Origin of the sequence: Clostridium tertium, from assembly GCF_902652255.1 — a bacterium.
Lineage (GTDB): Bacteria > Bacillota > Clostridia > Clostridiales > Clostridiaceae > Clostridium > Clostridium tertium_A.
Genome location: NZ_CACRTO010000020.1, coordinates 1 through 57,671, shown reverse-complemented (window position 1 = coordinate 57,671; position 57,671 = coordinate 1). Strand labels below are relative to the sequence as shown.

Below are 57,671 nucleotides of genomic sequence, written 5' to 3'. Positions count from 1 at the left end.
GCCTAGGACTATATCTTTGTAGTGAAATAATAAAAGATCATAATGGAAGTATTACTTTATCAAATGGCAATAAAGTCGAAGCAACTGTATCCCTTCCCATTTAAAATGCAAATATAACTGCAAATATAAATATAATATGCTCCATAAGACAAATGGCTACAAAAAGAAGTTCTAAGGTTCGTAAAAACTACTAAGACCAAGAGTTTTGGTAGAACTCGCATGCGCTCAGACAAACCAACAACTCTAAGGCCTAGCAGTTTTTCCTTCACCAAGAACTTCTAATTTTTCACCATATGCTTATTTCACATATTATATTTATATTCGCTTGTAACTTAGCATTTAAAATTAAAAAATGAAGAGGGCCTATCACACAATTTAAAATTAATAAAAAAAGAAACTCAGTTTACCTGAGTTTCCTCCTTAATTGTTAATTGTTAATTGTTAATTCTTAACTGTTAATTATTAATTGAAAAAAGGCTGCATATGCAGCCCTTTTTTTACTCTACTACTATTTTGTTGTAGTTTTTCTTACCTCTTTTTAATAAAGCAGCTCCATCTTCAAGGTCTGATTCTTCAAGAGTCCTAGTAACTTCAGTTACTTTTTCACCATTTAAAGAAAGTCCTCCTTGCTGAATTAATCTTCTTCCTTCAGCCTTTGATGGCACTATTTTATTTTCAGCCATTATATCTAAGATTGTTGAGCCAAGCTTTTCTTTAGATATAGTAACTGTTGGAACGTTACTCATATCTACTCCACCTGAGAATAAAGCTTCAGCAGCAGTCTTAGCCTTAAGTGCTTCCTCTTCTCCATGAACTAACTTAGTTACTTCAAAAGCAAGTCTCTTCTTAGCTTCATTAATAGCTGCACCTTCAACTGCACAAATACTTCTTACTTCATCCATAGGTACGAAAGTTAATAATGCTAAACATTTTTCTACATCTGCATCATCAACATTTCTCCAATATTGGTAGAAATCAAATGGAGATACTTTATTAGGATCAAGCCATAAAGCTCCTCCTACAGTTTTACCCATCTTTTGTCCTTGGCTATTAGTTAAAAGTGTACAAGTCATAGCCATTGATTGACCTTGAGCTTTTCTTCTAACTAATTCAACACCTGCAATCATATTTGACCACTGGTCATCTCCACCTAATTGCATCTTACATCCATATTTTTGGTTTAATACATAGAAATCATATCCTTGCATTAACATATAATTAAACTCTAAGAAAGAAAGTCCTTTTTCTAATCTTTGCTTAAAACATTCAGCTGTAAGCATTCTATTTACTGAGAAATGAACTCCTACTTCTCTTAGGAAATCTACATAATTTAAATTTAATAACCAATCAGCGTTATTAACTAATATAGCCTTATCATCAGAAAAGTCTATAAATTTTTCCATTTGCTTTTTAATAGAATCAACATTATGTTGAATTTGCTCTTTAGTTAACATTGATCTCATATCAGTTTTTCCTGATGGATCTCCAACCATAGCTGTTCCACCACCAACAAGAGCTATTGGTCTGTGACCTGCTCTTTGCATATGAGCCATAAACATTAAAGCAATAAAATGTCCAACATGTAAACTATCAGCAGTTGGATCAAATCCTATATAAAAAGTTATTTTTTCCTTTTCTAAAAGTTCTCTAGTCTCATCTTCATGAGTAAATTGCTTTATGTATCCACGATCTAATAATTCATCTAAAACATTAGCCATTCCACGTAACCTCCTATTTATTACTTATTATAGTATATCTTTTTATAGACATAATATCAATGTTGAATTAATAGAAATTCTACCTACTTTTTATTCAGTTATAAACTCTAATCATCTAAAATAAATATCACTTATATTAACTTAAATTAGGGTAAAAGTTTAAATGAACCAATCTAAATCTATAATTTATATTAAGCTTAAATAATTATATTATTCAACTTAGTACTAACTATTATATAATTTTGTTTAGTCTTAAACTTCTATTCATCAAGCCAATTAGGATTTATATTAATATGAAAACATAATTTATCTAAGTTTTTTATTTATTGCTTCTCTATCCTTCAATTATACTAAGCAAGAAATATTGAAATAGATTTATTTTGTATAGTATAATAATTAAAAATTTAATATTATAAAGAAATTTAACAATTCTAATTGATAGATAAATACCAAAATGAAATTATAATTTTGCATTAAGTAGATTTATACTAATAAGGAGGTGCAGTACTATGCTAAATAATATTTTTATTAACAAAAGTAAATTAACTAAAATAACGCATATTATTCTATTTATTACTACAGGATTATATCTATTAGAATCTATATTTCTTGCTGGACTATTTACTAATCCAATATTAGCTTGTATTAATATTATATTAAGTATTATTTCTCTTATAATAGCAGTTATAAAGAAAGAGAGTAAATTAGCTATTATTGATTTATCTATTCTTTTAGGAACTTTAGCAATATTTATATATCTAATTAATTTATAAAAAGTCTTTTTTAATTTACGAATATAAAGTGATTCTTATCTTCAGGTGGAGTTTTCTTAAAAAGTAGAGAACCAAAATCTTGTATTTTGTGTAAATCACTTTTACAGAGTACAGGATGCCTACTCCAGCTGAAGGTTAGAAGAACTAATCAAGGCGAGTAGCAATGCTTAGCTCCCACTTGTAGAAAGTGGAGTATTAGCAATGGTAGCGATGGGATAAAATTAAATATAGATAAATTCTGATACCGTACTATTCAATAATGAATATACGGTATTTTTTATTTGAAGTTCCATACTTTTTCTATTAAAAATCCCTGCAAGTAATTAAAAATTATAGCATTCACAAATCCTCCAACATATTTTTAGTAAAATATGTTATAATTAAGAATAATTGTATTTAATTTTTCAAGAATTATAAGGAGGTATTTTATGAAAAGTCAACTTAAATACTTTTTATCAGGTATTATCATAATATTATTTAGTTCACCTATAGGTTACTTTATGATCAATACATTATATGCTAATAAAAATCTATCAGGCGAATACACTACTTTATTAAATGGCTTTATACATTCAATTATTATAATTGGTGTTCTAGTATTTTTCCTAGGATTAATAAATCTATTTATTGAAAAAAACATAAATAGATAATATGAATTTTGGGTATTAGGGGGAATAACATGGATATAACTATTAATATCTCAAAAATAATTTTAGAAACAGATAGGCTTATTTTGAGACCATGGAAAGAAACAAATCTAAATGAGTTTTTCCAGTATGCATCAATCCTAGGGGTAGGTTAAATGGCAGGATGGAAACATCATAAGTCAATTGAAATTTCAGAAAAAATATTACAGTCATTTATTTCATGGAAAAATGTCTTTGCTATAGTCTATAAAGAAAATACTAAGGTAATTGGTTCATTAGGATTACATAATTCATGGGCTAATGATGAAAGTGATTATTCACATCTTAAACTTAAGGAAGTGGGATACGTTTTATCTAAAGACTATTGGGGAAATGGATTAATGCCTGAAGCACTTACAGCAGTAATTAAATTTTGCTTTAATATCTGCAAGGTAGATGCACTCACAATATGCCACTTCTTATCTAATACACAGTCTAAAAGAGTTATAGAAAAATGTGGATTTAAATTTGTAAAACAAAGCGAATATTTTGCTAAACAACTAGATTTAACTTTTGATGATATGCAATATGTATTGTTAAATAAAGAAAATTTCTAACCACCCTATTCTTCAATAAACTTAATAGACAATATTAAATTTACTAAGAAATAATTATAATACTAGTAAATGGAGGGAATTAAATGAAAAAAGTATTAAAAGGCATATTAGGAATGATGGTATTTTATATTTTTAATATGTTTATAATGCAAATTATTGGACAATTTATTTTTGTTGGTGACCCCGTTACTCTTTCTTATCACTTATTTACCTATACAGGATTAATGACTTTATGTGCAGTTATTATTGTATGTACATATATAATAATTGAGAAATTAAATGAAGTTAAAGCAGAGGTTAATAAATCAAAAAATACATAAATTAATATTTAACATAACTCAAAGCTCAGTATTAGGTAGTGATTTCTGCCTTGGAATGTATTGGTTAAGATTAGGACTTTCTTTTCTTATATGTATTTTATCTGCTATAAATCTATTTAATTCAAATAAATTAAAATATAAAGACAAATATAAATAAGAATTTGTAGGGGTAGTATTATAATTGAACTTAGCAGAAAGTTTTCCACTTCTATTATACCTATTTATCAACATTTACTAAAAAAGATAAAGTATCAATAATTTCATTTACTTTTAAGAAAACAAATGAAATTATTGATACTTTATTTTTATCTTTCTTCATTATAAATAATCATTGAAATTCAACTAATCCGAATTTCTTCATTTAGTTTTATTTCTTGGGCAAAATTAAATCATTCAAGGAGTCTTTAACATATTGTGCGTAAATTGACTTGAAGTTTACAAGGTCGGTGGAGCATAATATGTTAAAGACTCCTACAAAATTTGAAGCTATTAAGCTGCGTAGGATTTTATGAAGTCTGGAAGTTCTTCTAGACATTCACAGTTTAAGTTAATAAATAAATTCACGTTAAACCTTTGAGAGAATTCCTTTATTTTTTTGAACAGAGTAATTGATTCAGATATATTTTTATTAATTATATTTGAAAGAGCATCAATATAAATATTCTCAACATCATAATTTTGTGATACTACACCACAAAGTAAGCCATAAAAGCTATCACAATCAACTATGTCTAACTCTTCAGTGTCAACAAACCTTATTTTCTTATTAAGTTGCATCATACGTCTTGCATCGTCGTCAATATAAACAGTATCACCTTTAGAATTTAATGAGGCCTCATTAGCTAGCTCAATTAACTTTTTGGATTTACCTGAACCTCTCTTTGCACAAAAAACTTGAATCATTGGAATCCACTCCTTTAATAAAATTTTTTATTCTCTTAATTTTAGTATATTCTTTATTACTGAAAATATTTACAATAAATTCAATAATAAAGCAAAAAGATAGAGACACTAATTAGTTTCCCTATCTTTGCTACTCTACATACATATATTTATGTGAACTTATAACTTTATTTTTTCCTGCGTCTTTTGCCATGTATAGATATTCGTCGGCAGCTTTTATTACTGCTTCTATAGTATCACCATCATAGGGATAAAATCCTAGCCCAAAACTCGCTGTTATACTTTTACTTATATTACCATCTTGAATATAATTTTTACTAATAGCTTCTCTAATTCCGTCTACTTTCTTGAATATTTCATTAGCTGGACAGTTACAATCTATGTACAAGATTAATTCTTCTCCACCATATCGTGCTATTATATCCTTTGGTCCTAATTTTTCTCTTATCATTTTAGTAGTTTCTATTAAGACTTTATCTCCAAATAGATGTCCTAACGTATCATTGATCTTCTTAAAATCATCTAAGTCTATCATAACTATTGCATACTCTTTAACATCCTCTTCATTAAACCTTTCATTTATAATTTCATAAAAGGTTCTTCTATGATATATTCCAAGTAAAGAGTCAGTTTTGGCTGCTTTTTCTATCTTTTTATACAAAATAGCATTTTCTAAAGCTATTGCTATTTGATTTGCTATCGTATTTAAAAATAATTCATGGAACTCATTTAAGAAGTTAAAATGTGTATGATCAACTACAATATAACCTATACAATCTTCTCCAACATTTATAGGTACACCCATTCTTGAATGAATACATATTTTATTATTATCATCTTTAGTTATAGGTATCTTAGAATTTAAAATAAAAGTTTTTCTCTGACTTATGTATTTATTACAATCATCAGTTAATTTAATACTTTCATTAGTCCCATTAGTAGCACTTATAACAAAACTTTCATCTTCTTTTAAATAAACAGTAGATTGTGTAACACCAATAATCCCAATTATCATATCATTAATAATTGGTATTATATCTTTGCTGCTTAAATTAGAGTTTACATAATTACTAATAAAGAGCACATTAGAAAGCATATCTAAGTTTTTTTCATACTGTACATTAATTGTACTTAATTCTTGTAACTTACTTTCAGTAATTCTTTGATAACTTTCATACTCAGATCTTATTTGCTCATATTTTAACTTATAATCGTCCATACTCCCTCCCTATTTTATTCTAAATAGTATGAATCGAATTATTTCCCCTATAATTTAATATTACTGTATTTCTTTATTAATATCAATATCTTTTGCCTATATTTCCTTAAAAAACCACAATTGTGAATTATTTTTAAAGACTATCCTTAACAATTCCAGTTCCTTCTATAATTATGTTCACATTTAATTCCAATTCAGTAATGCTTAATGGGTCCTCTATTTCTATATCTAAATTCTTTACATCTAATAATCTTTTAATATCAAATATATCTAAGCCTTCTTTTTTATATGTATTAAAAATGTTTTTTAAGTAGTTTTTTACTTCTTGTTCTTTTACTATTTTAATATAATTTAATGTATTTTTATCAACTATTAATTTATCCTGAGCTTCAGCCACTGATACCTTCATCTCTAAATCTTTTATAAGCCTAATTTTATTATCTTCATATTCTAATTCAGTTTTAGTTGAATTACTTAATATCTCTAAAGTTATAAAACCTTCCTCTGACTGAGGGTTTGATATTTCTAAAGTTCCTTTAGTTACATTATTCATTAATAAATTATAACTCAAAGTATCATTTGCTTTTAATCTATTTATTAATTTACTATCTTTTATTATTGCCCCTCCACCAATTTCAATCTTCTTATCTAATGCATCTTCTCTTATTTCTATAGCTCCAACTATATATGTCTTATCATCCTCTATAGACTTGCTTAGATATTCATTAATATTGGCTCTCACTGCCCTAGGATTTCTCTTGTTTTTATGTACTAACTCTTCTAAATATAGTCCAAGATATTCTTCATCACTAGAAGTTACTTTAAGTAAATCTTTAACTTCTCCAAAATAAACAAATATATCTGGTTTTATTTGAAACTCCTGATTGTTATTTATTAAATCTAAATATCCCTTTACCCCTTCTCTTGCAGCTTTTTCAGTAAATATATAAGCCCTATTTTGTGAATAGTTCAACTCATAACTTGAAGCTAAATTAACGTCCCTTAATGCTTCCAAAGCTGTCTTTCCTATTCCTTTGTATATCATTCTTCTTCCCTTGTCTGAGCTTTCATTTGTACTTCTATATGGTTTAATACAATCTACGTAAACAACAGATCTTCCAAAATCATCTGTATCAAATATAATACTTGTTGCAAAAGTAACCTTATTTATATCTCTATAATTAAAACATCCTACTAAAAGGATTGGAAATAAAAAAGCTACTATTATTAAACTAAAAAATCTTCTAGCTCTCATCTTCTTCTCCTTCTTTTACAAAATCTTTAGATATCCTACTCAATTTTCCTCTTAGCACTACATCTTTAAACTTATACTCGTTTGTACTTCCAACTGGAAATAAGAATTGGTATCCTACTGAGTCAAGTTCTGAAAGTTGAATTAAGAATATTATGGCTCCAGATAAAAATCCAGGTATTCCAAAAGCTGCTGAAAAACATACTAATATTATTGCCCAGAAAGACAATGCTCCATAAAGCTTTGGAATTAAGAAATATGACAAAGTACTTAATGCCACTACTATTATTGTAATTCTAGATGCTATACCAGCTGCCACTGCAGCATCTCCTAGTATTAAAGCCGAAACTATACTCATTGCTCCACCTATCGGCTGAGGTAATCTAAGTCCTGCTTCTTTTATAAATTGGAATGCAATCATCATAAGTATTACTTCAAGAAAAGTAGGAAATGGTACTCCCGCCCTAGATACAGCAAGCCTAAACATAAATAAGGATGGTATCATAGCAAAATGGTATGTTATCACCGCAACATAAAGACCTGGAACTAAAGCCGCCACAAAAAAAGCAATCCACCTTAATATTCTATTGAAGTTTGTATAATATCTATTTAAATAATAGTCATCGGGCATTTGAAAGTTTTCTAAGAAGAAATACGGTACTGTAATTACAAAAGGAGTACCGTCCACTACTACTCCTATTCTTCCCTCTAGAAGTTTTGCACATACTTCATCTGGTTTCTCAGTATATCCAACTGTATCAAAAAAGCTATCCTGCTTCTTTAAAGCATCTTCTATATAATTTGTATCTAAAATAAATCTTAGGTCTAAGTTTTTAACCTTATTTTTTATTTTATTTATTAATTCTATAGGTGCAATTCCATCAATATAGCAAACAGCTACAGAAGTCTGTGATTTTTCCCCTACTACAATAGCTTCAAATTTTAAATCTGGATTTTTAATACGTCTTCTTATTAAAGCTACATTATTAACTATAAGTTCATTAAACCCCTCTCTTGGACCTTTTAAAACAGATTCAGTTTCAGGTGTTCCAATTCCTCTTACAGGAAACCCCTTAGCTTCTACATACATTATTTCTTTGTATTTATCAAAAATAACTGCTGGATCTCCTGATAAAATATGCATTATAGCATCATCAACATCTTTTGCAATTCCAGCTGCATTTATGTCTAGAGCATTTTCTATAACCTCTTGTAGCGAAGTGAATTCCCCACTTTCAGGAGGTAAATCTCCAAATCCTCTTAAAGGGGATACTACATATTCACTAATCAATTCACTATTACATAAATCATCAATAAATACTATTGTAGCTTTTCCTAATACAGTTTTTACTGGCCTATACTTAACATCAAAGGAGTTTTTTAATTTCTCCTTCACATATTCTAAATTATTCATATACATCACCTGTTTGTATTATTTGTTTGAAAACTGTTTAATATTCATTTTTTTGCTAATACTATAGGGGAATGAAATAATTAAAGAATGAAAAGTTAAAGAATTAAAGAATTGAGGAAGTAATTTGTTCCAAATTACTAAACGCTAAATTTTAGTAATTCATCTTTGTTGAATTACTTCATTAATAGCTAATTGTTACTTGCTAATTATTTATTTCAGTAACATAGGAAAACTTCTAATTTTAAAGTTTAATTTTTTCTATATTTCATAATAAAATTACTAATTGTTAATTAAATAAATCTAATTATAAGAAACTCAGCTCCGCTGCAGTTTCATCCAAAATTGTTAATTATTAATTGTCAATTGCTAATTGTTACTATTTGTTATTGAAAGAAAGGATTTTTTTATGAATAAAATTTCTACTAAGCACTTTATATTATTTATATTAGGAACATCTATTATATCTTGTAAGACTTATCTATCTATATTTGTAGATGTTGGGGGGAGAAGTACATGGCTTGCTTCAATATTAGCTTCCTTTATTTTTGTTTGCTTTCTTTTATTTATAATGAATACTTTCAAGAAAACAAATAATTTTGATATTGTTGATATTTTTAATAAATCTACACCTAAATTTATTAGTTCATTGTTTTTAATAATATTTATATTAGCTTTATTTTTAAATGCAATTGAAGCTGCTGCTGTAGAAGCTAATGTTCTTCATTCAACTTTATTTATAGATACACCTATTTGGTATGCTTTAGCTTTCTTTATAGTTCCTTCATTGTTTATATTTGGTAAGAAAATACGTACACTACTTATTTTTTTAATAATAAGTTTTTCAATTATAATAGTAAATGGTATACTATTCTTCTTATTAACCCAAAGTTATAAAGATATTAATAATTTATTACCTATATTAGGTGATAAACCTATTTCTAATTTTTTATATTCTGCATTAATGATTCTAGGTAGTATGTCAAGTTTTATGATAGTTACTCCATTCTTAAAGTATATTGATAAAACAGAGCATATTAGAATTCACAGCTTATATGCTGGAGTAATTTCTTCTGCTTTTATTATTTTATCTTTTATAGGAGTTATCACTGCTTTTGGTCCTTTGCGTGCAGCTAATATTTTTTATCCTGAATTCGTTCTAAGCCAAAGAATAGAATTAGCTGGCTTCTTAGAATTCGGTGAACTATTCTTTATAATTCAAACAGTTGTAGGATTATTTATTAAATATATTCTATCAACCTATAGCATATTATTAATATGTAATAAATTTATAAAAAGAAAAGCTGTTTTTATTGGAGTATATACATTCTTAGTATTTGTTTTATCTAATTTTCTTGGAGTAAATAATTATATGTTATATGATATTTCAAAGTATATTCAAGGCGTAAATTTAATTGCTTTTATAGTGATACCATTTATAGTTTTCATAATTTATTACTTTAAATTTCTCCCTAAGAAAAGCAAATAAAATGTAGATTTATAAATAAATTTTTATCTCAATATTCCTTGAAAAATATCCTTATTATGATATAATTAGTTTGAATATTTAAATGATTAGGAAAAATCTCGATACGTTCTATCCCTTAAAGTTCATAATCACCTTAAGGAAGAAATATATCAAGTTTGTTCTTATGAATTTTAAGGAGGATTTATAAATGGAAGATAAGAAAATTGTTTGTAAGGATTGCGGAAAGGAATTTGTTTTCACTGTTGGAGAACAAGAATTCTATAAAGAAAAGGGATTTGATAACGATCCAGTTAGATGTCCTGACTGTAGAAAAGCTAGAAAAGCTCAAAACAATAGAAGATAATTTCTCTACCGAGTTAACCTGTCCTGGTTAACTCTATTTTTTTTCGAATTTTTCAAGTATTATTATTGTAAATTTGCACAAGCTATATTTAGTATGGATATAGGAGGTAACAAATTTTGAGTTTTTTAAAATCAATATTTACTATTTTAGTATTAATGGTACTTATATCATTACTTTTTAAATATTCTTTTTGGGCTGTTAATTCTATATTAATTCTAGCAACTTTATTATTCTTAGGAGATGTTTTTTATTATAATAGAGTCCTATCTAAGTAATGCTTATTCCTTAGCGACTTTCTAAGTCGTTACAAACCTATATATACTCACTTGAAAGTAAGATAAGGAAATTATAAATAAATGCGAATAAAGACAAAGGTAAATATACTACTATATTTACCTTTATACTATATTCCACAATTTAAGATAACTAAAGGATGAATACATATCATTGTGTTATATTCCCCTTATTAATAAATCCCCATCATACAATTTTTTAATTTCTCCCTCTCTATGCATCCATTCTTGACATAAATCGAAATCTTCTTTTCTATAATCACCATTAATCTCAAAATTGAAGTTTTTAAATCCCTCTGCTACTTCTCTTGGAAATCCGCAGTACTCCATAAAGTAATTAACCTTTGCTTCACTAGATGAACTATTGAAAATTTCTGCTGCTTCATTTAATGCTTTATGAAAGTTTTTAACTGCCTCTTCATTGTTATTATAAAAATCTTCATCAAAGCACCACATTACTAGATTTTTATCACTATTTCTTGAATCCCAAATAATCTTACCCCCACTATTAACTAATTTAGATACAAAAGGCTCAATTGCAACTAAGGCATCTATTTCGTTATTATTTAATGCCTGAATTCTATCATAAGTGTTATTAATCCAAACTATTTTAGGATTCCTTATAATATCCTTTAAATCATTTTCTAAAAATAATCTAAATAATCCACTTCTATTAACACCAACTCTAATTCCATTTAAATCCTTAGGTAAATCTTTTCCACCAACTAAGTTTATAGTTCTTGTTAGATTAGAAGTTATAACTGCCTTCTTCCCCTTTTCAAGCATATAGAAGAAAAATGTTGTATCTCCCATCATTGCATCTGATCTACCTTCTAAGAATTCAACATTTCCTTTAAAGAAAAAGTCTTCATCTAAATATAAGTTCATATCTATATTATATTTTTTAAATATCCCTTGCTTATCTGCCAATATTGAAGTTAGACTTAGTGGATTCTTCTTTATTAAATTTAAATTTATCTTTACCATAACTTCCTCCCTTGTAATAAAATGCGAATATAACTGCAAAGATAAATTGACTGCTCGTAAGACAAATTGCTACAAAAATAAGTTCTAAGGCTCGTAAAAACTACTAAACCAAGAGTTTTGGTAAAACTCGCATGCGCTCAGACAAACCAACAACTCTAAGGCCTAGTAGCTTTTACTTCACCAAGAACTTCTAATTTTTCGCCATATGCTTACTTCACCATCAATTTATCTTTGCTAGTAATTCATCATTTAAATATTTTAGGTGATTACACTAACTTTTATTGAAATTTAGCTCATCTGAATTTCTTCTTTTAGTAGGCTAGAATCCCCAAGTTTAAATTATTTAAAACGTTTCTAACATTAATGATATGTATTAAATTGGAGATTTTATTATAATGAGAAACTACAATTCTTATTTAAGATAGCTAAGATGGCGTTAAGAATTTTTATTGTTTGAGCAAAGCGAGTTATAAAAATTTAGCCAGCTTAGATAGCTTAAATTTAGAATTATATTCGAAATTATCTAAAAATCGGAAAGTTAATACATATCATTATGTTTTATTCGCATTTTATAACAATATTGTATATATTAAAAATTCTAATGACATTATGAAGTGAAAGCTATATATAAGAAGCAGAGGTCTTGGTCCCCATTCTCTTCCCATTTCTTTATATACTTCTTGTATTTTATAATAATCCTTATACCATTTAACATATCCATAATAATAAAATATCATAAGTCCTGATATAAATATTATTAAGCTTATTTTTGACATTAAAAATAGGGCTATCCAAGCTAATACCATAATTATGGCTTCTGGTATTATTATCTTAATTGAGTTTCTAAAACCAATAACGTGAGGTAGAGTTACTCTAACTCCTTTATCTTTCTCATAGTCAGATGTATTGTTTGTGGACATTAAGAATATAGTCATTATCATTGATATTAGTGCATATAAAATTATTTCTATACTTACTTTACCTTGCTGTATATAAGCAGATACAAAGCTACTTATACCACCTGCAAATATTCCTGATACTAATTCACCAATAGGATAAATTATATATGGTTTTGGTCCTAAGGAATAAGTTATTGCTGCTAAGGCACTTACTATACCTATAATTAATATACTTATATCCTTAGTTATTAAAACTACTAAAAGTCCACTTCCTCCACCTAAAGCTAACATAAAACCTAAAGCTATTATTGCATCTAAAAACTTAGCGTCTCCTCTAACTAAACCTTCACTACCTAAGTGCCCTGTAAAGGTATCTTCATTTTCTTCATTCTTTAAAAATGCTCTTATTTCATTTGCTATATTAGCTACTATATTTAAGCTAAAGCCTGAAATAAACATTAAAATTAATGGAAGTATTTTTATATCTCTTGCTAAATATGCTCCAAACAATCCACCACTTAAAGCTGGAAGTCCTGTTGCAAAGCCTGTTCTAATCTCCATTACTGTATATATTCGTTTTAAAAAATTATTTTTCATTATCTAATACTCCCTGATGTTATTCCTTGATAAATATGCTTTTGCAAAAATACGAAAAATAAAATCATTGGTATCATACTTATTACAATCCCTGCACATATAACCTGCCATTCTGTAGATGCTGGTCCTATAAAGTTAAACAATGTTGTTGATACAGTATTTAACCCTTCCCCTGGCATATATAAAAATGGTACATAAAAATCATTATATATTGAAATTATTTTAAGCATAATTGCAGTTGCAGTTGCAGGTTTTAGCAAAGGAAATATTACCTTTCTATATATTTGAAAATATCCTGCTCCTTCTAACATTGCTGCTTTATCTAAATCCCTTGGAACTTTTTCTAATGCTTGCATATAAATATAAACCATTAATACATCTGCACCTAAATATATTATTATTGGTGCAAGCCTAGTATTGTATATACCTAGTGCATCAACTATCTTAAAGGTTGCAACTTGAGACATTTCCATAGGCACTATTGATACAAGCAAATACATAAATAAAATTAACTTTTTAAATTTAAAATCAAATCTACTTATAACAAATGCCACCATAGAACCTATAATTACACTACCTGTAGCTCCAAAAAATATTAATATAAATGTATTAATAAAGCCCATAAGCATCTTACCATCTACAAAAGCCTTTATATAATTTTCAAAGTAAGCAAAGCTATTTGGTGGAGTAATTCCACTTGTTCTAGTGAATTCATCATAAGTTTTAAAGGATCCAAAAATAACTGTTATTATTGGCAAAAACACTATTATTGTCCAAGCAATTAAAGCAGTATATTTTAATATTTTTGCTATTATAGACTTAATACTCATCTTCATCATTACTATATACCTTCTTTTGAATAATTGTGGCTAATATAATTACTATTGAAATTATTACAGCCATACTAGCTGCAAGTCCTATTTTCTTTTGCTCAAAGGCAGTTTTTATAGTTTGTAATAAGAATGTGCTAGTACCATTAGATCCATTAGTCATTATCATAGGTATTTCAAATACTGAGATAGATCCAATAATAAGTAAAATAAAGTTTATCTTAATTATTGTGTGGATATTAGGTAATATTACATATCTAACCTTTTGCATTATAGAAGCTCCTTCTATTTCTGCAGCCTTTAAATATTCCCTTGGTATAGATTGAATTGCTCCAAAATACATAATAAAGCTTCTACCTGTAAATCTCCAAAGGGATATGCTAGCTAATGTATAATTAACTATTCTCGGATCTCCAAGCCAATAATGTACAAACTCTCCAAGTCCTAAGCTTCCAAGGGCTGCATCAAATGTTCCTCCTGGTTCAAAAAACACTCTAAACATCATTGATATTGCAACTCCACTTATAAGAGTTGGAAAAACAAAGCTTGCCTTAAAAAAGCCTTTAAATTTAACTTTAAAAGATAGCATAATAGCAAAAAACATAGCTATTATAATTTGAAGGATTCCAGATAAAAAGTAATATAAACTATTTTTAAAAACCTGAAAATAAGTAGGATCCGTTAAAACTTTTATATAATTATCAAAGCCAATAAACTCCTTAACCTTTGATATACCATTCCAAGATGTAAAACTATATATAACTATTTCAATTATAGGTAAAAATCCAAATAAGAATAATAATAAAATAGGAAAAAAAAGAAAGAGAAAAATAATTTGTCTTTCTTTTTTTATTAAGTTTACATTATTCATTTGCCTTTGCAGCAGCTTCCCACTTAGCTTCTAATGAATTTACATAGTCAATATAACTTTCATTTTCATTTGGATATAAACCTATATTAATAACTTTTTGAAGTACATCTGTTAATCTTCCTACACCTACTTCATTAGTAATTGCAGCATACTTACTATCAATTTCTGGAGTTTCTGTAGATGATGTTAATACTATATTATTCTTTTCAAACATCTCTTTTTGTTCTGCAGTTAAGTCTTCTTTATTTGGTGACATTCCACCTAAATCATCTGCATATCCACTTTGAGCTGAAATAAAGAACTCTAAAAACGCCTTAGCAGTTGCTTTATTTTCACTATTCTTATTCATTACAATTACTGATGGTGCTCCAAAAGCAATACTTGTTTGACCATTAAATTTAACTGGTAATGGAGCTATATTAATTTTGCTTCCATTTGTGCTAAGTTCTTGAATCATCTTTGCATCTTGAGAACCCTTCATTATCATTGCAACTTCTCCATCTGCAAGCATTTGAAGAGACTTAGCAAAATCACCTGTTATAGGGTCTGCTTCTGTTAATCCATTTGAAGCTAATCCATAAAATAAATCCATTATTTCACGTATTGGTTGACCTTCTTTAAATCCAGTTCAAGCTTCAAGCATTGCAGATCTATATTGCTCTCCACCATAAGAAGTTAATGTTCCACCCCAAGTTCCTAAAGTCTTGTTGTAGTTTGTATAGAAAGGTATAGCATCAGTATTTTCTTTTATCTTTTTGCAAGCTTCTATAAATTCTTCAGTAGAAGTTGGCATTTCTTCTACTCCAGCCTTCTTTAAAACTTCTTCATTATAAATAATTCCTAAACTATTTAAAGCAACTGGTAGTCCATATGCAACATCATTGTAATCTGCTTCTGTAACATCAATATACTTTTCTTTAAGTTCATCAACTGTTCCTAATGGCTCAAAATAATTTTCATATTCTTCAGGAGTTCCATTCATACTAAAAGGTAAGAATAAAACATCACCATAATCCTTAGTATTCATTCTAGTCATTATGTATTTATCATAATCAGCAGATGATTCCCATACTATATCTTCAACATTTGGATATAGCTTTTTAAAATCTTCTTCTATTTTTTCAAATAATTTGTCAGCATCTGTTCTAGAGGTAACAACCTTAATAGTTCCTCCAATTTCTTCACTTTTCTTTTCGTTAGCCTTAGTACATCCCACCATAAACATTGGTAACATTAATAAAGTTGCTATTATCTTTTTTGCTTTCATATTAATTACTCCTTATATTTTGTTTTGTTAATATATCAAAAATATTAGCCCTATTAAAATTAAAACTAATACTAATTTTATCCCCTATTTTTATATTATTTACTCCATAATCCTTTAAAGTAAATTTCATTTTATTATGGATAATATAAAAAATTGTTTCACTTCCAAGATACTCAATCTTTTCTACAATACTTTCAATAGATTCATCATTAGAATTATCTACCTTAATAGTATCTTCTGATCTTAGTCCAATTATATATTTTCCTTTATTTAAATCATTAAATTCTTTAGGCTTATTAAGCTTAATAGACTCACCTAAAAGAATATAATCATCATCTATAAATAAATCAAATAAATTTATCTGAGGTCTTCCAATAAAAGTAGCTACAAAAACATTACTTGGATTATTATATATTTCAAAAGGACTTCCTATTTGCTGAATTTCTCCATTATTAAGTATTACTATTTTATCAGCCATAGACAAAGCTTCAACTTGATCATGAGTAACATATATAGTTGTAGCATTTAATTCATTGTGTAAATTCCTAATTTCATTTGAAGTTGAGTTTCTTAATTTAGCATCTAAATTCGATAAAGGTTCATCCATTAAAAAGCACTTAGGATTTCTAACCATTGCCCTAGCTAAAGCTATTCTCTGTCTTTGTCCACCTGATAAGTTCTTAGGCTTAGAATTTAAGCACTCTTCTAATTTAAGTATTTTAGCTGCCCATTTTACTTTCTCATCTATCTCCTTTTTATTAGCCTTTCTTATCTTCATTCCAAAAGCAATATTTTCATAAGCTGTTAAATGAGGATACAAAGCATAGCTTTGAAAAACCATGGAGACATCTCTACTCTTAGGTTCTATATCATTAATAACCTTATTATCTACCTTTATTTTTCCTTCAGTAATATCCTCAAATCCACAAATCAAATCCAAAAGAGTAGATTTTCCACTTCCACTAGGACCTAATATAACTATAAATTCACCCTTCTCAATATTAAAATTTATATTCTTCAAGGCATATCTATCAGCATTCTTATACTTTTTTGATAAATTATCAAACTCTATATAACTAATTTAAATCACCTCCATATAAATTATTAAATCTAAATCAATAAATCTAAATAATATAATTGCCTTAATAGTATATAACTATTTTGATTGATAAATCAATAACAATCGTGAAATTTTGCAAAGCAAAATAGTGAAAAATTAAGAATGAAGAATGAAGAATTGAGGAAAAAAGGTGCTTTGCACCAATTTAAATTTAAGTTTTGCTGTGCAAAACCTCCTTAATTCTTCATTTTTAATTTTTAATTCTTAATTAATAAAATGCTGCGCATTTTATTACAATTGACATGGTGATTTACCATACCTATAATTAATTATATAGTTAAACGTTATATAGTAATTGGTTTGCACAAATGAAAGGAGTGCTTTAATTGGAAAATAATACAGAAAAGAAGAAGGTTATATTTAGTGGTATTCAACCTTCTGGACAATTAACCTTAGGAAATTATCTTGGGGCTATAAAAAATTGGGTAAAGCTACAAGATGAATTTGACTGTTATTTTTGTGTAGTTGACTTACATGCAATAACTGTAAAACAAGAGCCAAAAGATTTAAGACAAAGAACCCTTGAAGTTCTTGCAATATATATAGCTTCAGGAATAGTTCCAGAAAAAAATACATTGTTTATTCAATCACATGTTCCAGCTCATAGTGAAGCTGCTTGGTTATTAACTTGCAATACTTATATGGGTGAACTAGGAAGAATGACACAATATAAAGATAAGTCTCAAAAATATGGTGATTCTATAGGGGCAGGGCTATTTACTTATCCAGTATTAATGGCTGCTGATATCCTTTTATATAATACAGATTTAGTTCCTGTAGGCCAAGATCAAAAGCAACATTTAGAGTTGGCTAGGGATATTGCTAATAGATTTAACAATGCTTATAGTCCAACATTTAAAGTACCAGACCCATATATCCCTAAAATAGGGGCAAAGATTATGAGTTTACAAGAACCTACAAAGAAAATGTCTAAATCAGATGATAATCCAAATAGTTATATACTAATTATGGACCCACCTGAAGTAATTAGAAAGAAGGTTTCTAGAGCTGTTACAGATAGTCTTGGTGTTATTAATTACACTGATGAACAACCAGGAGTTAAAAATCTTTTAGATATATTAATAGCTATTAATGGTTCTACAGCTGAAGAATTAGTAGCTTACTATAAAGATAAAGGATATGCTGATTTAAAGAAAGATGTTGCAGATGCAATAGTTTCTGAATTAGAGCCAGTCCAAAATAAAGTAAATGAAATTCTTAAGGATAAAAAATCCCTTGAAGAAATTTATAAGCTAGGTGCTGAAAAAGCTAGCTATGTCTCAATGAAAACATTAAGAAAAATGCAAAAGAAGATTGGATTTATTCCAAGATAATAATAAAAAGGTTGGATGAAACTACATCATCCAACCTTTTTATATGAAAATATATATTATATATCCACTAAGAAAACTTATTATATTAGCCACTATACCAAAAGCAACTCTCCTCTTAGGAGTATGTCCTTTTAATAATTTTGAAAATGAAAAACTCTCAATAACTATTATTAAGAATTCCAGTATTATAAGGGTAAATGTAAAAGCTCCAAAATCATTATTATTAACAACTAAGGTTAGTAATATATTTAATATTATTTGAGTAAGTAAATTAATTAGTATAAAGGGCTTAATATTTTCCTTAATATTAAATTTAAATAATAATAGTATTATTCCTTCCACTATTAATGTAAGAATAATAGTTAACATTATCCCTTTAATGGACAACATTTCTTTAATATTCCCTCTAACTAATCCCATTGCAGATGATTCAGTTTCATAACTTATTTTTTTACTAGCATAATCATATTTAATAGTAGTTCTAAAAGATCTTAATGTTATCTCATCTGATACATTAATATTATTATTACTATCTAATATTGCTATTTTAAAACTTTCTGGTAATGTATAACCAAAATCATGAATAACGTTATTTCCATCTCTTTCCCCTACAAGTCTCCCACTCATAGGTGCACGTGTTTTGGTTAATAGTGCAGGTCTCCAATTCCCATCCCTAAATTCTTTGAACACTTTAATTTTATCCTGATTATATTCTTTTTCATCAAGCCATGTATAACCATTTTTAACTTCATAATCAACAAGCAAATCTAAATAGTATTCTTCTTTAGGTGGATTTTCAACTATTATTTGCAATTCAGGCTTTGGCCCCGTATCCCCTTTAACAATATTAAATGGAATAAGTATTGTAAGAAAAATAATTCCACATATAGATATATACTTTTTAATTTTACTTATTTTCATAATAGTTACCCCACTTCCAAATATTCCTAACATCATTTACATTCTACCATATTAATACTATATATTCAATAAACTGTCAAAGTAAGAATAAGAAAATATAGATCTATTGTTATAATACACTCTATAATATTCCATCATAGATAAGCTATATTTAAAAAGTTACATATCTTGTTTATTGTGATTATTATCTCTTTTATAGACTATAAATTATTTATTCCAATCCTTATTAGTTAAATATTCAATAAATGGTTCTCTTAAATCGTCTCTCTTTAAAGCAAACTCTACTGTTGCTTGTAAGAATCCTAACTTATCTCCAACATCATATCTTCTTCCTTCGAAGTTATATGCATACATTGCTTCACTGTCAATTAAAGTTTGAAGAGCATCAGTTAATTGAATTTCCCCACCTTTACCTGGTGCAGTATTTTTTAATACTTCAAATATTTGTGGAGTAATAATATATCTACCTAATATAGCTACATTACTTGGTGCCTCTTCTACTGCTGGCTTTTCAACTAATTTTTTAACCTTATATACCCTATCTTCAATATGAATTCCATCTACGATTCCATACTTATTTACATCTTCCTTATTAACTGTTTGGACCCCTAGTATAGAAGTTTTATATTCCTTATAACAATCCATTAATTGTTTTAAGCATGGAACTTCTGAATCAACTACATCATCACCTAGTAAAACTGCAAAAGGTTCATTTCCTACAAAGGCTCTAGCGCAAAGAATAGCATGACCTAATCCTTTAGGTTCCTTTTGTCTTATATAGTGGATATCAACCATATCTGATATATCTCTAACTAACTCTAAAAGATCTTCTTTATGATTCTTTTCAAGCTCCATTTCAAGTTCTACCGACTTATCAAAATGGTCTTCAATACACTTTTTATTTCTACCAGTAATTATTAATATTTCCTCAATACCAGATGCTACTGCTTCTTCAATAATATATTGAATAGTAGGCTTATCAACTATAGGAAGCATCTCCTTGGGTTGAGCTTTAGTTGCAGGTAAAAATCTTGTTCCAAGTCCTGCTGCTGGTATAATGGCTTTTCTTACTTTCATTGTTATCCCTCACAATCCATTATCTTTACATAATATCACATATAATTTTATCATAGTAGAATGTATAAAACAATTATAAACTGTTAAATATTAACTTCAATACTTATAAATCATATGTTAAATATTTTCATTCTATAAAAGATTTTATCTTATTTTTTTTATAAAATTTATATATTTATCATGGTCAATGGCAAAGTTACCAGAAACCTTTTCTCCATCTTTTAAATTTTTAGTAACTACAGATCCTAAGCTTACGCTTACCTTATTTCCTAACACTAATCCATTAGAAATTACAGCTCCAAGTCCTACCCATGAATCACTTCCAATTACAGTTCTTCCTCCAAAAGTACTTCTTGATGCAATTAAACATCTTTCTCCAACTTTAACACCATGCTCTATGTGAACTAAATCATCAAGCTTTGAATAATTTCCAATTATGGTATTGTCCCAAGTATATAATGCTTTATCGATACAAGAATTATACTGAACTTCAACATTATCTCCAATTATAACTCCACCACAGTGATTAACATTCATAATTATTCCATCTGTTCTTTTATACTCATATCCTTCTCCACCAAGGATAACTCCTGCTCTTATAATACTATTATCACCTATTACAGTGTTTTCTCTAATAACTACAAATTCTTCTATAATTACATTATTACCAATCACTACATTTGTATCACTAATTGAAGATAATTTGCTTATTTTACATCCTTCTCCTATAGTTGTATTAAAGCTTTCTCTTTTATACTCTTCATTTGAAGAAAGAATATTATGTAACTTAAAATAATCATATCTTGGGCTCTCAGAAATAATTATTCCATACTTATCCTTTAGCTTTTCTCCTATTTCTCTAGTTGTAATAAGAGCTGTTATCTTATTACTTAAGCCACTTATATATTTTTCACTTTCTATAAAAGTAAGGATCTTCTCTTCACATTCAGCAATAGCTAAACCTAAAGAAGTAAATTCACCTTCTTTTAATAATTCTAGCCCTTCTTTTAAATTAATAACTTCACTTAATAACATAAGCTCCTCCTAAATAACATACCCTATCTAGAAATCTTTTTATTTTTCTCTTCTACATTTTTACTTTTAAATATATAGAAGTTCATTAATCCATTAATAAATCCAACTCCGTATGATATGTGTAAAATAGGAAATGTAATGAAAAGATATGGTAAATGTTTAATACTTTTCTTTTTACATATCTTAATTGAAAAAGTAAGATCCAATAATAAATATAATAATATCGTAAGTAAATATCCACCGAATATGAATTTAGAAAATACACTTAATATTCCGCAACCCAATAAAAACAAAACAAACATAAGTGGAATTAAGTGTCTTATAGATGCAGGCTTTTTATGCTTCTGTATTACTCTAACTTTCCAGAATCCATATTGATAGTATTGTCTCCATAATTTTTTAAAATCCCCTCTACTAAAATAAGTTGATTTTATTTTAGGATTCAATAATATTTTCTTACCAGCCTTTTGAACTCTATAATTTAATTCATCATCTTGATTTCTAACTAATTCTTCATCAAATAGCCCTATATCAATTATAAATTTCCTATCATAAGCTCCAAAACCAACTGTATCTACAAAAGCTTCCTTTTCTGCATATCTAAAAAGAGCATTTCCAACACCAAAAGGACAACTCATAGCTTCAGCTATAGCTTCTCCTTTAATACTGTCATTTATTGTTGTAATAACGCCCCCTGCACACCCTATATTATCTCCTTCTAATGCCATGACATTTTCTTTAATAAAATCCTTATCTGCATAAGCATGAGCTCCAAAAATAATTATTATATCAGACTTACTTTTTTTAATACCAAGATTCATTCCAGCAGGTGCTGAAAACTTTAAATTATCTAATAGCACAACATTTTTATGTTCTTTTTTTATTTCGTTTATTACTTTTCTAGTATTATCAGTAGACATTCCATCAGCCACAATTATTTCAATTAATTCTTGAGGATAACTCTGAACTAAAAACGATCTAATACATTCTTCTATATAATTTTCTTCATTCCTACATGGAATAACAATAGATACTGTCTTATTCACTATTACAACTCCTATCTTAGTTATTATATTTAAATATAATTCATTTATTAATTATATCATATGTGCTTATTAAAACAATAAATAGAACTTTCAAGATAATATAAGCATGTAAATTTTCCACTATTTATAAGCTAATTATTTATTGAAGAATATTCAACAATATGATAATATCAATAAGTATTATTTAATATTTCTATCAAAATATTAAACTTTTTATAATTTTTATAAAAAAATATTGTTGAAATTTATATTCATATATCGGAGGATACAAATGAAAAAATCAATAAGAGATTCTATTATCGTTGGATTTGCATTATTTTCAATGTTTTTTGGTGCAGGTAATTTAATATTTCCTGGATTCCTAGGAAATACAATTGGCGATCAATACATACTTGGAATTATAGGTTTCGTTATAACAGGAGTTGGACTACCTCTTCTTGCAATAATTGCTTGTTCTAAAGGCGATGGTACTTTTAAAACTTTATCTAGTAGAATAGGGCCTAAATTTTCAATAATATTCACTGCTATTTTATTTATAGCTATTGGACCTATGCTTGCTATACCTAGAACTGCTGCAACTACCTTTGAACTAACTATAAATCCCTTTTTCCCGAATATTGGACCTTTTATAGCAATGGCTATATACTTTGCAGTTAACTTATTTTTTGTACTAAGAAAAACTTCAATAATAGATACAATAGGTAAGTTCTTAACTCCAGCTCTTATCACTCTTTTAGTTGTGTTAATAGTTAAAGGCTTAGTTATGCCAATAGGAAATATTACTGAAACTAATGCCATAAATGTTTTCCCTACTTCTTTATTAGAGGGATATCAAACTATGGATGCTATAGCAGCATTATTATTTGCAGGAGTAATAACTACATCACTAAAAAGTAAGGGATATAAAGATTCAGAAATGCCTAAGATGATATTAAAATCAAGCTTAGTTGCTGTTATTGGACTAGCTTTCGTCTATGGTGGATTAACTTATATAGGCGCTCAAACTACTGAATTTACTACTTCTGAAATAGGTAAGACTGGATTATTATTATTAATATCTAGAAACATTTTAGGTTCTATAGGACCTGCTTTAATAGGGATAGCCATGTTCCTTGCATGCTTAACTACTTCAATTGGTTTATTAACTGCTGGCTCATCCTTCTTCGAAAAGATTACTAAAGGAAAGTTATCTTTCAAATTGAATGCAATAATAATATCTATAATAAGCTTATTTCTTGCAACCTTAGGCGTAGATAATATAGTAGTACTATCAGTACCAGTATTAAATATATTATATCCCGTTTCTATAACATTAATTTTAACTACACTAATGTCAAAATTTTTAACTAACATTAAAGCTGTAAGACTTGGAGTATATACTTCACTATTTTTCGGAGTATTATCTGCTATTCCAGGAATTAACTTAAGCTTTATTCCTCTTGCTGAAATAGGATTTGGATGGTTTATCCCTACTGTAATCTCTATTGCATTAGGACATGTTATATTTAGAGAAGTAAAAGAAGAAAATGCTATCGCATAATTAATAATGAAAAATGTATAATGAAAAATGAAGGAAAAAACTCCTTTCGGAGTTTTAATAATTAAGATATAAAAAGGTTGCCACATAGGCAACCTTTTTATATTAACTTATTTAATTTTAGAAACTCAGCTCTGCTGCAGTTTCATCCTCAATTCTACATTCTTAATTATTCATTATTCATTTTTACAGTCTGTATATTTCCTTAGGTTTTATTTTAACTTTCTTCAATATAAAGTGACATATAATGCTTACTACTATAATTGACCCTAGTCTTATAACAGCTAATTTATATGGTCCTAAAGTATATAAATACCTTGAATTAACTATTTCTGATATAAATAAAGCTAATATAACCCCTGGAAAAGTAGTTATCAAGAATTTAGCTATTTTTCTAGGAAAATCAAATATTATTCCTTCATTCATATTTTCTAACAACATTTTATTAGTTAATCTCTTTGCAATAATTATTAATATTATTCCAACCAATATTAGAATAGTAGATATAACTATTAATTGAGTATTGGTCATTAGATTTCCGTAATTACTATAATTAAAATATTCCATGAGTCCATTAATTACATAATCTAATCCGTATATGTAGTTATCTCTATAATAACTTAGAGCTTGACCAAAATTAGCATATAACAATATCAAATATATAAGGCCAAGTATTAAAGTTCCAAATAAATAATAAATATTCGAAAAAATAGAATCTAATATAGCTAAAACTCCTATAACAATAATAGCAATGCTTATCAATTTAAGAGTATCCATAAGCACAACTTCCTGTAAATTTCCTATATAACTCAATATCTCTCTTTCTCTACACCAACCTCTTAATATAGAGTATAAAAAAGAAATAATAAATACTAGTGCAGAAATAGAGACTATAAAAAGCTCTCTCTTTCTTATATCCATTCTTGAATATGGACCCGAAAGTAAGGTAGACCATTTTTTTCTTTTAAAAACTCCAACAGTAAGCACATAAACAGTTAATAAATATAGTCCAAAGAAAAATATATAAACAAAGGAAAATATATTTTCTCTATTAATATCATTATACAAATACATTCTTATTGTCCAATTAAAGTAGTTTGATATTGCCAGTAGATTTATTACAAAAGCTCCAACGTAGGCAACTAATAAAGGAATTAGGATACTACCATCACCTTGATAAAATATGGTCTTATTAAAATATTTTTTCATCAATGCACTTCCCCTCTATCCTATTAATAAATACCTCTTCTAGAGTTAGATCTATTTCTTCTAAAAATAAAGGTTTAAACTTTTTAAGCCATTCTTTAAATTCATCACAATTTTCTTCAACTATTATAGTAAATACTCTTCCTACTTGAGTAACTCTAAATATTCCTTCAAAATTCAAATCTTCTAAGTACACAGGCATATCAAAAGCAACTTGTATCTTTTTAAAATTACGTCTAATCTTCTCTAAAGAATTGTGATAATCTATACTAGCATTATGCAAAATAATAACCTCATCACATATTTTTTCAAGCTCAATAAGATTATGAGTACTCATTATAATAGATTTATTATTTTTAGATCTTTCTTCTATAATAAGTTTTAAAAGTTTTTCCTTTAGTATTGGATCTAGACCTGAAAGTGGTTCATCCAAAACAAGAAGTTTCGAATCTAAAGAAAACGCAATCATTAAATTCACTCTCATCTTCATCCCTTTTGAAAGCTGAAGAAATCTTTTATTTAGAGGAATCTTAAAAATCTTGTTTATTTCATAGAACTTTTCTTCATCAAAATTGTTATACACTGATTTATAATAATTTATAATTTCAGATATTTTAATTAAATAAAAACTACTATGTTCATCAGGTACAAAGGCTATCTTACTTTTAGCTTTAGGGTTATCATAAATTTCCTCCCCATCTAGTAAAATAGATCCTTCACCTTTATATAAACCAACAATAGCCCTAATTAAAGAAGTTTTACCAACTCCACTTGGCCCTACTAAGCCTAGTATCTTTCCACTTTCCAAGGTGAAACTTATGTTATCTAATATTGCATTGTTTCCATATTTAAAAGAATAATTCTTAACTTCTAACATATATATTTAACCTTTCAATATATTAATTTACATAGTAATAATCAACTACGTATCCTTCTCCTTCATTAACTACAACTAGATATAAAGTCATTGGCTCTTCTTTGGCCTCAAATACATTTTCAAAAGTACCATCATCTTTAGGAGTAATATTCTTATACAAACTGATAAACGCTCCATATCCATCTAAACGAAATAATTTTATATCCTCTGGTTTAATATAGTTAGGTATTCCTTCTAAAGAATGCTCGTACTTCTCTATTATAAAATCTGAATCATTCATAGAAATTTCTTTTAATTCATAATTAAAAAATAGTGGTATTTGAGAATTTATTGAACTCCATCTATCCTCACCAATATATAATCTATATCTTCTAGAAATGCTTTCTAGAAACTTTCTAGAAACTTTATCGTAATATCCATTATCAACTTTTACAGTTTCAGTTACATTTGCGTGTCCTATAAAATTCACTATAGCTTCCTTAGGTGTATTAAATGTTGTTTGTTTTTCATATATATCTTTCTTATTCCCTAATGCCCCCACTATAAGGAAAGCTATTACAACACCAATAAAGGCTAGTACTGTAGACTTCTTCATTCTTCCTTCTCCTAATATGATTGATTATAAAAAATACTAAGTATAAAACTCCTATACTTAGTATTATATTTTTAAATTACTTTATTAACAATAAATATTTTCTTAATAAAACTTTTGTAATCTTAAAATTTTCTTAAAAGTTACATAAAACTGCTAATTTAATCATTTTTAAAGACATCTGTATTTGTATTACATTGACACAAAAGTTTTTGGTACGTATAATAATAACATTAGTAAATAACTATATTGTGTACTGGAAGGGGTATAGCAATGAATATAACAAAAAAATTATTTTTAAATAAAGTAAATTTACTATATAGTTTAGTTACAATAATGATGCTTTCAACTATATCAATAATAGCACCAATTACTACTGAATTTAATATTTTAATTTTAATTTGGGCTGCTATATATTTCTTATATGACTTTTTTACAAAAAAAACTTGTATTAAGTCTAGGCACAAATTTTTTCTACTATTATATATGATTGTTTTTGCAATTGGAATAATAATAAATATTAAAAATAATCCAGTAGATAATATTAAAACTTTTGTTTATACAGGATTTTTCTTATTTATTCTTTATTCATATGATTCTAATAAAGAAATAATTACTGCACAGAAAGAAATAAGAAACATAAATAATATAGTTATCTTTATTAGTTCAATAACTAGCTTTATAGCTATAATAATGTTTATTTTTCTTATTGAGTTTACTTTTAATGATATTCCTCAAGGATTTGTATATCCAGACTCTCCTGCTTTATGGGGGCTGTATGGTAATCCAAACTCTGGAGGTATGATTGCAACTCTTTCAATTATATTAACAGCAGTAAATATTTATATATATAAAATGTATGACTTAAAAAAGATATCTAGCGCAAGAAAATACTACTACATATTCAATATAATAATACAATGGTTATATTTAGTACTATGTAATTCTAGAGGTGCGACAGTATCTCTACTTGCATCAATACTTTTCATAATATTTTTAAAGTCATATAATAAGTTTATAAATAAATTAAGTATATTTAAAACACTGGTTATTTCTATATTAATATGTTTTGTTATTTTAATTGGATACAACTTATCCGTTTCATTATCTAGAAACATACTTTCATACATTCCAACCTTTGTAGAGAGCATAAAAGATAATAACGAGAATACAGGTACACCAACCGATACAGAGATTACATTAGATAGAGAAATTAAGAGTGGACATTTATCCACTGGTAGAGCTGAAATATGGTCATATGGTCTAAATACACTGAAATTTAACCCTTTATTTGGACATGGTCCTGGAAACATAGGACTAGCAAAGCAAAAATTATATCCAAATGATACTTCAAAATATGTAATTACAAATAATATGCATAACGGATATATCCAAATTCTACTTTCAAACGGTATTTTAGGAATGCTATTTTTCGGAATATTTATGGTCATGATTGCTAAGGATTCAATAATAGCTATATTTAATACTAGAATCGATATAGACTCAAATAAAAAAACATTTATTATTCTATTATTAACGCCTATTATTGCAATAGCTATTAATGGCATGTTTGAAAATGTAATACTTCTTACGCAAAGCTATATGCCAACTATTTTATGGATTTATCTTGGATACCTTGGACTTAGCTTAAATAATACAATAAAAAATGTCAAGTAAATTTACTTGACATTTTTATTTTATTTCTTCATATCTGAACTAGAAAAATTAGTAAACGGGAAGTTTACTGGCATTCCAGTCTTTCTTGATTTGTATGCAGCCAAAATAATAGATAGTGGAACTATTGCATCTTCACCACTTACGTATGGCTTTCTATCTTCATTTATAGCTTCTATTACATCTCTAAATAAAGGTGTATGTCCTTTCCCATAAACACTATCTATTTCAACTTGTAAATCCTTCTTAACTGTTTCCTCGTCTTCACCTTCAAATCTCCAAGTCTTAAGTTCATTTACAGCAAGACCACCTATAACAACTGTACCCTCAGTACCAAATACGCTTAAAGTTTCTTCTAAGTTTTTAGGATATACAACAGCACTTCCCTCAACTATACCTATAGCTCCATTCTTAAATCTAATTACTATAGCTCCAAAATCTTCAGCTTCTATTGGATTTCTAAAAGTATCACATTCTGAGTAAACTCTTTCTACTTCAGATCCAATCATCCATTGTAATAAATCTATATTATGGATACATTGATTCATTAAAGTACCACCATCTAGGTCCCAAGTACCTCTCCATGGAGCTTGCTTATAATAATTATCATCTCTTCTCCAAAGAATTCTTGCTGTACCATTCATTATTCTACCAAGCTTTTCACCTTCTACAGCTTCTCTAAGCTTTTGAATAGGTTTATTAAATCTATTTTGGTGAGCTACTGATAATTTAACATTGTTCTTCTTAGCAACTTCAATCATTTCATTAGCGTCATCAATTGACATAGCCATTGGTTTCTCAACTATAACATGCTTTCCCTTGTTCATACAGTAAATTGCAATTTCTGCATGATATCCACTTTCTGTAGCTATAGTAACTACATCTATATCTTCTTTTTCAAGCATTACCTTATAGTCTTCATATATTCCTATATTTAAAGAACTATCATTCATCTTCTCTTTATATTCTTTAGCCTTAGCTTCTGCAAGCTCTACCTTAACATCGCATGTTGCAACTAAATTAGCTACATCATTGTTTTCATATAATCCTTCAACATGCTTATATGAGATTCTTCCACAACCAATAATTGCAAAATTCAATTTTTTCATTTAGCTTACCACCTTACATCTATATACATTTGACTATAGTTTTTATTATTAAATAAATATCAAAAAATAAATTACTTTTTTCAATATATTCAAGATTCAAATCCAATTTATCTTTCATTATTACATTTATATAATATTCTTCTGGATTTTCTACTTTTCCAAGTATATCATTTTCATCCTTATATCTTAATGAAGCTATGTCCGTAATTCCAGGCCTTACACATAATACCTTCTTTTGTGTTTCATTATATAATGAAACATACTTTGGTACTTCAGGTCTTGGACCAACTAAACTCATATCTCCTTTTAAAACATTCAATAATTGAGGTAACTCGTCAATTTTAAACTTTCTCAAAAAAGCTCCTACCTTAGTTATTCTACTATCTTTACCTACAGTAATTTGTTTACCAAGTTTTTCAGCATCAGTAACCATAGTTCTGAATTTATAAATATTAAACTCTTTTCCATATCTACCTACTCTTTTTTGTAAAAATAAAACATTTCCTTTAGAATCAAGTTTAATTGCTATACTGACTATTATAAATATCGGAGAAAGTATTATAACTCCAACTAAAGAAACTAAAAAGTCAAATAATCTCTTTATTCCCTGATTAAATTTACTCATTTCTTTTCCTCTACTTTGTAATAAATATATTTTAAATATCTTCTTTTGTAACTGCTACTTCATTTACTTCTTCTGGTTCCCTATAAGTAGGAACTATTTGTTTCATTTTTTCTTTAATTAGATTAATATCATTTTCTTTTAAAAGTTCTTTAAGCTCTTCTAATTTAATATTTAAGCTTTCTATACTTTCAAACGTAGGCTTTCCAATATAAATCTTATTATGACTTGTTTCAGTTAACCCTTCTTCACTCATTAATAATTCTTCATAAAGCTTTTCACCTGGTCTTAATCCAGTAACTTTAATTTTTATATCCCTATTAGGCTCAAAGCCAGATAATCTAATTAAATCAATTGCTAAATCATAAATTTTAACAGGCTTACCCATATCTAATACAAATACTTCTCCACCTTTTGCAAAACATCCAGCTTGAAGAACTAATTGTGCTGCTTCTGGTATAAGCATGAAATATCTCGTAATACTCTTATGAGTTACTGTAACAGGACCACCATTTTTTATTTGTCTCTTAAATAATGGTATAACAGACCCATTACTTCCTAATACATTTCCAAATCTAACTGCAACGAATTCAGTACCACTTATTGTGTTATATGATTGGATTATCATCTCACATAATCTCTTTGAAGCCCCCATAATATTAGTAGGATTTACGGCTTTATCTGTAGAAATTAAAACTAACCTATCAATCTTATGTTCATGTGCAGTTTTAACTAAATTTAATGTTCCAAAAACATTATTCTTAATAGCTTCTTTAGGACTTCCTTCCATTAATGGTACATGCTTATGAGCTGCTGCATGGAATACTACATTAACATTATAAGCATCAAATATTTCATCTAGTCTTTCCTTATCTCTAATAGAGCCTATCAGAACTCTCATATTAATATCTGGATACCCATCTTTTAATTCATTTTGAATATCATATACACTATTTTCGTATATATCAAATAAAATTAAAAGTTTAGGTCCAAATTGTATTATTTGCCTACATAGTTCTGATCCAATAGAGCCACCTGCTCCTGTAACTAATACGACTTTGTTATTTAAATAGTCAGAAATCCCTTTATTATCTAACACTACTGGATCTCTTCCTAATAAATCTTCTAACTCAACATCCTTTATTTTACTTACTGTTGCTTCACCAGAAATTATTTCATAAATTCCAGGTATTATCTTAATTTTACAATTTGTATTCTTGCATATATCTAAAATTTGTCTTTTATTTTCATTATCTATAGATGGTATAGCTAAAATTATAGTATCTATTTCTCTTTCCTCTGCTAGCCTTACTATATCTTCTCTCTTACCTTCAACTTTAATTCCGCTAATACGCTTTCCCTGTTTAAAATCTCTATCATCAATTAAAAGTATAGGATTTAACTTCAGATTCCTTCTTGATAGCATTTCATTTATAATCATAGTTCCAGCTGAACCTGCCCCTATAATCATTACTCTTTTTTGATCTTCAGAGTACTTATATGGCATATATAATAAAGCTCTTCTATATACTCTATATAGAACCCTATATCCTAATACTAAGATACATGTCAAAATAGTACCGATTACTGATACATTAAGAGGGATTGTTGCTCCAATAGTTCTAGTATAAACAATTGAAATAGCTCCAGCTAAAATACCGCCACCAGCACCTAATAGAAATTCATCAGTCCCAGTTAAATGCCATAATGAACTATACATCTTAAACAAAGTAAAACAGATTATATAAATTATAGTAACAACAAAAATGTCCTTTTGATAAATAGTTGCTATTTCTGTAAACCTATCATAAAATGTTATATTTATAGCTAATAAATAAGCCATATTTATCATAAAAACATCTATTATTACTAATATAAAAGTTTTTATTCTATTCATATTATTAATCTCCCAACTTAAATTAGTCATTACTCTTGCTAATTAACTTATACAATTATACTACTAACTTTTATTAATTGTCCACTGTCCATAATTTCATAAATTATAACTATTGTCTTGCTTTTAATTTTTGTATAACAACATCTAACAACATTTTAATAACATTTCTATATAATAAACATACTATTGTTGTACTTATTATTGTTACTGTTATAATAGGTAAATTTATTTTATACATACTTGAGAGTGCTGCTAATACATATACTGCTGATACTCCCACAAAAAACTTCTTAAAATTAACATCAAATTTATATAGTTTTGTTCCAAAATATGTTCTAAATCCAAAGAAGACTACATAAGCTAAACCTGTAGATATTGCAGCGCCCTTCGCTCCAAGCCTAGGAACTAATATAAAGTTACCAATAATATTGGCTATTGCAGCAGCAAGTGCTATATAAATATGATATTTTGTCTTCTTTTTAAAATTAATTCCTAAAACAGTTGTTTCGGATATTGTGTACATAATTGGCATTAGAACTAAGAAAGGAAAAATAAATTGAGCTCCTTCATAGTCGCTACCTAAAATTATTATTAATATATCCTTAAAGGCAATTACTCCTATTGCTATTATTAACATAAATAATGATACAATTTCATTTATATTGCTAAAAAATTTCTTATCCTCCGGATGAGTCGAGAATTTTTCATAAGCTACAGGAGTCCAAAATGTCGTGAAAGCTCCTTGTACAGTATTCAATATAGCTATGAAATACATAGCTCCCCCATACAAACCTAACTGTTCATAATCACTAAATAGCTGAATTGATATTCTATCAATAGATTGAAAAACCCAAGTTATACCCATTGATAATATAAATGGACTACCATACATAATTAATTCTTTGGCAGTAGTTTTAGATTTAAACTTTTTACTAAATTTTAACCAATCTTCTTTTTCTATTAAAACTCCCATTATAGTCATAACTAGATTTGATAATACTGTTGCTAAAACTAATGTAATATAATTACCATCAAAAACCTTATATATTAATATTATAAAAATAATAAAAGCAATCTTATTAACTACTCCAAGCATAGAGTAAGTTTTAGCTTTTTGTTTCATTCTAACATTAATAAGTGCAAAGTTAGCAATAATACTAATAACACTATGAAAAGCAAATAATACTACTAAAACTAATGATGTCTCTTTGACCATATAGTATGAAACTTGCTTATAAAATACTATAAGTATAGATCCTAATATTACGTTCAATAAAATAGGTAGCTTAACTGACCTTCTTAATAAATCACCCTTACAATTATCATCTTCTTCATTGAAAAATCTTATATAGGCTTGATCTATTCCCATAGTTAGAACTAATACAATTAAGCTTGTATAAGTAACAAAAATATCTGCCTTACCCTTTTCTATAGGTAAAATCATTCTAGACACAATAGGTGTTGATATTAAACCTAATATCATTACTAATCCATTTCCTATTGCAAACTCTACAAACTTTTTAAATAAATTATTCATTTATATCTCCATTCTCATTTAAAACATGATTATAAACATCTAAAACTTTTTTTGCTATTACTTCTTTCGAAAATCTCTCTTTTACATATTCTCTTAGGTAGCTTGGATTATATTTATTACTACTCTCAATAATTTTGATCATTGCATTACTCAATTCATGTACATTACATTCTGAAATCATTAATCCAATCTTTTCACTAAAGAAATCTTCTGGGCCACCACATTTAGATGTAATTATAGGTAAACCACATGCCAATGCCTCTATATAAGCAATTCCAAAAGTTTCATATTTACTAGGTAAAACAAATGCATCTGCTTTATTAATAACATCATTTAGCTTTTCCCTAGATATAGCTCCTACAAAATTTATATTATTATATATCATTAAGTCTTTAGATATATTCATTAAATTTTCTTTCTCTGGTCCATCACCAACTACTATTAATCTAGTATTACTATGAACATTTATTACTTCCTTTAAAGCCTTTAATGTTAAATCTATATTTTTATTTTCTTTCAAGTGTGATATTGATATAAAGGTAAAATTATCATCTTCTTTACTAGGATTTATTGAAAACCTAGTAACATCAACAATATTAGGTATAACTTCTACATTTTTATTAGAATAAACACCTATTGCTTCTCTTAATCTTTCACCTACGCTTATTATATAATCAGCATTATCATAAATATCCTTTAACATAGAAATATCATGACTTCTTAGTACCCCTTGCAAAACTCCTGATGAATGTTCAGTTATTACAAATGGGATGTTATATTTCTTTTTTATCTCTATAGCCGCTAAACCACCATATAATGCAGAATGAACATGAATTATATCTGGTAATCCTTCTGACTTTATATACTCTTCAAATAGTTTTACTGATTGTTTTACCCATAAGTTAATCCCTGCTGTTCCCCTCATAGTAAATATATTCCAACCATGTAACCTATACGTAATTAACCCCTCTTCATTATATTTACTTATCTGAAAATGATTTTTAGCCAGCATCTTATAATTAATTTTTGAAACTCTTCTTGTTTCTGAAAATATTACTCCAACTTTATTTCCTTGCTCCTTTATAGCTAAGGCTTGTTCCTTATAAAATATACTACTTAAAGGAAATTCCTCAGTAGGATAAGCTGATGGTATAACTAAAATATGCATTTCTATACTCCCCTAACTTATAATATTTCATTATATATATCTATATATTTTTTTCCTATGATTTCCCATCTAAAATCATCTATTATATCTAAGGTATTTTTAGACATAGTTTCATAATTAGAAACAATATCTTTCACATATTTTTCAATGCTTTCATCTTTATCAACACCATATCCAATATATCCTTCATCAAAATAACCATATATACCTTGACCTTTTGTATATATCACTGGTAATCCTCTACTTAATGCTTCTATATAAGATAATCCAAAAGTCTCAAATGATGAATTCATAACAAAAATATCACTCTTATCCAATATTTCTTTTATTTTATCTTTGTCATTAATTCTTCCCATTATCATTATCTTTTGTTTATACTCCATTTTATCTAGCATAGATTTTATTTCTTTTAAGTAATCACCATCTCCAACTATTTTATAACTAACATTTAAGCCATTTTTATTCATTTTTTCTACATCTTCCATTACTTTGTGGATATTTTTATTTTTAGTTACTTCTCCAACATAAACAAGATCTATTATTTCATTATCAAGCTTTTTAGGATTCCTTATTTTATTATTAACCCAATAATTATTAAGCCCATTAGGTATTACTATAGATTTTCTTCTTATCTCATCTTTATCAGTATTATTAACATAATTCTCTATAGTATTTTCTAAGTATGAAGGAGAAATAAAAATAATTTTTTCCGCACCCTTCAAAATATCTACGCCTAATTTTCTTAAATGAATAAAATACTTAAAGAAAACATTAACATCAGTATTTCTAACAGCTACTATATACGGAATGTTATACTCCTGTTTTAATTTGTATGCCATAAATCCATTAGTAAAAAGAGTATGTGCATGCACCATATTAAATTTCTTTAAATCTACATTGAAAATTAATTCATTATAATTCTTATTTGCTTTTCTATAAAAAAAGAATCTATCAAAATTAGTACTAGTCTCTTTAATCAAAAATTCACAATTTCTAATAGCATTAATCTTTCCAATATTAGTACCATTTTTAATAGGTATATAAACAGTTTGATTCAATCCTTGATTACTAAAATCAGTAAATAGATTTTCATATAATCTTGAACCGTAATAATAAGAACATAAATGCAATACATTTATATTATCCATTGTCTTCCTCCACTAATTAAATATATATTAATAATATTAACATACTTGAAGCAAAAATTTATGAAAGAATTATTAAAAAATATATTATATGAGTAATTTTAGAATTATATGTTATAATTCTATATGTATTATATAAATAAAATTAAATAGAAGGAGATATTTATGAAAATTATACTTTCACACGATGTTGATAATTTAACTAGAAAAGAACATAAAGATGATTTAATAGTAATAAAGATGGTAATTAGAGCCTTTTTAGAACTATTTTTATTTAGAATTAATTTATCAACTTTCTTCTCAAGATTAAGCTTGATAATGAAAAATAACTTTACTAATATAGAAGAATTAGTAGCCTTTGATAAAAAATATAATACTAAAGCTACTTACTTTTTTGCAACTTCTAATGACAATACTTTGGCTTATAAGGCTGAAGCTGCAAAACCACATACTAAATATATTTTAGAAAATGGATTAAATGTAGGTATTCACGGAATAGCTTTTGATGATTATACTAAAATGAATAATGAATATAATAAGTTTAATGAAATACATGGAACAGAAAATATCGGAATAAGAATGCATTATCTAAGAAGAAACTCTGAAACTTTTTCTTTTATGAAAAAAATAGGCTATACTTTCGATACTACAGAATATTCTCCAGAATTAAAACAGCCTTATATAACTGAAGAAGGACTTATAGAAATACCATTTCATATTATGGATAGCTATCTATTCCAAGAAAAAGGGTTACAAAAAAACAATTTAAAATACGCTATTGAATATACTAAAAATATAATAGATAAAAATATTAATAATGATATTATTTTAAATATAAATTTTCATCAAGAATACTTCTCTAAAGGATGGAATGATTGGAAAAACTGGTATATGTGGCTTGTAGAATATTGCTATAATAATGACATAAAATTTATAAGCTATCAGGAGGTTGTAAATGAACTGGAAAATAATAAAACTAGATAAGACTGATAATGAAATATTATCTTTATGGGATAACTTTGTAGATGAGTCACCTGAAGGAACTTTCTATCATAAAAGTTACTGGTTACTAAATAATATTGGTAAAGAGTATAAATCAGCACAAAACTATGAGTTTTACTCAATAACAGATAAAAATGATAAGTGGATTGCTGCTTTCTATATTTCAACTTCCAAAAAATTTGGAAAAGAATTTATAGTAATGCCCCATATGACTCCATTTGGTGGGGTAATGATATCGAAATCAATTCATAACTTAACTATAAGTAAAAGAATTTCTAATATTAAAGATATAAATGACTTATTTATAAGTAAACTTAAAGAAAAAACTCTACTATACTATAGTTTTTCACCTGAACATACTGATATTCAACCATTTATATGGAATAAGTTTATAACTTCTGTTAGATACACCTACAGAGTTCCATTAATTGATGAAAAACTTATGTGGAGTAATCTTCAAGAGAAAACTTCAGTTAATAAAGGAAATAAGCTTAATGCTAAAATAAAATGGGGATTTGATGAATATCTAGATTTATATTTTGAATTAAATAATAAGAGTTTTAGTAGTCAAAATATAAATAATTTTGATAATAACTTAACTAAAGAATTGTTAATTAACTTAAATAAAAACAACAATTGTATAATAGGAATAGTCTTTGATGAAACTGATACAGCAGTTGGTGGTTGTGTATTAGCTTATGATACAAAAAGAGCTTATTATATAATGGGCGGTGTAGATAGAAGTAATAATTATGGAATGTCATTCTTACTTTGGGAAGCTATGCTTTATACTAAAAACGAATTGAAATTACAAGTATTTGATTTTGAAGGATCTATGATTCCATCTATAGAAAAATACTTTAGAAAATTTGGTGGTGAGCTAACTCCTTACTACACTTTAAATTCTATATTATTAACTATCAAAAATTATTTTAGATAAAAAAAGTAACTTAGATTCAAAATATGAATCTAAGTTACTTTTTTTATCTAATTAAATTAATACCTAAATTATATAATGTACTATTACTTATTGCAGAAGTTCCACCTAATACGTATAAATTATTTATATTAAGTCTATTATTTGTTATAATTTGTTTAACTTCTGGTTCTACGTAATTTACATTAGATAATAATACAAAGCTACTTTGCTTACTAGCTAAAGCTGAAGAGGCTAAAGCATCTGGGAAATCAAGTCCTGAAGCAATATAAAAATTACTTAAGTTTAATTCATTTTTAAATTTATTAAATATTATCTTATTCGTTTCATATCTATTCTTTCCTCCAAGTCTTTCAACATTAGGAAGTTTAGAAGAAATATTATTTGAAATTGCACTTGTTGATCCAATAACATATGTCTTTTTTGTATTAGAACTCTTTATATAATTTAAAACATTTTGTGGAATATAATTATTTTCACTTAATAGTATTGGCATATTTCTATTTCCAGCTATTGATGAAATAGACAGTCCGTCTGCAAAATCCAATCCTGAAACTAATGCAACTTCTCCACTAGCAGTTCCCACTTCTTTTGCAATTTTTATAGATGTTTCATATCTATTTAATCCACCTAATCTCTTACTACTTATCCCAATATCTTTAAGTTCTTTTTCTACTATAGATGGAATTGCTGATGTCCCACCAATAATAAATACATTTTTAACCCCACGAGATTTCAATAAACTTGTTAGTCCAGATTGATTCTTTAATGAAGTATTCTCCACTAATAAAATCGGAGCATTATATTTGCTTGCTAATGGAGTTGCACAAAGAGCATCTGGATAATCAATACCTGAAGCTAGTATTACAGTATCTGCATTGCTCCATCCTTTTTTAAATACTTCATATGAAGTTTCATACCTGTTTAATCCATATAATCTATTTGCAACTAATGGATTCTGATCAAATAAATAAGAAGTGGCTCCATCTACTATTGCTCTAGCTAAAGTATCCTGATAGCTTGCAGTTTTCATCTTATTTGCTTCATTTACATTAGTTATAAAGCCAGACTCAACTAATGCTGCAGGCATATTAGTATTCTTTACAACAAAAAACTCTTCCCACTTAACTCCTCTGTTATTCGCCCCTGTATATTCTATTAACTTATCTTGAATGTTACTTGCTAAAGGCTTGTCCACACCTTTGTAGTAGTATGTTTCAATACCTGAAGCACTTGTAGCTCCAGCTGAGTTAATATGTATTGAAATAAATATATCTGGATTACTAGTATTAGCTATATCTTGCAGCGAAAGGAACTTGTCAGTATCTCTACTCATAACAACTTTTATACCTTTAGCCTCAAGTTTAGCCTTAACTTTTAAAGCAATACTTAATGTTAAATCTTTCTCTTTTAATCCATTTGCTACAGCCCCTGGATCATAACCACCATGACCTGCATCTATATATGCAACAAATTGTGAACTTGACTTTGAATCCATATAGCTTATAGCTCTAGGTTGATTTTCTTGTGATTCATGAACATATACTTCTTTAATGAAATATTTATTGTCCTTGCTACCAACTAAAAAAGTAGTTCCATAGTCAATTCCTTTAATTACACTACCATTAACCTCTAAAATTTCATTATCTTCAGACGTCCATAAAACCCCTTGATATTTTTCAGAATCTGATAAATTAATACTTTCACCATATTCTAAATAAATACCATCTTCAAATAAAACATTAGCTTCGCCATATCTAGATACTATTGATTTTAGTTCTTCTTCTACTTCTGTAGAGTTACTAGTATATGCATAAGCCTTAACAGTAAATACTCCAGTAAATAAGCATATAGCCATACTTAATGAAAGTATAATTGATATTACTTTCTTATAATCTTTCTTTTTCAAAATCCCCATCCTTTCAAGCGTATATTTTTATTGATTAAGTCAACATATAATAATTATATATTAAACTCCAATTCTACTCAATATCATTATGTATAAACATTGTTAAATTAAGTCTATTATATTTACATTTTATCTAATTTAGTCTAAATCTCTCTAATACTCTCTAAAAATATAATTTTTATAAATTTTAAAATATGATATAATTTTCTTTATTAATAAATATAGGAGAATGCTATGAAAAAGAAATTTATAAAAATATTATTACTATCATTATTATTTTCATCTTTGCCTACTATAGACGCTTATGCAGTAAATGTTGAGTATATAGCTGGTAAAGATAGATACGAGACAGCTGCAATGATATCGGACAATCTTAATTATAATTCTGCTATTTTAGTTAATGGATACTCATTAGTAGATGGACTATCAGCTAGTGGATTAAGCGGTGCTACTAATTCACCAATCCTTTTGACAGAAACTGATAGTATACCAAATTCAACACTATCTAGGCTATCTAAAGCAAACAAAGTATACTTGGTAGGTGGAGAAAGTGTTATATCAAAAAATATAGAGTCAAAATTAAAAAAAGATGGAAAAAAAGTAGTAAGGTTAGGTGGAAGTGATAGATTTATAACATCCCATATAGTTGCAAATGAAATCAATAATATAAAAGGCATTTCAGAAATCTTTTATGTAAATGGACTAATTGGCGAAGCTGATGCTATGAGTATAGCTCCAGTAGCAGCTAAAAATGGTAATCCTGTAATATTAACTGATGGCTATACTACTTCATATAAAAAGCAAGTGACATCATATTCCATAGGAGGAACAAGTGTATTAAGCAATAACTTTGATAACTTTTCATATAGAATTAGTGGACGTGATCGATTCGAAACAAACAAAAAAGTTGTAAATAAATTTTATCCAACTAAGAATAACGTAAATTTAAGTAAATCATTAGAGTTAATAGATGCGCTAACATCATCTGCTTTAAAAGAGCCCGTTGTTTTAATAGATGCTTATTCTGATAAATCAACTATTGCAGGATCTAGTAGCTTAACGGCATATGGAAATGTCGATCAGACTGCTGTTAACGCCTCTAAAAGTTATGTATATGGTGATACAGTTGTCTTTTACTCACAACATCAGGACGATGAAACAATATTTGCTGGTAGCACAATTGTGGATGCAATTAAATCTGTTGGTGCAGAAAATGTTTATGTTGTATTGATTACTGATGGTGATGAAAGTGGAGTTTTTTTAGATGATAGATACAAGAATTTAACTATATCAGAAAAATCTACTTTAAGAAATAATGAATTTAAAGCAGCAACTTCTAAATTAGGTGTACCAGAAAACAACTTAATATTCTTAAATCAACCTGAAAAAAATGTTGATTTAAATTTAGTAGAAAATATAATTATTAATTTTGAAAATATGTATCCTAACGTTACTCATATAACACATAGTTATAAATATGATTCACATCCTCAACATATTAAAACAGGACAAGTTATGTTAAATTTATATAAAAAAGGATTGATTAATGATTGTAGATTCTTCGGTAAACGTGAACTAATTCCAACAAACAATAAAAAACTCCTAATTAATAGTATTGCTGATACAATCGATGAAAAAAATAAAGTATTAATGGCATGTTATGAATATCGATTAGACAATAAAGATATGATAAGAGAAGGAATAGGATATAAATCTGTAGCCTCATTATTTGATCCTTTAACTGCTAATCCATTAACTCCTTCTTACTTGCATGAACCTGGATTATAATATAATTTATTACAAATAAATTACTTGAATTGAAAGTGTACTAACTACTGTGGTAAAATATCATATTGAAAGGGAGTGTATATATGTCAAGAAACGAAATTGATACACATAAAAAAAGGGGAAAGAGAAAAAAGAAAAAATCCTTAGGTTTTAAAATATTTATAGGCTTCTTGTGCGTAATTTTAGCATTAACTGTTGTTGGTGGTGGCTATTTTATTGGATTATTAAGCAAAATGGATAGTATTAAGCTTAACAAGGATAACCTTGGAATAGTAGAAGATGATTTAAAAGATTATAACAACGTAAATAAAATTAAAAATATAGCTTTATTTGGTGTTGATGCTACTGATGGCGAAACTGGACGTTCAGATTCTATTATGATTACTACTATCGATCCAGTTCACAATAAACTTAAGCTAACTTCTATAATGAGAGACTCTTATGTAAATATAGATGGATACGGAATGGATAAAATAAACCATGCTTATGCTTATGGTGGACCTGAACTTGCAATAAGAACAATAAATGAAAACTTTGGATTAAATATTGAAGATTTCGTATCAGTTAACTTCTCTTCATTACCTAAGATTATTAATATTCTAGGTGGAGTAGATATAGAAATTACTAATGAAGAATTACAATACATAAACGGATATATAGATGATATTAATAAAAAAGATGGAACAAGTTCTCCTCATATTACTTATGCAGGTGTTCAGCATCTAGATGGTACCCAAGCTCTTGCATATTCTAGAATTAGATATACTGCTGGTGGAGATTATAAGAGAACTGAAAGACAAAGAACAGTACTTGAAGCTTTATTTAATCAATTAACTTCTGCATCTATTGGTTCATATAATTCATTATTAAATGAAGTTTTACCTTATGTTCAAACTAATTTAAGTACAACTGACATTCTTTCATTAGGTACTAAGGTTGTTAGTTCAGGAGTTAATTTAGAACAAGATAGATTCCCAAGAGATGGCTATGGTGAAGGTGCTAATATTGGCGGAGTTTATTATCTAACGTTCGATATTGAAACTGCAAAACAACAAATGAGAGATTATATATTTAATGATGTAAAATAAATAAAAAAAGGATAGTGCTTTTATAGCATCTATCCTTTTTCATTTACAATATTACTTATACATTTCATTATAATACTTTTTATATTGACCAGATGTAACATTCTCCATCCATTCTTTATTATCTAAGTACCACTTTATTGTCTTTACTATTCCTACTTCAAAAGTAGTTTCTGGATACCATCCAAGCTCTTCTTTTATCTTAGTCGGATCTATTCCATATCTTCTATCATGACCTTTTCTATCCTCAACAAACTTCTTTAAGTTTTCAGTTACTTTGCTATCTACATTTTCATTAATGTATTTTATAACTGTATCAACTATTTGGATGTTAGTTCTTTCATTATGTCCACCAACATTATAAACTTCACCAAGTCTTCCACCATTTATAACCATATCTATTGCTTTAGCATGGTCTTCAACGAATAACCAATCTCTTATATTTAATCCATCACCATAAATAGGTAAATCCTTTAATTGAAGACAATTATTTATAAGAAGTGGTATTAACTTCTCTGGGAATTGGAAAGGTCCATAGTTATTTGAACATCTTGTTATATTAATAGGCATCTTATAAGTATCTCCATATGCCTTAACCATCATATCTGATCCAGCCTTACTTGCAGAATATGGGCTATGAGGATCTAATGGAGTAGTTTCCATAAAGTAACCTGTTTCTCCTAATGATCCGTACACTTCGTCAGTTGAAACATGTAAGAACTTAACTCCGTCTTTCCATCCATCTTCTGTTTCCCAAGCATTTTTTGCACAATTTAATAAGTTAACTGTTCCTAAAACATTTGTCTTAGCAAATACTTCAGGTTCTCTTATACTTCTATCAACGTGAGATTCTGCTGCAAAGTGAGCAACATAATCTATTTCGTATTTTTCAAATAATGAAGATACTAATTCTGCATCACATATATCTCCTTGAACGAATATATGTCTAGAATCATCTTCTATACTCTTTAAGTTTTCTAAATTTCCTGCATAAGTTAATTTATCTAAGTTTATAATTCTTATATCTTCATATTTTTTAAGCATATATAATACAAAGTTTGAGCCTATAAATCCTGCTCCACCAGTTACTAAATAAGTTTTCATTTAATTCTCTCCTTAAAACTCAAAATATTTATTAAGCTATTTGAAACTATTAAATATTATTTTACTATTAAACTTCTTTAACAAAATCAAAGGAGTACACACATGTGTAACCTCCTAGTTCAAATTGAACTTTTGATTATAAATAAGTAAATTATAAATTTTTATTCTTACTTATAAATGTATTTAAAGCTTCTTTCCAATCTCTCATTTCATCGCCAACTGTACATCTTAGCATCATATTATCTAAAGATGAATACTCAGGTCTCTTAGCAGAGTTTGGATACATAGCCTTATACTCTTCTGAACTACATGGCTTAACTACGCATTTTCTATTAGAAAGCTTCATTATTTCTGAGGCAAAATCATACCAACTACATTCTCCCTTACCTGTACAATGGTATATTCCATATTCATCTGTTTCTATAAGTTTTAATATGTGATATGCTAAATCATTAGCATTAGTTGGATTTCCTCTTTGATCATTAACTACAGTTAACTCATCCTTTTGACTTCCCAAATTCATCATAGTATACACAAAGTTCTTTCCTACATATCCATAAAGCCAAGCTGTTCTTACTATATAGTATTTTGAAGAGAACTCTCTTACATACTCTTCACCTTTAAGCTTTGTTTTACCATAAACACTGTAAGGTGCTGTTAAATCAAATTCAGTTAAAGGAGTGTCACCTACTCCACTAAAAACATAATCAGTTGAAACTTGAACTATCTTAGCTCCAACTTCTTCACAAACTAAGCTTAAGTTTCTAGGTCCTATAGCATTTATTTTAAAAGCTAAATCCCTATTACTTTCACATCCATCTACATTAGTAGCTGCAGCACAATTAATAACTACATCTGGTTTTATTTCATTTAAAACTCTTCTAACATCTTCTAACTTAGTTATATCTAACTCATCAATATCTAAAGGAAAAATTTCAGCATTTTTTATATATTCACTAACTTTCCCTATCTCAGCTTCTCCAGTCTTAACTATATCTTGAAGTTCGTTTCCTAATTGTCCCTTAGAACCTGTTATTAATATCTTCATAGCTCTTCTCCTTAATAAACTATCAAATTTATACCTTCTTATTTTTTAAGAACAAATCCCTATCAATAAACAGTTCCATTTGTTTCTTGATTTGATTTATATCATAATCCCACCATTTAGATTCCTTTATACTTTTAATTTCGTCTTCAGTAAACCTATATCCAACTATTCTTCCAGGTGATCCGACTACTATAGCATAATCTGGTACATCTTTAGTTACTATAGTCCCAGCACCTATTACTGCCCCATCACCTATTCTTGTACATTTTGATAATACTATAGCATTTTGTCCAATCCAAACGTCATTACCGATTATCAATTTACTTCTTTCAATCTTTTCATCTTTAACAAAATTAACAGCAGGATTATAAGCAAAAGGATGGGTTGTAATAAATTCTAGCGGGTGATTTGCATTATATATATATACATCTTTAGCGAAAGAACAGTACCTTCCAATTTTAGTACCTGGTGCAATCCTCTCATAATTAAAGCATCCTCCATAACTACCTATACCTATATCAATATTATACCACTTACTATATAACTCTCTTGTAGTCTCAGACCACATTTCTCCTTTTTCTATTTTTTTATAAAATTTAATAATATATTTTCTTATCCTATTTGATTTAATATTATATAGAATATATTTACTCATATACCCTCCTAAAAGCTTTAATTTATATTCTTTTATTTACAATCCTCTTAACAGTTCCTAAAAATGTTTTTAATTGTTTCTTTCTACTTTGATATTTAGAAGTTTTTTTTATTCCGCACTCATATTTAGGAATAGTTCTATTAAAAAGCCTCATGGCATTAAGTCTAGCAGTCAATGTAGTCCTTCTTTCAAACTGATAAGGTTGCACAAATTTTAAGTTTTCTTTTAAGAATACTTCTCTTTCAATTCTTTTATCAGCAATTAATCTATTAATTAAATCTTCTCCAATTTTATTCCTAACTACAGCCAAACTTTTACCACTACCTTCAGCAAATACTGGATATCCTTTTTCATCACAATCCCATCCATCACCAAAGACTAAATCTGCTGACATACCAACCCCATCTGGACAAATTTTACACCTTGGGTGTAAATGTCTATTTAATATTTTACCCCAACTATCAGCATAGGGCATCTTAAACTCTTCTCCTAATGCATTTACTGCTGTAGTAAATCCTGGCCAACCATTTCCTCTATATCTAAAATCAATAATATCCTTCTTATTAATAGAGAATTTTTCTAATACTTTCATAGTCCCTTCAATGCTTGGTGTACCTGCACAAAAGAAAGAAATTTTATATAGTATAATTTTTTTTATTGATTCATCTAATTTTTCATAATTTCTTAAAGCCACTACGTCACAAGGACGTCCAACAAAAGCATATTTTAAGTTTCTATCAAGATTATTCAAAACTTCATTTAATGGAGAAGATGGGCAATATTTTGAACCTGTATTATTAATTATACTATTTATATCATTTGTTATTATAACTTTATTTCCTAATACATCTTTTTCATCTTGCTGTATATGTATTACGTAATCAACAAGATTATTTTCTATTAAATAAACTAAGGTTTGAGTTATGGTACCTCCAGAAGACCCTTTAAATCTAATTTCATCATTTGTAGAATATCCAAGAAATATCTCCTTATAATCTCCCCAAACATTATCTTTTATATTTTCAACTGCAAAAGTTTTTATTCCTGGACATACTTCATTTACTAAATCCTCTTCAGTGATTTTATTACTTTTATGTTCATATCCACTAACAGTTAAAAATCCTTCGTTATTGTAATCAATCTTAGAACCATTAGAAAAGTTAGTACAAATTCCGCATCCAATACATAAATTTTCATTCACTACTTCATTAATCTTTAATAGTTTCATTTTACCTCCATTACATTTAACTTCTTTTAATTAAATTAATATCTTCTTTTTTTATATATCCCATTTTTATAAAAATAAATAAAGTTACTAAATATATTACTCCTCCAAATACTATAAACCTAACACTAGCTGGGATTTCTATCATGGTACTAATAATATATAAAGGAATAGCTACGATAGATGGAAGTAGAAATATTTTTATAAGTTTTTTATAAGGTAGTACTTTCCTCAATCTTATATTAAAACCTTTGCTTATCTTTCTCAATTGTAGATATACCATTGAATAATGAACTATTACAGTTGAAATAGCAGGCCCAACTATTCCGAACAGCCTTAAAAAAACTGTGTTCAATGTAATATTTAAAAGTATTCCTATTATCGAATTTATCATAACATACTTCTGTTGTTTAATAACAATTAATATGTTTCCAAATACAGTGAAATATAGCGGAAATTTCATAAGATATATAATAAAAATAGGTGTACTACTTTCTACATATTTATATGAAAATATTAATTCTATATATTCTCTGCAAAATAAAAGTGCTATCCAAAATATTGGAAACATTATTAATGCAGTTTTTTCACAAGAATCTCCCCAAATTGCTAATACATCATTTGAGTTTTTATTTTCTGTATAACTCTTTGACATTCTTGGTAAAACAACCGATGCAATGGAAATAGTTACTATTCCTACTAAAGGTATATCTGTAGCAGCATTTGCATATGATGCATATTGCTCTGGAGTATATCTATTAGATATAAATAAATTATCTATATACATATTTAAATTCTGTACTAAAGCTACTACTCCTAGAGGTATTGCAAATCTAATTTGCTTATATAACAGTCTAAACTCAATTTTGAACGTTAAGCCTTCTATTTTTTTTATAAAGAAATACATAAATATCGTTCTTAAAAATTCTATAACTATAATACAAATAAGAATATAGTATAGATTTCTCATCTTTATAGTAACAAATCCCAATGCAATAAAATTTATAATAGTATAGACAATATATATTTTCCCTAGCATTACAGTATTATTGCTTGATATATATATATTCTCTAAGAAACTCGATATTATCATTATGAAAATTTCAATTGCTAATAAGCTTATATAGTTTAAAATATCAGGATTGTTTAATAATAGTGCTAATTTTTCTTTAAATATTACTATAGATGAACTACTTATAATAGCTATTATTAATAATATAACTGTTGTATTACCTATTAATTTTTCCTTATCTTTTTTAGTAGAAGATACATAAAAATAACTAATAGTTGTTGGGATACCCACAACACATATAGAAGTAGCTAAATTCATAATTAAATTCACTTGCTTATATGTACCATATAGGCTCTCTGTAAACAGTCTCGCTATAATCATATTAAAGATAAGCATAAGAACACCTCTTATGCCTTTACTAAATGTAAGGATTAAAGAATCTTTTAACACATCTCTTCCCCCATAAATTACTTTTCTTCAATTATATTAATTATTGTTTCAATTTTTTCTTTTAATAATGGAATTTCTTTACTTAACTTATCTTTTATTTTCATCCTACCATTAAAGTTAGTAATAATAGAATTTATTATTTCATCTTCATTTTGTTTTCGAGGGTCTGTCACACAATATCCTAAGCCAATATTATCCCATATACCAATAAACTTTCTACTATATGCAATAGGACTTGTCGGAACACAAGTAGAAATAGCACCTATACAAGCATGCATTCTACTTCCTATAAAGTAATCACATCCACTTATTATAGCTTTAATTTCATCTTCCCTATAATACTTATCTATTGTTTTTATATTTATATTTAATTTAGAGTTTAAATCAGAAGCAATTTTTTTACATACTCTAAAATCATCTTCTACTTCAATATCTTTTACCATTACATGTGGAATTAGTATTATTTCTACATTAGATATTAAGCTTAATTCTTTAATTAAAGAATCAATTAGCCTTTTATAATTGACTCTTAAATTGAACATATTCTTCCCATTATATCCACCATTATACAATAAAGCACTAACGTTAATTCCAATCTTTACACTGTGATTATTTTCAACAAAACTTTCAATATTAACTCTATAATCAGGATTCATATAAAATGCCATATCAGGGCTAAAAATAATTTCCCTATTCACTTTTAAATCCTCAATTGCAACTTTTTTACTTACTTCATCTCTAACAAATACAAAGTCTGCATTATTTAATATTTTTCTTGCAATTTTTTTTACTATACTCTTTTTAAACGGACCTAATGTTTGTGGCATAATAACTAATTTTTTATTCAAATTTATTGATATTAGTTTGATTAATGAGTGTTGAATAAATCTTTCTAATCCATATATATCACTAAAGCTATCTCCCTCACTAATATCAAGAATTAAGTCACTTTCTTTCAGCTTTCTAGTTATATAATTTTCACCAAAAGTCTTGCTCTTTAAATATGCTTCCACCATTTTTTTTCTACCACAAGGAATTTCTTTTACAACTATATTAGAATCATTATATTTTATATTATTTTCTATAATTTCTTTTACAGTATACGAAAGAATAGCTATTTCAGTATCAATTCCATATTTATCAAGAAGCAAAAGAATTTGCCCCCTTGTCAATGCATTTACGCCTCTATTTCCTGAATTTAGTGATGCACCTGCTAGTATTATCTTTTTCATTTTTTCTCCTCTAATTGCATATGTATTTAAAATAAATCTATTTATATTCAAAAGGTAAATCTAACTCTTTCAAAGTTTTTTGCTTCTTATCTTTATCAGATAATAGTATTTCTTCAATTCCGTCTAGAGGCCATTCTATTCCTACTTCTGGATCATTCCATAAAAGTCCACTATCATATTCTGGAGCATAGAAATCTGTACATTTATAATTAAATGTAGCTGTATCAGAAACTACTAAAAATCCATGAGCAAAGCCTTCTGGAACATAGAATTGTTTCTTGTTTTCAGAAGTTAATAAAACTCCTTCCCACATTCCAAAGGTAGGTGAACCCTTTCTTAGATCTACTGCAACATCATATACAGCTCCTTCAGTTACTCTAACAAGTTTTCCTTGAGTATGATTAGTTTGAAAGTGCATTCCTCTTAGAACTCCTTTTTTAGATCTAGACTCATTATCTTGTACAAACTCCATAGTTAATCCAGCTTCTACAAAGTCATTTCTATTATAACTTTCCATAAAGTAACCTCTGTTATCTCCAAAAACCTTAGGTTCTATTATGTATAAGTCTTTAATTTTTGTTTCTTTAAAATTAAAATTCCCCATAATTACATCTCCTAATCTATTTCTTCTTAGCTTCTAACTCTTCAACCACATCTACTAAGTATTTTCCATATCCAGTCTTCATTAAAGGTTTCGCAAGTTCTTTTACTTCATCAGCTGTTATCCAGCCTTTTCTATAAGATATTTCTTCAAGACATGCTATGTATGTTCCTTGAGTATTTTGTACTGCTTCTACGAAGTTAGATGCTTGAAGCATTGACCCATGAGTTCCTGTATCAAGCCAAGCCATTCCTCTACCTAGCAAGTTTACTTTTAGAGTTCCTTCTTCCATATAAACTCTATTTAAATCTGTTATTTCTAACTCCCCTCTAGCTGAAGGAGATAAAGCCTTAGATTTTTTAACTACAGAATTATCATAGAAGTAAAGACCTGGAACTGCATACTTTGATTTTGGATATTCTGGCTTTTCTTCTAAAGATATAACATTATTATTATCATCAAACTCAACTACTCCAAAGGCTCTTGGATCTTGAACGTAATATCCAAATACCATTGCTCCCTTTTCTAATTTTGCAGCTTCTACTAAATGCTTAGAAAAGCTTTGTCCATAGAATATATTGTCTCCTAATATCATTGCAACATTATCATCACCAATAAATTCCTCACCTATAATGAAAGCTTCTGCTAATCCATTAGGTTGTTCTTGTATTGCATACTCAATCTTTAGTCCAAGCTCTGACCCATCTTGAAAAAGTTCTTTAAAATTAACTATATCTCTTGGTGTAGATATTATTAATATCTCCCTAATTCCTGCAAGCATTAATACAGACATTGGGTAATAAATCATTGGTTTATCGTATATTGGCACCATTTGTTTTGACATTGCCTTTGTTACTGGATACAGTCTTGTTCCTGATCCCCCTGCTAATATTATCCCTTTCATCAATAATCCCCTTTCTATTTATTAACCTTTACTTTTCCTTCTGCTCCTTTAAAGAAATCAAATATTCCATTAATAGTTCCTTCTAACTTAACTCTCTCTCTCTTAAATAGATATTTAAATAACTTAACAGATGTAGTTAAGAAAAAATACAATCTATAAGAAAAAATTTTTTCGTTAAATTTTTTATTAAATAAAAGCCTATTTCTAATCATATAGTACCAATATGTCTTAGATTTTTCTCCACCTGTAGAAGCACTTACCTTGTGGTACATAACTGCTTTAGGCTCAAAATAAATCTCATATCCACTTCTTATCATTCTTACACAATAATCAGTATCTTCATAGTATAAAAAGTACTCTTCACTCATTAGCCCTATTTTCTCTATACATTCAATAGGAATTAATATACAACACCCTGTCGCAAATTCAATATTTTTCTTCTTATTATTTTCATAGCTATCTAACTCATTTATTCCATACTGAATAGGTAAACCTTTTATCCAATTCATTCCCCCACCAGCAGACCAAATGATATTTTTATTATCATAATAATATATTTTGGGAGATATTACATATTTACTATCAGAAGCATCAATCATCAATTCGATCATATCACTCTCTATAATAGTATCATTATTTAGCAACATAACGTAGTCAAACCCGTTGTTTAAAGCATACTTTATTCCTAAATTGTTTGCTCCAGAAAATCCCAAATTACTATCTGACATTATTATTTTTATATCACTATTAAACTTTTCCTCTAATAACTTAACTGAATTGTCAGTAGAATTATTATCTATAACAATAATTTCATAGTTTTTATATGTTGATTTTAATATAGAGTTAATGCACTCTTCATTATATTTCTCGCCATTATAATTAACTAATATTATCGCAACTTTTGCTTCCATCATTCACCTCTAATTTATACACCTCTTTTTCTATATCTGTATAACTATAACATCCTAAGCCCAATATAATAGCAAAATAAGTGTTAGAAATTGCAGAATATATGACGTGTCCTCCTAGGAAAGAATGTATTATACCAATAAAAAGTGAAATGCTAATATAAAATTTAAATTGTTTATTTACATTTTTATTCTTTATTAATTTCACTATATAATTAAAAATTAAATAAATTATAATAGTTGCTGTTAATAAACCACTATAGTATATTAGACCTTCAAAGTCATTTTCTATTGAAAAAAACTCTTTTTTTTCAATATTAAGTTCTTTATTGGCATAAAAATATCCCATACCAAACAAATACTTAGGATGAACATCAAAATCGCCTGATATTGCATTATCAATTAGACGTGGTTGTATATCCCTATATGAAACTATATAACTATATAAACTTCTATATCCCTTGTCTTTTGAATAATCTTCAAGTATATTCATTATTGAAGAAAAGTTTGTACATATGAATAAGGTAGCCATTATACTAAAAAATATTAATATTTGTTTAGTGTAATTTTTCTTTTTAGCCTTTATAATATAACTCATAAAGACTACGACTATCTCCAAAATTAACAATGCTTTACCTGCTTTAGGACCAATTAATAATAAACTTATTGTTACTGTTATAACTAAAGCAAAATCCTGCAATTTTTTACATTTTAGAAATTCATATATTATAATTGGTAATATCATAAGAAGTACTATAGTGACATCATTATGAGCCTCTATAAAACCCTTATATCCCAACCTATCACCATAATTATAAGTTTTAAGTCCAATTTTAAATACATTTGATATTATGATATTAATAGATAATATTAAACTCGCAATTTTTATAGATTTTATTATATTTTTTACATTTATGAATGAAGTATTTAAATTTTCTATAATATACATTACTACACAAAATAAATTCAAAATTTTTAATATATATGAAAAATTACTCATTAAGTTATAATCATATTTATTTAAGATTATATAAATTTGACCTAGTAAAAGGATTGATGTTAATCCAACAATTTTCCATATATTATTTTTATTTTTCAAATTAAAAAATAAAAATCCAACTATCATAGCTCTAATAATTTGCTGTATTGGAAATTCTATTCCTAAAAATTTAGTATTTATGGTATAAATAATATCTATTAATGGAGAAAAAGCTATTATTAAATAAATAATCCTATTATTATTTTTTAAATTGAATTTAATATTCATTAAACAACTCCTCATAATTTTTAATTATATTATCCCAATTATATCTATATTCAATTACTTTTGATGATTCTATACCCAAATTATTTATTATATTTGGATCTAATGAATCAGAATAATCTATTAATTTCTTCAAATTATTGTTTTCCTTATTAAAATATAAAGCTGAATCTTCAGCTACTTCTCTATTAAAACCTATATCTAGTAATAAATTTAACTTTGTTAATGCCAATGCCTCTAATAACGAAGGATTAGTCCCCCCAACTTCATGTCCATGGAAGTAAGCAAAAGCATTCTCTCTTATTTTCTTTAAAAGCTCTTGATCGTATACTGTTCCAACAAATTTAATTCTATTATCATTATCGAGTTTTGTAGTTTCTTTCAACTCTTTATAAAAAGAATTATTTTCTACATTTGTGATAATCACAAAATCCTTTTTCGTATTACTCTTCATAAATTCTTCAATCATTAATTTATAATTATTTTCAGGAACAAATCTACCTACCACTAAGTAGTATTCATTTTTTTTCACATTTTTCTCTTTATACCAATTCATTACTCTAGGGTCATTATCATCTAACTTTGATTTTCTAGTATCTGCTCCATATGCTATAAACTCAGTTTTAGGATTATATTTTGAATATTCATTTTTTATATATTTCTCTATATTAATAGAATCACAAATTAATAAATCAGAATTCTTTACCATCAATCTTTCAGAAAATTTCCAATATTTTTTTATAAAATAGTTCCACTTGGCTCTCTTCCATTCATGTCCATCTGGATTTACTAATAGTTTTACACCTAATTTATTCAATATTTTCTTATAATGACCTATAAACGGTCCTATTCGACAAGCTAATATGTATATCGTTGCATCATTCACTTTATTTTCCTTTATGTATTTTATAACTCTTTTTAATGATACTACATCATAATATATTGCTTTAGCAGGACCAATATTAGGAACACTTACATTAAAACATCTTGCTTCATTGTAATAAAATTCATCATTACTATCAGATAAACAGGATACATGATATTTAATGTCTTCTGAAACTTTTCTTTCAGTTAAATTATCTACAAAAGTTTCAAATCCTCCATAATTAGCAGGTATTCCCTTTGATCCTATAATAAAAATATTTCTCATTTAAATTTCTCCTATTTCAAACTATAATATATATTCTCAATTTCTTTAGTTATTACTTCCCAAGAAAATTTCTTCTCAATATAATTCTTCCCACGTTTACCCATATCAATAATTTTATCTTCATCATCTAATAATAATATAATAGCTTTTTTTAATTCATCACAATTTTCTTTCTCTACAAGAATACCCGTTTCACCATTAAGGATTACTTCCGGAAATGACCCTATATTAGTAGCAATTACTGGTTTTTCATAAGCATATGCTAAATGTACTACACCGCTTTGATAAACTTCTCTATATGGTAATATATTTATATCCGATGCACAGTAATACCAACTTATTTGTTCATCTGGAATATATTTAATATCACATCTTATTTTAGACTTATCTACACTATTAATTAATTCTTCATACATAGAAAAATCATCTTCCCAAACCTTACCTGCTATTAATAATAAAACATCATCTTCTATTTCTTTGATTAATTCATTAAATGATTTAATTAATATATCTAATCCTTTTACCTTCTTTATTTGTCCAAAAAACAATAGTACTTTTTTATCTCTATCAATATTTAACAGTTCTCTTGCTTCTTCTTTAGAGATAATATTTGCATGTTCAATAAAATTACCATGCGGAATATATGTAACCTTATTACTAATATTATTAAATAACGAATTAATTCTCTCTACATTAGGTTTTGCTTGAACTATAATTTTATCTGCTAAATCATAAATTTTCTTATGGCTCTTATAGTCATAAAACTTCTCATTAAATGGTAATATATCATGCACAGTTACTACTATTTTTATCCCCATTTTTTTTATCTTTCTAATAAAAAACAAATCAACTGGCGATAAAATAAACCATTGAACATGCAGAATATCTACTTTAAATTCATTACATATTTTTAATATTTTATTCCAAGCAACTAAATAATTTTTAGCCTTTTCAATCTTACTCTTTTCTTTATTGGTAATCCCTTGGAAATAATCATATGAAGTTACACAATCATCTTTAAAGATTTTTTCATCTGAAACAAAAATAATATCATTATTAGTTTTCAACTTTTCTAAAATGCTAAAGGAATATTTATAATTTACAGTGGCTATCTGATCTACAAATAATATTTTCAATTTTAACTCTCCTATATCTTACTCTTAATTTCATTTATCTTGTCTATCTTTTCCCTATCTCCTATTATAATTCTATCATCAGTTTCTATTATATATAGACTTTTAACTCCATCTAATATTATTGGCTTGCATGAAGAAATAATTATATTATTCATTGAATTAAACTGTTTCACATCCCCTATTATAACATTATTATCTATATCTTTTTCTCTATATCTTTCAAGAGATTTCCAAGTACCAATATCATCCCAACCAATTTCACTCGGTATAACAAAAATATTCTTACTTTTTTCTAAAACAGCATAATCGATAGATATTGAATCTGTTTTTTTATAGTTTATATCTATATAATTTTGAATCTCTTCTTCATTTACATTCTCCAAACTATGTAAGACCTCATATGTTAATGGTAAATATTCTTTTATTTGATTTAATATATGCTTTATTTTCCAAACAAACATACCACCATTCCAAAGATAAGTTCCTTCATCCAAATATTTTTGTGCTAAATCTACATTTGGCTTCTCAAAGAATCTTTCAACTTCTTTTATTCCATTTTGAATATCTTTCCCACATTTTATATAACCATATCCAGTCTCAGGTCTATCCGGCTTCATACCTAGGGTTAAAATACTATTATTATTTAACTTTAAAAAATCATAGCCATTAATAATTATTTCTCTAAACTTCTCTTCATCCCTTATAAGATGATCAGCAGGTAAAACAACCATTGTAGCATTTTCAAAGTATCTATTAATTATAAATGCTGATAAAGCTATACATGGAGCCGTATTTCTTCCTTCTGGTTCTATAATAATATTTTTCTCTGGCAAACCAGGTAGTTGCTCTCTAAGTAAAGTAACATACTTCTCACCAGTACATATAAATATTCTTTCAATAGGTATTATTGGCTTTATTCTATCAACAGTCATTTGTATCATAGTCTTATCCCCAACAAGATTTAAAAACTGTTTAGGCTTCTCTTCAGTAGATAAAGGCCAAAATCTAGTTCCCTTTCCCCCCGCCATTATTAAAGCACATGTATTCATAATTCATCCTCCAAATAAATTAATTCTATTGAACTAAGCTGCATTTTTATCTCCAAATAGGACAAAAAAAGTTTTAAAAATAAGTTTTATATCTAACCAAAAATTTCTCTCATTTACATACTTAATATCAAGTTTCATCCAATTTTCAAAATCTATATTATTCCTCCCCATAACCTGCCAATAACAAGTTATACCAGGCTTTACATCTAGACGTCTAAGCATCCAAGATTCAAACTCCTTAACCTCGTTAGGTAAACTTGGTCTAGGTCCAACCAGACTCATTTCGCCCTTTAAAACATTAACTAACTGTGGTAATTCATCTATGCTTGTCTTTCTTATAAATTTACCAACCTTAGTTATTCTAGGGTCATCTTTTATTTTAAACATAGGTCCAGACATTTCATTTTTACTTTTTAGCTTTTCTTTTAATTCTTCCGCATTTACTACCATAGATCTAAACTTATACATATTAAATTCTTTGCCGTTTAGTCCAACTCTTTTCTGACTGAAGAATATAGGTCCATTAGACTCTAATTTTATTAAAATACTTATAATCATAATAACAGGACTTAATAAAATCAGACCACAAAGTGAGCCCATAATATCTAAAGTCCTCTTTAAAAATTCATATATTATTCTATTTTCTTTATTTTTTGTTTCAACATTAATATTTACATTAATATTATCCATCTTATCCCCCTGATAAAATATTCGATCTGTTAAGTTATATGAACATTGCTCTTCTCAACCAAAGGAAATACAATAGGTTTGCAAAACTAAATAATACCCCCTTAGAAAAGGAGAGAAGAACAATGAACAAGACTAATATAAAATGCCCACGCTGTCATTCTGATAAACTATATAAGTTTGGTTTTAATAAGCAGGCTAAACAAAAGTATC

The 57,671-nt window shown here is 27.4% G+C and carries 53 protein-coding genes and 2 pseudogenes (1 of these 55 running past the window's edge); 16 read left to right on the top strand and 39 right to left on the bottom strand.

Annotated elements, in window-relative coordinates; genetic code table 11:
• On the top strand, positions 1-104 hold the 3' end of the coding sequence (locus tag GPX08_RS09195) for a HAMP domain-containing protein (protein ID WP_156626518.1). 1,324 nt of this gene lie to the left of the window's left edge; the window shows 104 of its 1,428 coding nt (coding positions 1,325-1,428); the start codon falls outside the window, past its left edge; it ends in the stop codon at positions 102-104.
• A 393-nt stretch (positions 105-497) separates the two neighbouring features.
• Here the strand turns inward: GPX08_RS09195 and GPX08_RS09190 are convergent, their stop codons facing one another.
• Positions 498-1,718, bottom strand: a complete 1,221-nt coding sequence (locus GPX08_RS09190) for a tyrosine--tRNA ligase (protein ID WP_156626517.1) — start codon at positions 1,716-1,718, stop codon at positions 498-500.
• 509 nt (positions 1,719-2,227) lie between these two features.
• Here GPX08_RS09190 and GPX08_RS09185 point away from each other — a divergent pair.
• The 4 genes and pseudogenes from GPX08_RS09185 (at position 2,228) to GPX08_RS09170 (ending at position 4,054) form a co-directional block, all read left to right on the top strand.
• A complete protein-coding gene (locus GPX08_RS09185; RefSeq protein ID WP_156626516.1) occupies positions 2,228-2,491 on the top strand; it encodes a hypothetical protein in 264 nt (87 codons plus the stop codon).
• 428 nt (positions 2,492-2,919) lie between these two features.
• Positions 2,920-3,141, top strand: coding sequence for a glycosyl transferase (locus GPX08_RS09180; protein ID WP_156626515.1), 222 nt, complete (start codon positions 2,920-2,922; stop codon positions 3,139-3,141).
• A 29-nt stretch (positions 3,142-3,170) separates the two neighbouring features.
• Positions 3,171-3,734 (top strand): annotated as a pseudogene (locus tag GPX08_RS09175) (GNAT family N-acetyltransferase).
• An 83-nt stretch (positions 3,735-3,817) separates the two neighbouring features.
• Entirely contained in the window at positions 3,818-4,054 is a 237-nt protein-coding gene (locus GPX08_RS09170; RefSeq protein ID WP_156626514.1) for a hypothetical protein, read from the top strand.
• 489 nt (positions 4,055-4,543) lie between these two features.
• Here GPX08_RS09170 and GPX08_RS09165 read toward each other — a convergent pair whose 3' ends face one another.
• The 4 genes from GPX08_RS09165 to GPX08_RS09150 all read right to left on the bottom strand — a co-directional run bounded on the left by GPX08_RS09165 (position 4,544) and on the right by GPX08_RS09150 (position 8,842).
• Positions 4,544-4,957 (bottom strand): hypothetical protein, encoded by a 414-nt coding sequence (locus GPX08_RS09165; RefSeq protein WP_156626513.1) that lies wholly within the window; start codon positions 4,955-4,957, stop codon positions 4,544-4,546.
• Positions 4,958-5,087: 130 nt separating this feature from the next.
• On the bottom strand, positions 5,088-6,176 hold the full coding sequence (locus GPX08_RS09160; RefSeq protein ID WP_156626512.1) for a diguanylate cyclase: 1,089 nt from the start codon (positions 6,174-6,176) through the stop codon (positions 5,088-5,090).
• Positions 6,177-6,309: 133 nt separating this feature from the next.
• Positions 6,310-7,431, bottom strand: coding sequence for a Ger(x)C family spore germination protein (locus GPX08_RS09155; RefSeq protein WP_156626511.1), 1,122 nt, complete (start codon positions 7,429-7,431; stop codon positions 6,310-6,312).
• A complete protein-coding gene (locus GPX08_RS09150; protein WP_156626510.1) occupies positions 7,421-8,842 on the bottom strand; it encodes a spore germination protein in 1,422 nt (473 codons plus the stop codon). The genes GPX08_RS09155 and GPX08_RS09150 overlap by 11 nt, the downstream gene beginning before the upstream one ends.
• Before the next feature lie 406 nt (positions 8,843-9,248).
• On the opposite strand from GPX08_RS09150, the gene GPX08_RS09145 reads away from it, so the two are divergent.
• From GPX08_RS09145 to GPX08_RS09135, 3 genes are all read left to right on the top strand, one after another.
• Positions 9,249-10,328 carry an endospore germination permease gene (locus GPX08_RS09145; RefSeq protein WP_156626509.1) on the top strand — a complete coding sequence of 360 codons (1,080 nt, stop codon included), beginning with the start codon at positions 9,249-9,251 and terminating at the stop codon, positions 10,326-10,328.
• A 187-nt stretch (positions 10,329-10,515) separates the two neighbouring features.
• Complete coding sequence (locus tag GPX08_RS09140) at positions 10,516-10,671, top strand: cytochrome C551 (protein ID WP_156626508.1); 156 nt, start codon at positions 10,516-10,518, stop codon at positions 10,669-10,671.
• Between the two features lie 116 nt (positions 10,672-10,787).
• Positions 10,788-10,946, top strand: a complete 159-nt coding sequence (locus GPX08_RS09135) for a hypothetical protein (RefSeq protein WP_156626507.1) — start codon at positions 10,788-10,790, stop codon at positions 10,944-10,946.
• Between the two features lie 177 nt (positions 10,947-11,123).
• On the opposite strand, the gene GPX08_RS09130 is transcribed toward GPX08_RS09135, so the two are convergent.
• The 6 genes and pseudogenes from GPX08_RS09130 to GPX08_RS09105 form a co-directional block, all read right to left on the bottom strand.
• Positions 11,124-11,951, bottom strand: a complete 828-nt coding sequence (locus GPX08_RS09130) for an ABC transporter substrate-binding protein (RefSeq protein ID WP_156626506.1) — start codon at positions 11,949-11,951, stop codon at positions 11,124-11,126.
• Positions 11,952-12,520: 569 nt separating this feature from the next.
• On the bottom strand, positions 12,521-13,447 hold the full coding sequence (locus GPX08_RS09125; RefSeq protein ID WP_156626505.1) for a prenyltransferase: 927 nt from the start codon (positions 13,445-13,447) through the stop codon (positions 12,521-12,523).
• Positions 13,447-14,277 (bottom strand): ABC transporter permease subunit, encoded by an 831-nt coding sequence (locus GPX08_RS09120; protein ID WP_156626728.1) that lies wholly within the window; start codon positions 14,275-14,277, stop codon positions 13,447-13,449. The genes GPX08_RS09125 and GPX08_RS09120 overlap by 1 nt, the downstream gene beginning before the upstream one ends.
• Positions 14,267-15,148 carry an ABC transporter permease subunit gene (locus tag GPX08_RS09115; RefSeq protein ID WP_156626504.1) on the bottom strand — a complete coding sequence of 294 codons (882 nt, stop codon included), beginning with the start codon at positions 15,146-15,148 and terminating at the stop codon, positions 14,267-14,269. The genes GPX08_RS09120 and GPX08_RS09115 overlap by 11 nt, the downstream gene beginning before the upstream one ends.
• Positions 15,141-16,415, bottom strand: a pseudogene (locus tag GPX08_RS09110) (extracellular solute-binding protein). The gene GPX08_RS09115 and the pseudogene GPX08_RS09110 overlap by 8 nt, the downstream one beginning before the upstream one ends.
• Before the next feature lies 1 nt (position 16,416).
• A complete protein-coding gene (locus GPX08_RS09105; protein WP_156626503.1) occupies positions 16,417-17,496 on the bottom strand; it encodes an ATP-binding cassette domain-containing protein in 1,080 nt (359 codons plus the stop codon).
• Between the two features lie 365 nt (positions 17,497-17,861).
• On the opposite strand from GPX08_RS09105, the gene trpS reads away from it, so the two are divergent.
• Positions 17,862-18,869 (top strand): tryptophan--tRNA ligase, encoded by a 1,008-nt coding sequence (gene trpS, locus GPX08_RS09100; RefSeq protein WP_156626502.1) that lies wholly within the window; start codon positions 17,862-17,864, stop codon positions 18,867-18,869.
• A gap of 39 nt (positions 18,870-18,908) precedes the next feature.
• On the opposite strand, the gene GPX08_RS09095 is transcribed toward trpS, so the two are convergent.
• From GPX08_RS09095 to GPX08_RS09080, 4 genes are all read right to left on the bottom strand, one after another.
• Complete coding sequence (locus GPX08_RS09095) at positions 18,909-19,790, bottom strand: hypothetical protein (protein ID WP_156626501.1); 882 nt, start codon at positions 19,788-19,790, stop codon at positions 18,909-18,911.
• A 207-nt stretch (positions 19,791-19,997) separates the two neighbouring features.
• Complete coding sequence (gene galU, locus GPX08_RS09090; RefSeq protein WP_156626500.1) at positions 19,998-20,867, bottom strand: UTP--glucose-1-phosphate uridylyltransferase GalU; 870 nt, start codon at positions 20,865-20,867, stop codon at positions 19,998-20,000.
• 144 nt (positions 20,868-21,011) lie between these two features.
• Positions 21,012-21,902 (bottom strand): UDP-3-O-(3-hydroxymyristoyl)glucosamine N-acyltransferase, encoded by an 891-nt coding sequence (locus GPX08_RS09085; protein ID WP_156626499.1) that lies wholly within the window; start codon positions 21,900-21,902, stop codon positions 21,012-21,014.
• A gap of 23 nt (positions 21,903-21,925) precedes the next feature.
• On the bottom strand, positions 21,926-22,948 hold the full coding sequence (locus tag GPX08_RS09080; RefSeq protein ID WP_156626498.1) for a glycosyltransferase: 1,023 nt from the start codon (positions 22,946-22,948) through the stop codon (positions 21,926-21,928).
• 271 nt (positions 22,949-23,219) lie between these two features.
• Here GPX08_RS09080 and brnQ point away from each other — a divergent pair, with 271 nt between their 5' ends.
• Positions 23,220-24,488, top strand: a complete 1,269-nt coding sequence (brnQ, locus tag GPX08_RS09075; protein ID WP_156626497.1) for a branched-chain amino acid transport system II carrier protein — start codon at positions 23,220-23,222, stop codon at positions 24,486-24,488.
• 183 nt (positions 24,489-24,671) lie between these two features.
• On the opposite strand, the gene GPX08_RS09070 is transcribed toward brnQ, so the two are convergent.
• The 3 genes from GPX08_RS09070 to GPX08_RS09060 are packed head-to-tail and all read right to left on the bottom strand — an operon-like array spanning position 24,672 to position 27,163.
• Positions 24,672-25,694 (bottom strand): hypothetical protein, encoded by a 1,023-nt coding sequence (locus tag GPX08_RS09070; protein WP_156626496.1) that lies wholly within the window; start codon positions 25,692-25,694, stop codon positions 24,672-24,674.
• Complete coding sequence (locus GPX08_RS09065; protein WP_156626495.1) at positions 25,678-26,568, bottom strand: ATP-binding cassette domain-containing protein; 891 nt, start codon at positions 26,566-26,568, stop codon at positions 25,678-25,680. The genes GPX08_RS09070 and GPX08_RS09065 overlap by 17 nt, the downstream gene beginning before the upstream one ends.
• A 22-nt stretch (positions 26,569-26,590) precedes the next feature.
• Positions 26,591-27,163 carry a hypothetical protein gene (locus GPX08_RS09060; RefSeq protein ID WP_156626494.1) on the bottom strand — a complete coding sequence of 191 codons (573 nt, stop codon included), beginning with the start codon at positions 27,161-27,163 and terminating at the stop codon, positions 26,591-26,593.
• A 270-nt stretch (positions 27,164-27,433) separates the two neighbouring features.
• Here GPX08_RS09060 and GPX08_RS09055 point away from each other — a divergent pair, with 270 nt between their 5' ends.
• Entirely contained in the window at positions 27,434-28,837 is a 1,404-nt protein-coding gene (locus GPX08_RS09055) for a hypothetical protein (RefSeq protein WP_156626493.1), read from the top strand.
• Positions 28,838-28,857: 20 nt separating this feature from the next.
• Here GPX08_RS09055 and GPX08_RS09050 read toward each other — a convergent pair whose 3' ends face one another.
• From GPX08_RS09050 to GPX08_RS09025, 6 genes are all read right to left on the bottom strand, one after another.
• Complete coding sequence (locus tag GPX08_RS09050) at positions 28,858-29,943, bottom strand: gfo/Idh/MocA family oxidoreductase (RefSeq protein WP_156626492.1); 1,086 nt, start codon at positions 29,941-29,943, stop codon at positions 28,858-28,860.
• A 19-nt stretch (positions 29,944-29,962) separates the two neighbouring features.
• Positions 29,963-30,568: a sugar transferase gene (locus tag GPX08_RS09045; RefSeq protein WP_156626491.1), complete on the bottom strand. Its 606-nt coding sequence runs from the start codon at positions 30,566-30,568 to the stop codon at positions 29,963-29,965.
• Between the two features lie 31 nt (positions 30,569-30,599).
• Entirely contained in the window at positions 30,600-32,462 is a 1,863-nt protein-coding gene (locus GPX08_RS09040; protein ID WP_156626490.1) for an NAD-dependent epimerase/dehydratase family protein, read from the bottom strand.
• A gap of 109 nt (positions 32,463-32,571) precedes the next feature.
• A complete protein-coding gene (locus GPX08_RS09035; protein ID WP_156626489.1) occupies positions 32,572-33,999 on the bottom strand; it encodes an oligosaccharide flippase family protein in 1,428 nt (475 codons plus the stop codon).
• Positions 33,992-35,167, bottom strand: a complete 1,176-nt coding sequence (locus GPX08_RS09030; RefSeq protein WP_156626488.1) for a glycosyltransferase — start codon at positions 35,165-35,167, stop codon at positions 33,992-33,994. The genes GPX08_RS09035 and GPX08_RS09030 overlap by 8 nt, the downstream gene beginning before the upstream one ends.
• A gap of 17 nt (positions 35,168-35,184) precedes the next feature.
• A complete protein-coding gene (locus GPX08_RS09025) occupies positions 35,185-36,315 on the bottom strand; it encodes a glycosyltransferase (protein WP_156626487.1) in 1,131 nt (376 codons plus the stop codon).
• 162 nt (positions 36,316-36,477) lie between these two features.
• Here GPX08_RS09025 and GPX08_RS09020 point away from each other — a divergent pair, with 162 nt between their 5' ends.
• On the top strand, positions 36,478-37,296 hold the full coding sequence (locus tag GPX08_RS09020; RefSeq protein WP_156626486.1) for a hypothetical protein: 819 nt from the start codon (positions 36,478-36,480) through the stop codon (positions 37,294-37,296).
• The gene (locus GPX08_RS09015) at positions 37,268-38,254 is read left to right on the top strand and encodes a hypothetical protein (protein WP_156626485.1); all 987 of its coding nucleotides are present in this window, start codon (positions 37,268-37,270) and stop codon (positions 38,252-38,254) included. The genes GPX08_RS09020 and GPX08_RS09015 overlap by 29 nt, the downstream gene beginning before the upstream one ends.
• A gap of 43 nt (positions 38,255-38,297) precedes the next feature.
• Here GPX08_RS09015 and GPX08_RS09010 read toward each other — a convergent pair whose 3' ends face one another.
• On the bottom strand, positions 38,298-40,169 hold the full coding sequence (locus GPX08_RS09010; RefSeq protein ID WP_156626484.1) for an N-acetylmuramoyl-L-alanine amidase: 1,872 nt from the start codon (positions 40,167-40,169) through the stop codon (positions 38,298-38,300).
• 225 nt (positions 40,170-40,394) lie between these two features.
• On the opposite strand from GPX08_RS09010, the gene GPX08_RS09005 reads away from it, so the two are divergent.
• Together GPX08_RS09005 and GPX08_RS09000 are read left to right on the top strand one after the other, a co-directional pair.
• Positions 40,395-41,948: a cell wall-binding protein gene (locus GPX08_RS09005; protein ID WP_156626483.1), complete on the top strand. Its 1,554-nt coding sequence runs from the start codon at positions 40,395-40,397 to the stop codon at positions 41,946-41,948.
• An 83-nt stretch (positions 41,949-42,031) separates the two neighbouring features.
• The gene (locus tag GPX08_RS09000; RefSeq protein WP_156626482.1) at positions 42,032-43,036 is read left to right on the top strand and encodes a LytR family transcriptional regulator; all 1,005 of its coding nucleotides are present in this window, start codon (positions 42,032-42,034) and stop codon (positions 43,034-43,036) included.
• Positions 43,037-43,087: 51 nt separating this feature from the next.
• On the opposite strand, the gene rfbB is transcribed toward GPX08_RS09000, so the two are convergent.
• The 14 genes from rfbB to GPX08_RS08930 form a co-directional block, all read right to left on the bottom strand.
• On the bottom strand, positions 43,088-44,137 hold the full coding sequence (gene rfbB, locus GPX08_RS08995) for a dTDP-glucose 4,6-dehydratase (RefSeq protein ID WP_156626481.1): 1,050 nt from the start codon (positions 44,135-44,137) through the stop codon (positions 43,088-43,090).
• A gap of 151 nt (positions 44,138-44,288) precedes the next feature.
• Positions 44,289-45,185, bottom strand: coding sequence for a dTDP-4-dehydrorhamnose reductase (gene rfbD, locus GPX08_RS08990; protein ID WP_156626480.1), 897 nt, complete (start codon positions 45,183-45,185; stop codon positions 44,289-44,291).
• 28 nt (positions 45,186-45,213) lie between these two features.
• Complete coding sequence (locus GPX08_RS08985) at positions 45,214-45,840, bottom strand: antibiotic acetyltransferase (RefSeq protein ID WP_156626479.1); 627 nt, start codon at positions 45,838-45,840, stop codon at positions 45,214-45,216.
• Between the two features lie 22 nt (positions 45,841-45,862).
• Entirely contained in the window at positions 45,863-47,068 is a 1,206-nt protein-coding gene (locus GPX08_RS08980) for a hypothetical protein (protein WP_156626478.1), read from the bottom strand.
• 16 nt (positions 47,069-47,084) lie between these two features.
• Complete coding sequence (locus tag GPX08_RS08975; RefSeq protein WP_156626477.1) at positions 47,085-48,545, bottom strand: oligosaccharide flippase family protein; 1,461 nt, start codon at positions 48,543-48,545, stop codon at positions 47,085-47,087.
• Positions 48,545-49,759 (bottom strand): hypothetical protein, encoded by a 1,215-nt coding sequence (locus GPX08_RS08970; RefSeq protein ID WP_156626476.1) that lies wholly within the window; start codon positions 49,757-49,759, stop codon positions 48,545-48,547. Before GPX08_RS08970 ends, GPX08_RS08975 begins: the two co-directional genes overlap by 1 nt.
• 37 nt (positions 49,760-49,796) lie before the next feature.
• Positions 49,797-50,363, bottom strand: coding sequence for a dTDP-4-dehydrorhamnose 3,5-epimerase (gene rfbC, locus GPX08_RS08965; RefSeq protein WP_156626475.1), 567 nt, complete (start codon positions 50,361-50,363; stop codon positions 49,797-49,799).
• 16 nt (positions 50,364-50,379) lie between these two features.
• Entirely contained in the window at positions 50,380-51,264 is an 885-nt protein-coding gene (rfbA, locus tag GPX08_RS08960) for a glucose-1-phosphate thymidylyltransferase RfbA (protein ID WP_156626474.1), read from the bottom strand.
• 14 nt (positions 51,265-51,278) lie between these two features.
• Positions 51,279-52,178 (bottom strand): glycosyltransferase, encoded by a 900-nt coding sequence (locus GPX08_RS08955; RefSeq protein ID WP_156626473.1) that lies wholly within the window; start codon positions 52,176-52,178, stop codon positions 51,279-51,281.
• Positions 52,144-53,454 (bottom strand): hypothetical protein, encoded by a 1,311-nt coding sequence (locus GPX08_RS08950; RefSeq protein WP_156626472.1) that lies wholly within the window; start codon positions 53,452-53,454, stop codon positions 52,144-52,146. The genes GPX08_RS08955 and GPX08_RS08950 overlap by 35 nt, the downstream gene beginning before the upstream one ends.
• Complete coding sequence (locus tag GPX08_RS08945) at positions 53,429-54,586, bottom strand: DUF1972 domain-containing protein (RefSeq protein WP_156626471.1); 1,158 nt, start codon at positions 54,584-54,586, stop codon at positions 53,429-53,431. The genes GPX08_RS08950 and GPX08_RS08945 overlap by 26 nt, the downstream gene beginning before the upstream one ends.
• Positions 54,587-54,597: 11 nt before the next feature.
• Positions 54,598-55,722: a glycosyltransferase gene (locus GPX08_RS08940; RefSeq protein WP_156626470.1), complete on the bottom strand. Its 1,125-nt coding sequence runs from the start codon at positions 55,720-55,722 to the stop codon at positions 54,598-54,600.
• An 11-nt stretch (positions 55,723-55,733) separates the two neighbouring features.
• Positions 55,734-56,771: an NTP transferase domain-containing protein gene (locus GPX08_RS08935; protein ID WP_156626469.1), complete on the bottom strand. Its 1,038-nt coding sequence runs from the start codon at positions 56,769-56,771 to the stop codon at positions 55,734-55,736.
• A gap of 33 nt (positions 56,772-56,804) precedes the next feature.
• Positions 56,805-57,461 carry an exopolysaccharide biosynthesis polyprenyl glycosylphosphotransferase gene (locus GPX08_RS08930; protein ID WP_156626468.1) on the bottom strand — a complete coding sequence of 219 codons (657 nt, stop codon included), beginning with the start codon at positions 57,459-57,461 and terminating at the stop codon, positions 56,805-56,807.
• 38 nt (positions 57,462-57,499) lie between these two features.
• On the opposite strand from GPX08_RS08930, the gene GPX08_RS08925 reads away from it, so the two are divergent.
• A partial coding sequence (locus GPX08_RS08925) for a hypothetical protein (protein ID WP_156626467.1) occupies positions 57,500-57,671 on the top strand: 172 nt, incomplete at its 3' end.

What these genes read in the sequence shown, in the direction of transcription:
- GPX08_RS09190 (WP_156626517.1), bottom strand. Translation starts at nt 1,718, where the DNA reads ATGGCTAATGTTTTAGATGAATTATTAGATCGTGGATACATAAAGCAA.
- GPX08_RS09185 (WP_156626516.1), top strand. Translation starts at nt 2,228, where the DNA reads ATGCTAAATAATATTTTTATTAACAAAAGTAAATTAACTAAAATAACG.
- GPX08_RS09180 (WP_156626515.1), top strand. Translation starts at nt 2,920, where the DNA reads ATGAAAAGTCAACTTAAATACTTTTTATCAGGTATTATCATAATATTA.
- GPX08_RS09170 (WP_156626514.1), top strand. Translation starts at nt 3,818, where the DNA reads ATGAAAAAAGTATTAAAAGGCATATTAGGAATGATGGTATTTTATATT.
- GPX08_RS09165 (WP_156626513.1), bottom strand. Translation starts at nt 4,957, where the DNA reads ATGATTCAAGTTTTTTGTGCAAAGAGAGGTTCAGGTAAATCCAAAAAG.
- GPX08_RS09160 (WP_156626512.1), bottom strand. Translation starts at nt 6,176, where the DNA reads ATGGACGATTATAAGTTAAAATATGAGCAAATAAGATCTGAGTATGAA.
- GPX08_RS09155 (WP_156626511.1), bottom strand. Translation starts at nt 7,431, where the DNA reads ATGAGAGCTAGAAGATTTTTTAGTTTAATAATAGTAGCTTTTTTATTT.
- GPX08_RS09150 (WP_156626510.1), bottom strand. Translation starts at nt 8,842, where the DNA reads ATGAATAATTTAGAATATGTGAAGGAGAAATTAAAAAACTCCTTTGAT.
- GPX08_RS09145 (WP_156626509.1), top strand. Translation starts at nt 9,249, where the DNA reads ATGAATAAAATTTCTACTAAGCACTTTATATTATTTATATTAGGAACA.
- GPX08_RS09140 (WP_156626508.1), top strand. Translation starts at nt 10,516, where the DNA reads ATGGAAGATAAGAAAATTGTTTGTAAGGATTGCGGAAAGGAATTTGTT.
- GPX08_RS09130 (WP_156626506.1), bottom strand. Translation starts at nt 11,951, where the DNA reads ATGGTAAAGATAAATTTAAATTTAATAAAGAAGAATCCACTAAGTCTA.
- GPX08_RS09125 (WP_156626505.1), bottom strand. Translation starts at nt 13,447, where the DNA reads ATGAAAAATAATTTTTTAAAACGAATATATACAGTAATGGAGATTAGA.
- GPX08_RS09120 (WP_156626728.1), bottom strand. Translation starts at nt 14,277, where the DNA reads ATGAGTATTAAGTCTATAATAGCAAAAATATTAAAATATACTGCTTTA.
- GPX08_RS09115 (WP_156626504.1), bottom strand. Translation starts at nt 15,148, where the DNA reads ATGAATAATGTAAACTTAATAAAAAAAGAAAGACAAATTATTTTTCTC.
- GPX08_RS09095 (WP_156626501.1), bottom strand. Translation starts at nt 19,790, where the DNA reads ATGAAAATAAGTAAAATTAAAAAGTATATATCTATATGTGGAATTATT.
- galU (WP_156626500.1), bottom strand. Translation starts at nt 20,867, where the DNA reads ATGAAAGTAAGAAAAGCCATTATACCAGCAGCAGGACTTGGAACAAGA.
- GPX08_RS09085 (WP_156626499.1), bottom strand. Translation starts at nt 21,902, where the DNA reads ATGTTATTAAGTGAAGTTATTAATTTAAAAGAAGGGCTAGAATTATTA.
- brnQ (WP_156626497.1), top strand. Translation starts at nt 23,220, where the DNA reads ATGAAAAAATCAATAAGAGATTCTATTATCGTTGGATTTGCATTATTT.
- GPX08_RS09070 (WP_156626496.1), bottom strand. Translation starts at nt 25,694, where the DNA reads ATGAAAAAATATTTTAATAAGACCATATTTTATCAAGGTGATGGTAGT.
- GPX08_RS09065 (WP_156626495.1), bottom strand. Translation starts at nt 26,568, where the DNA reads ATGTTAGAAGTTAAGAATTATTCTTTTAAATATGGAAACAATGCAATA.
- GPX08_RS09060 (WP_156626494.1), bottom strand. Translation starts at nt 27,163, where the DNA reads ATGAAGAAGTCTACAGTACTAGCCTTTATTGGTGTTGTAATAGCTTTC.
- GPX08_RS09055 (WP_156626493.1), top strand. Translation starts at nt 27,434, where the DNA reads ATGAATATAACAAAAAAATTATTTTTAAATAAAGTAAATTTACTATAT.
- GPX08_RS09050 (WP_156626492.1), bottom strand. Translation starts at nt 29,943, where the DNA reads ATGAAAAAATTGAATTTTGCAATTATTGGTTGTGGAAGAATCTCATAT.
- GPX08_RS09045 (WP_156626491.1), bottom strand. Translation starts at nt 30,568, where the DNA reads ATGAGTAAATTTAATCAGGGAATAAAGAGATTATTTGACTTTTTAGTT.
- GPX08_RS09040 (WP_156626490.1), bottom strand. Translation starts at nt 32,462, where the DNA reads ATGAATAGAATAAAAACTTTTATATTAGTAATAATAGATGTTTTTATG.
- GPX08_RS09035 (WP_156626489.1), bottom strand. Translation starts at nt 33,999, where the DNA reads ATGAATAATTTATTTAAAAAGTTTGTAGAGTTTGCAATAGGAAATGGA.
- GPX08_RS09030 (WP_156626488.1), bottom strand. Translation starts at nt 35,167, where the DNA reads ATGCATATTTTAGTTATACCATCAGCTTATCCTACTGAGGAATTTCCT.
- GPX08_RS09025 (WP_156626487.1), bottom strand. Translation starts at nt 36,315, where the DNA reads ATGGATAATATAAATGTATTGCATTTATGTTCTTATTATTACGGTTCA.
- GPX08_RS09020 (WP_156626486.1), top strand. Translation starts at nt 36,478, where the DNA reads ATGAAAATTATACTTTCACACGATGTTGATAATTTAACTAGAAAAGAA.
- GPX08_RS09015 (WP_156626485.1), top strand. Translation starts at nt 37,268, where the DNA reads ATGAACTGGAAAATAATAAAACTAGATAAGACTGATAATGAAATATTA.
- GPX08_RS09010 (WP_156626484.1), bottom strand. Translation starts at nt 40,169, where the DNA reads ATGGGGATTTTGAAAAAGAAAGATTATAAGAAAGTAATATCAATTATA.
- GPX08_RS09005 (WP_156626483.1), top strand. Translation starts at nt 40,395, where the DNA reads ATGAAAAAGAAATTTATAAAAATATTATTACTATCATTATTATTTTCA.
- GPX08_RS09000 (WP_156626482.1), top strand. Translation starts at nt 42,032, where the DNA reads ATGTCAAGAAACGAAATTGATACACATAAAAAAAGGGGAAAGAGAAAA.
- rfbB (WP_156626481.1), bottom strand. Translation starts at nt 44,137, where the DNA reads ATGAAAACTTATTTAGTAACTGGTGGAGCAGGATTTATAGGCTCAAAC.
- rfbD (WP_156626480.1), bottom strand. Translation starts at nt 45,185, where the DNA reads ATGAAGATATTAATAACAGGTTCTAAGGGACAATTAGGAAACGAACTT.
- GPX08_RS08985 (WP_156626479.1), bottom strand. Translation starts at nt 45,840, where the DNA reads ATGAGTAAATATATTCTATATAATATTAAATCAAATAGGATAAGAAAA.
- GPX08_RS08980 (WP_156626478.1), bottom strand. Translation starts at nt 47,068, where the DNA reads ATGAAACTATTAAAGATTAATGAAGTAGTGAATGAAAATTTATGTATT.
- GPX08_RS08970 (WP_156626476.1), bottom strand. Translation starts at nt 49,759, where the DNA reads ATGAAAAAGATAATACTAGCAGGTGCATCACTAAATTCAGGAAATAGA.
- rfbC (WP_156626475.1), bottom strand. Translation starts at nt 50,363, where the DNA reads ATGGGGAATTTTAATTTTAAAGAAACAAAAATTAAAGACTTATACATA.
- rfbA (WP_156626474.1), bottom strand. Translation starts at nt 51,264, where the DNA reads ATGAAAGGGATAATATTAGCAGGGGGATCAGGAACAAGACTGTATCCA.
- GPX08_RS08955 (WP_156626473.1), bottom strand. Translation starts at nt 52,178, where the DNA reads ATGATGGAAGCAAAAGTTGCGATAATATTAGTTAATTATAATGGCGAG.
- GPX08_RS08950 (WP_156626472.1), bottom strand. Translation starts at nt 53,454, where the DNA reads ATGAGGAGTTGTTTAATGAATATTAAATTCAATTTAAAAAATAATAAT.
- GPX08_RS08945 (WP_156626471.1), bottom strand. Translation starts at nt 54,586, where the DNA reads ATGAGAAATATTTTTATTATAGGATCAAAGGGAATACCTGCTAATTAT.
- GPX08_RS08935 (WP_156626469.1), bottom strand. Translation starts at nt 56,771, where the DNA reads ATGAATACATGTGCTTTAATAATGGCGGGGGGAAAGGGAACTAGATTT.
- GPX08_RS08930 (WP_156626468.1), bottom strand. Translation starts at nt 57,461, where the DNA reads ATGGATAATATTAATGTAAATATTAATGTTGAAACAAAAAATAAAGAA.